This window comes from Paenarthrobacter sp. CCNWLY172 (assembly GCF_037402035.1).
GTDB lineage: Bacteria > Actinomycetota > Actinomycetes > Actinomycetales > Micrococcaceae > Arthrobacter.
The window spans coordinates 1-57,671 of record NZ_JBBEGB010000001.1 but is presented as its reverse complement, the minus strand read 5'-3'; the positions used below and the strand labels follow the sequence as shown (position 1 = coordinate 57,671).

Here is a 57,671-nt window from a genome sequence, read left to right as displayed (position 1 = left end):
GCGTTCCCGGGTCAGTTCCTCCAGCGAGGTGGTGCGCGGGACCGTGATGTTGGTGATGCCGTCTGTGATGTACGGGCCAAACCGGCCTTCCTTCACCACGATGTTCTTTTCCGAAACAGGGTCCGGGCCGAACTCGGCAAGCGGCGGTACAGCCGCACGGGCTCCCCGCTGCTTGGGCTGTGAATAGATCTCCAGTGCCTGTTCCAAAGTAATCGTGAAGATTTCCTCTTCCGAACCGATGGAGCGGGAATCCGTGCCCTTCTTCAGGTACGGACCAAAGCGGCCGTTCTGCACTGTGATGGGATTGCCGTCAGCATCCTCACCGAGTACCCGCGGAAGGCTCATGAGCTGCAGCGCCTCGTCAAGGGTAACCGTGTCCACGGTCATGGACTTGAACAGCGATCCTGTACGCGGCTTGGCCTTTACTGGCTTCTTGGGCGGCTTCGGCTTGCCGTTCTTGTAGTACTCAACCGGCTGGTTTGCCAGCTGTTCCTCGGTCATTTCCGGGATGATCTCGGTGACGTATGCCCCGTAACGGCCGTTCTTGGCCACCACAGTGTGCCCGGTGTGGGGATCAGTGCCCAGGACGCGTTCCTCCGGGGCGGCAGTCTCCATCAACTCAATGGCTTTGGCTGCCGTGAGTTCATCCGGGGCAAGTTCCTCGGGGACGTTGGCCCGGGAGGACTCAACCACCTCGCCGGTCTTCTGGTCGATGGTGGGGATCGAGCTTTCCAGGTAGGGCCCGAACTTGCCTACGCGGAGTGTGATGCCGTCAGCGATGGGCACCGAGTTGATCTCGCGGGCGTCGATTTCGCCGAGGTTGTTGACGATGCTCAGCAGGCCCGGATCGGCGTCTTCACCGTAGTAGAAGTGCTTGAGCCAGGCAGCGCCTGCGGCCTGGCCATTGGCGATCTTGTCCAGGTCGCCTTCCATGTCCGCGGTGAACTCGTAGTCCACGTAGTCCGTGAAGTGCTGTTCCAGCAAACGGATCACCGAGAAAGCGATCCAGCTCGGAACCAGGGCGGAACCCTGTTTCCGGACATAACCGCGGTCCTGGATGGTGGAAATCGTGGAGGCATAAGTGGACGGACGGCCGATGCCCCGCTTTTCCAGTTCAGCAGTCAGCGATGCTTCTGTGTACCGCGGCGGTGGCGACGTTTCGTGTCCCACAGCCTGGATTTCCGATGCTTTAAGGGAGTCGCCCTTGGCAACATTGGGCAAGCGACGGGCTTCGTCCGACTCGTCGTCGCCCCGGCTCTCGTCCTTGCCTTCTTCATAGGCCGCCAGGAAGCCGGGGAAGGTGATGACGGTACCGGAAGCCGAGAATTCGGCGTCGCGTCCGTCTGCCGCCACCGCACCGAGGCGGATGGTGGCGGTGGAGCCCTTGGCGTCGGCCATCTGCGAGGCGACGGTGCGCTTCCAGATGAGCTCATACAACCGGAACTCATCGCCGCTCAGCTGCTTGGCAACCTGTGCCGGGGTGCGGAAAGAGTCTCCTGCGGGACGGATGGCCTCGTGCGCTTCCTGCGCGTTGGCTGCCTTGTTGGCGTACACGCGGGGGCTCTGGGGCACGTACTCAGGGCCGTAGAGCTCGGCGGCCTGGCGGCGGGATGCCGTGAGGGCTTCATCGCTCAACGCCGACGAGTCGGTACGCATATACGTGATGTAGCCGTTTTCATACAGGCGCTGGGCTACCTGCATGGTGCTCTTGGAGGAGAAGCGCAGCTTGCGGCCGGCTTCCTGCTGCAGCGTCGACGTGGTGAACGGTGCGGCCGGACGGCGGGTGTACGGCTTGGTATCTACGGAGCGTACGCGGAATTCGGCGTTTTCCAGGCCCGCGGCCAAGGACGTGGCCAGTTCCTCGTTGAGGTGCACCACTGTGGAGGAGGTGAGCTGGCCGTTGTCATTGAAGTCACGGCCACTGGCAACCTTGGAACCGTCCACAGCAGCAAGCTTGGCCTTGAAGGAACCGGAGTCAGCACCGAACTGGCCGGTGAGGTCCCAGTAGGAGGCTGCCCGGAAGGCCATGCGTTCACGTTCGCGGTCCACCACCATACGGGTCACCACGGACTGCACACGGCCGGCCGAAAGCCCGCGGGCAACCTTGCGCCACAGGACAGGAGAGATCTCGTAGCCATACAGGCGGTCGAGGATGCGGCGGGTTTCCTGGGCATCCACCAAAGCGGTGTCCACATCGCGCAGGTTGTCCATGGCGCGGTGGATGGCTTCCTTGGTGATTTCGCCAAAGGTCATGCGATAGACGGGAACTTTGGGCTTCAGGACCTCCAGGAGGTGCCACGCGATGGCCTCGCCTTCGCGGTCCCCATCGGTTGCGAGGTAGAGCGCATCAGCGTCTTTCAGCTGGGCCTTTAGCTCGGCAACCTTTTTCTTCTTGTCCGGGGAGACAACGTAGTACGGCTTGAAGTCGTTTTCGATGTCGACGGCGAACTTGCCCAGCGAGGTCTTCTTCAGTTCTGCAGGGAGATCAGACGGCTGCGGGAGGTCCCGGATGTGGCCGATGGAAGCCTCGACGATGAAGCCTTCGCCAAGGTACTTGGCGATGGTCTTACTCTTGGCGGGAGACTCCACGATCACGAGTTTCTTGCCGGTTTTTGCCTTGCTGGGCACGGTGCTCCTACAGAAAAAATGTGTAATTGGGCTGGTGCCCATATTGGCCTAGTTCACCATAGTTTGCAGAATCCTGCGTTTTGGTACGGAAACCAGGGCGGTCATTCGGTGACCAGGCCGGAGGGTTATTGCCCGGGCGCCACGCGGTCATCCGGGATCATTGACCACAAGGTTGCCACACGTTCGGCACCTTCCGGAATCTGCGTGGGATCCTCGAGTTCGTACTCCCTCACGACCTCGCGGATTCTGTCCGCCAGTTCCTTCCGTTGCGGGTTGGTGAGATAAAGCAGGTTGCTGGAGAGGACCACCGATACCGGCTCGTCTCCCCCTTCACCACGCTGGCGGCGCTCCCCCCGGGCTTTCGCGAAGGCAGAAGCGCGTCGACGGAACGCATCGAGCTCCAGGTCAACCACGGCAATCTCGGGGCTGGCGACACTGCCTCCCGAGATGGTGAAGTCTGTTCCGGCAGCCTTCCAACGCCGCTCGCGTGCATCACCGGCGTTTTCGGCCGGTGCCACGATTCCCCATTTCTGGAGGGCGCGGAGATGGTAGCTCATGGCGCTGGGGGTCAGGCCGGTCCGGGCAGCGAGTTCGGTTGCTGTGTGGCTCACCTGGGTGGCGTAAAGCTCAGAGATGACCTCGATGCGGGCAGCGTGCGCCAAGGCGCGGATAGCCTTGGGATCGGTGATCTCAACCGTCTTCTCGGCCCGCTTCCGCCGCGGAACGTCGCCTGACGTTTGGGATGTCTCGTTGTTCGCAATCACTTGATCAGTGTAGTCAGGGTCACTTGCGGGACCATCGGAGTTCATCGCCGGCGGCGTCGCGTCGTTGCTCATTCGCTGGTCTGCGTCGGGTCCGGAAGCAGGAAACCTTCAAGGACGAGGTTGGTGACATCCCTGTACAGGCCCTCCGTGAAAGCATCCTCGTCAAAGTCCTCGTCACCTCCCAACAGCGAGACCAGGGCCGCCACGATCTGGCGGACCGACAACTCTCCGTCGCAGGCAGAGGCGAACCCTGCAAGCTCCGTGCTGAGCAGGTTGGTCCTGCGGAGGCCTGCACCCTGCCTCAGGAGAATGACACCAGGATGGGCAGCTCCGGGTCGCTGGTGGCGTTCTTCGGTCACGTCCTCCGCTACAACCAGATGCGCGTCGGCCACCGGGGTGGCGGCCACCCAATCGGCCCGTTCCACGGCCGCGCCCAGATGCGGTCCGATGGGTTGTTCGATGGGATAGGTGATCTCTTCGAAGCGGCTGATGGTGGACCGGTGTCCTGGCCCAGGGCGACGCAGCCAGATCATGCCGAAGCCCACCCCTTCCACGTTCCTGGAGGCGAAGTCGTCCAGGTATGCAGCGTACGACTCCTTGTACTGCTCACGGTCACGGTTCTGGGAGGCATCCTGCAGCCAGGTCTCGGCGTACTGTTCCGGATCCACTTGCTCGCGCTGGATGAACCACACGTCAAGATCCGAGTCCTTGAGCCATGCAGTGGGACGGTCCTTCCAGTCCGACCCCTCGGTAACCTCCCAGTTGCCCAGCATTTGTGCGGTGCCGCCGGGTTCCAGGACGCTGGCGAGTGATTGCACCAACGAAGCCACGATCCCGTCACCCGGAAGTCCGCCGTCGCGGTAGGTGAACTGGTCCGACGACAATTCCCCGCCCGTCCTGGGTGTGATCACGAAGGGAGGGTTGGACACCACCAAGCCGAACTGTTCACCCTCCACAGGGTCCAGGAGCGATCCCAGGCGAAGGCTTACCCGGCTCTCCAAGTTCTGGGGATCCAGGTCAAGCTCCGCCGCGTTCAGCAGCAGATTGAACCGGGTAAATGCCAGTGCCCTTGGGGAGATGTCCGTAGCTGTAACGTGCTCGCAATGGTGCAGCAGGTGGAAAGTCTGGATCCCGCAGCCAGTCCCCAGGTCCAGGGCGCGTTTGGTGTGTTGCCTGAAAGTGGTTTGGACCAGCGTTGTGGAGGCGCGGCCAATGCCCAGGACATGGTCATGACGCAGGACTCCCGCCTGTTGGTGGGCTGCGAGGTCACTGGCGACCCAGAGTTCGGCGCCACCGCTGCCGTCTGCATTCGCGTCCCAACCGTACGGTCGCAGGTCTACTGTGACCCGGACGACCTCGCCATCCACGGCGGCCAAGCCGAGCTCCACGAGTCCTTGGGTACGGATTCCGGGCAGGGCGGAGTCAACGTCGGCCACGGACTGTGGGACGGCCAGAAGCCAGAGACGGACAATCACAGCCAGCGACCGGACCGCGGGATCGTGCGAGTCTTTCAACCGCTCGGTGGCCAGGAGCGCAGGAACCACTTGGTCCCTGCCAAGCGCTGCTGACGCCGACTCCCCCAGCAGGGCAGCCACGCCATCCACGGTGTAGGAGAGGGCGCGAAGGTCCCGGGCAAGCACCTGGAGCAGTGCGGGTTGGTCGCTTCGGGGAGCATCGTCAGTGTTGCCGGCGGTAAACAGGAATGCAGTGTCAGTCACCCTGCAAGTGTAGGGGCGGCCTCCCGGGCCGGGTGGTCCCCTACCGGGCTATGTGGACAAAGGACTCCGCTGGAACCCGGTAGCGTGGAATCATGCTCAACTTCTCCTCCACAAGGCGCCGCGCGGGCCTTGGTGCCCTGGCCGCTGGTGTCCTGCTGGGGGTCGCCGCCTGCCAGGCGCCGGTCAACATCGCAGATGCAGACGTTCCCGCTTGGAAGGAAAAGGTCCTCCCGGCAGCAAGCGGCGCGGTCTTGGAGGACTCCGGCAAGATCCTCAACCGGGACCCCTTGGTCAAGGAATCGCCCAGCGTGTCCGCCGGGACCTATACGCTCACCATGGCGTGCGACGGCGGCGGCAAGGCCTACTTCGCCGTCTCCTTGAGCGGAAACAAAATCGCCGATGCGGCTGCAGCATGCAACGGCAGCCTCGATGTGGTGAAAATCAAAGTGCCTGCTGCCGGCCCCCTCAACATCTCGACCAGCAGCGTCGATGCCCCACTGATCTACGCTTATCACCTGGCTCCGACGGCAGGCTAGAAGCCCCCGGATTCTTCCTCCAACAAGCCTTCAGACAGCGGCCGCCCGGGCGTAAAGTCAGTGCATGGGCAGCAAGGCAGCTTGCTCGGTGATGTCACAGCGGCTGGCGAGGGCCGCCGTCGTGCTTCTCGTTGTCCTGAGCGGAGGCGTAGCCGGTTGCGAATACACCTATGAGGACGGCGGCAGGCCGGAGGCCACCGCCACCTCCACTGCAGGAAACGTCGCCCTTCCACCCGACCCGGCGCTGGAAGACACCGTCAGCGGCGATGCCCTGGAAGAATGGGCAAAGGCTGCGCTGCCTGAGTCGCAAGGTCAGTCGTTCTACTCCAGCAGCGGCTATCTGAACCCCGGTGAGTCCAAGTCCGAGCAAACAGTGCAGCTGCCCGGAGGAACATACGCCGTGACGCTGGCATGCCGTGGCACCCGCCGGGTCACGTTCGCCGTGACGCTGAACGATGTGGCTCTGGTGGACCTGACGTTGGGGTGCGCCAACGCGCGGGTCAGCGTTGTCCAACTGGACAAGGACGCCATCCTGTCCATCACCGTCGGGTCCAGGTCCGATGCCAATTTCGCCTACCGTGTGAGCAGGCTTTGAGACCGTGCTAAGCGGCTTCGCAGCCTCCGGGGCAGCGCAGCGTTTCCGGGCTTGAGGCGCATTCGGCACAGTACAGGGTCAGAGTGCGGCAACTGAGGTTGGAGCAATTCTCGAACTTGTTGGTGGGGGCAGCGCAGCGGACGCATTCGCCGATGGTTTTGGCGTCCTCGCTGAACTCGACGTGCATGCGCTTGTCGAAGACATAAAGGGAACCTTCCCAGAGCCCTTTGTCCTTGAACGTTTCTCCGTAGCGGACAATCCCGCCATCCAACTGGTAGACCTCTTTGAAGCCCCTGTTGACCATCAGGCTGGATAGGACTTCGCAGCGGATTCCACCGGTGCAATAGGTGACGACCGGTTTGTCCTTGAGGTCGTCGTACTTGCCCGAATCCAGTTCCTTGATGAAGTCGTGCGTGGTGTCCACGTCCGGAACGATCGCATCCTTGAACTTGCCGATCTGTGCCTCGAACGCGTTGCGGCCGTCAAAGAACACCACGTCCTCGCCACTGGACTTCCTTGCCTCCACCAGCGCGTGGAGTTCCTCCGGCTGGAGGTGCTTGCCGCCGCCCACCACGCCGTTGTCATCAACCTTGAGTTCCCCGGGAGCACCGAACGACACGATTTCATCGCGGACCTTGACGCTGAGGCGCGGGAAATCTGCGGCACTTCCCTCCGACCATTTGAAGTCGATCCCATGGAAGCCCTTATATTCACGCGTGGTCTTCACGTACTGCTTCATGTTGTTCAGCTCGCCGCCCACCGTGGCATTGATGCCGTCCTTCGATATGAGGATCCGACCGGTGAGGCCCAGTTTTTCGCAGAGGGCACGCTGCCACAGACGCACGGCGTCGGGGTCGGCGATCGGGGTAAAGCCATAGAAGAGGACGATTCGGTTCAAAGCCACTATTCAAGGGTACTTGGTGCAGTAAAATCGCCGACCGGCCACGCTTCAGGCCCGTCCGGCACCGCGCCTGCCGATAGGAGAAGTCACAATTCCATAAGCAAGCATTCCGGGGCTGATCCGGCTCTGTTGCTTCATGATGCGCTGGCATACTCTCTCTACATGAGTCCAGACGCCTTGGTTGAAGACATTGCGCACCTTTTGGAAGTCTGGGTAGCCGGCTGGTCCGGCTGCCGCGGCTATGAGTCACGCCAAGAAGGCCGCTTCCCTGCTGCGCTTCGCGCCGACAAAACCGGTGACTGGGAGTATTTTGCCCACGATCCCTCGGACGAAGAGTTCACCGCCCTTGCGGCCAAGACCGCAGAAGCCCCCACCCGGATCCTGACGGTCCTCACCAACGACGTCCAACGGTACAAGTACCTGGCTGAACAGCACGGGCTGACCGTGACGTCCGCATCGCAAACCATGATGATCGTGGACATGGAAACCCAGGATTCCGAGGATCCGTGGCTGCCCGACGACGACCTTGAACTCGCTACCTCCGAATCCAACGGAGTCCACTACGCCGTGGTCCATTCCGGCGAGCAGGTGGCCGCCAGCGGACGGGTCTTCGTAGTGGACGGTACTGCAGTCTTCGACAAAATCGTCACCGAACCGGACTTCCAGCGCCGTGGGCTGGGAAGCTTTATCATGAAGGCCCTCGCCGCCCAGGCGTTCTCGCATGATGTGGAGAACGGGCTTTTGCTGGCATCCCTGGACGGCCAGAAGCTCTACTCCCATCTTGGCTGGGACGTGGTGTGCCACGTTCTCATGATGTCCGCCAGCGGCACCGAAGGATCGGACCTTTCAGGAGCATAACTTCTGCTTACGACGGCTGATTGAGCCAAGTTCGACGGCGACGCCCTCGGGTGCCGCCGTCGGCGTGCCCGCACAGTGACAGAATGATTCGGTGGCTGCACCTCATTCATTGATCTCCCTGCTGGGCCGGACGCCGGACCCTGAGCAGTTGCGCCATGTCCATACCATTCCCGCCAGGAAGGCCGTCAACGAGCCATGGCCGGGCTGGGTCCACCCCGACGTCGTGGGGGCATACGAGGCCTTAGGGATCCGCGAACCGTACCGGCACCAGGTCCAGGCCGCCGACCTCGCCCACTCCGGACAGCACGTGGTCATCGCCACTGGAACGGCATCCGGAAAGTCGCTCGCCTACCAACTGCCGGCTTTGGACGCGATACACCGTTCCGAGTTGCGAGTCCTGGGCGACCCCGGGAAGATCCACGACGACGGTGCCGTCACCCTGTACTTGTCCCCCACCAAGGCACTGGCGGCCGACCAGCTCGCGGCGATCCGCTCGCTGAAGCTGCCCACCGTAAGGGCAGAGACCTACGACGGTGACACCGACGTTGCGTCGCGCCGTTGGATCCGCGATCACGCGAACTTCATCCTGGCCAACCCGGACATGCTGCACTTCGGAATCCTGCCCAACCACACCTGGTGGGCAAAGTTCTTCCGTCGGCTGCGCTACGTGATTGTGGACGAGGCCCACAGCTACCGCGGTGTCTTCGGCTCCCATGTAGCCAACCTGATGCGGCGCCTCCGGCGGATCTGCGCCTACTACGGTGCAGGAAACACGTTCCCCGAGCCGGTGTTCATTGCCGCGTCTGCCACTGCCTCCGACCCCGGCGTTTCTTTTGGCCGGCTCATCGGCGCCCCTGTCAGGGAGGTTTCCGAGGACTGCTCGCCCCACGGTTCCACCACAGTTGCCTTTTGGGAGCCGGCGCTCACGGACGTCAAGGGTGAGAACGGGGCCAAACAGCGGCGGACCGCCGTAGCCGAAACAGCGGACATTCTGGCAAACCTCGTGTCCTCGCGCGTGCGCACCATCGCATTCATCAAGTCGCGCCGCGGAGCCGAGTCCATTGCCTCCATCACCAAAAGACTCCTGGACGAGGTGGATCCCAGCTTGCCGGGGCGGGTTGCTGCCTATAGATCCGGGTACCTGCCCGAAGAGCGGAGGGCCTTGGAGCAGGCACTGAGGTCCGGTCAGTTGCTGGGCGTTTCCAGCACCTCGGCCTTGGAGCTGGGCATCGACATATCGGGGCTGGATGCGGTGCTGGTGGCTGGATGGCCGGGCACCCGGGCTTCGCTTTTCCAACAGATTGGCCGGGCAGGGCGGGCAGGACAGGATGCCATCGCCGCTTTCGTGGCCAGCGACGACCCCTTGGACACGTACCTGGTGAACCATCCCGAGGCCATCTTTGACGTGTCTGTGGAAGCCACCGTCTTTGATCCCGGCAATCCGTACGTGCTTGGTCCCCATTTGTGTGCCGCGGCCGCTGAGTTGCCGATCGGGCCGGCCGAGCTCGATCTCTTTGGCCCCACCTCCGAGGGGCTGCTGGACCGTCTTGTGGTCCAGGGATACCTCCGCAAACGGCCTGCAGGTTGGTTCTGGACCCATCCGGAGAGTGCTGCCGGTATGGTGAACCTCCGGGCGGACGGAGGCGGTCCAGTGAGCATCGTTGATGCCGAAACCGGATCGCTTCTGGGGACCATGGACTCGCCGCAAACCCACTACCAGGCTCACACAGGTGCGATCTACGTCCACCAAGGTGAGAGCTACCTTGTGGAGGACCTCAACGAGGCCGACCATTGCGTGATGGTGCGCCGGGTCAACCCCGACTTCTACACCACGGCGCGCGACGTGACCCAGATTGAGGTCCTCGAAACGTCGCGCTCTGTCCAGTGGGGCGACATCACCGTGCATTTTGGCGACGTCAAAGTGACTACACAAGTTGTCTCCTTCCAACGCAAGGCCCTGATTTCCAACGAGATCCTCGGTGAAGAACCCTTGGAATTGGGCGCCCGTGACCTGTTTACCAAGGCCGTCTGGTTTGTGGTGGATAACCGCTCTCTTCATGGGGCAGGTCTGGTGGAAGCCGAGTTCCCGGGGGCGCTTCATGCGGCCGAACACGCCGCCATTGGGCTTCTTCCCTTAGTTGCCTCCAGTGACCGCTGGGACATCGGCGGCGTCTCCACTGCCCTCCATGCCGACACCGGTGTGCCCACGATTTTCGTCTACGACGGTCATCCAGGTGGCGCCGGGTTCGCTGAGCGGGGCTTTGAAAAGGCCAAGATCTGGTTGACTGCAACCAAAGAAGCCATCCAGGCCTGTGAGTGTGACAGCGGCTGCCCGTCCTGCGTCCAGTCCCCCAAATGCGGTAACAAGAACAACCCGCTGGACAAGGCAGCCGCCATCACGCTGCTGGGTGTGTTGCTGAAGGACGCCATCTAGGCCCCCCATAGGTTGACCCTGCGACCACGGACGCCTACGGGGGTGGCCCTGCCCGCGCCCGTCCCGTGGCGACTCCCCAGTCGAAGGGATGAGCCAACTCGGTAGCCACGTCAGCTACGTTTCCTCCGGTTACGGTGCAGGATGTGACTGTTGCATCGTGCCGCGCCGCTACTTCGGAGGCCACCGCGCACGGTTCCCCTGAAGTGAGGCCCCTGGCAGCATCGGCGGCGGCGAGCGCAGCCAGGTCCGCAGCGGACGCAGCCCTGGACGCCATCACCCCTGCCTGGGCCAGGACCAGGACGCCCACGAGCAAGGCCATCACCACTGCACCCAGTGTCAGCGCGAGAACTGTTCCAGCCCCGCGCTCAGGAGGGACAATAGGTAGTGAAAGCGGGTTCATGGGATGCCTGCCCCTGAACCAGCTGGTTCGGCACCAGCCCCCGAACCCGTTGACTCTGCGCGGGCGGAGGCCGACGCTGTCAACGTCCAGGGGATCAGCGATCCCACGGCTCCGCCTACCCGGGCCGAGGCTGTCACCGTGAGCCACCCGGAGTCGTCGGTGACAGAGGAACTGACGCCGTCACCGGCAAGCCGCCTCACAATTCCTTCCACGGCACCACCCGTCTCGCCCCGCGCGGAGGCCCGGGCTCCTGCCGTAGCAGCTTCCTCCAGCCGCAGTTGTGTGATCCCCGCAGCACCGCCTGCCAGCAGGAAGGCCAAGAGCAAGACCACGGCCGGCAAGGCAACGGCGAACTCCGCAGTCACGGCGCCCGACTCCTCCCCTCCCTCCTTCCGGCTGGATGATGGTCCGGCCTTCTGGCCGGATGTTGGTCCGGCACAGGCGGCAGATGACCACCCGCCGGCAGGCAGTACGCGCGTCATGGCAAGGACAGGGCCGTGCGAATCAAGTTGAGCAGGAAGCCGCGGACTTCTTCGCTCCGAAGGAGGACCACCAATAGCCCTGCGAGCCCCACTGCGGCGAGGGTGGCGATGGCATACTCGGCCGTGGCCATACCGCTCTCCGAGCCAGGAAGCATTTCCCGTGTCCGGAGACGTTCATGGCTCCTCCACAGGCTCCTCCGATGATGCCGCCCTGGTCGCCTCCGCAATGTGCCCTGATCCCGGATTTCCCCTGGGTCCCGCAGGGCCAGCGCACCGTGTGACGTGGTGAGCTGAAGGTCCGCACCAGTGGCCCGGAAGCCCGCGTCTCCAAAGCCGGAATCCGTGAATTCTTCGAGTTCAAACTGCTCGATTCCAAAGGTCCTCATTCTTTGCTTCCCGCTAACGGCGGCTCGATCCATCGAGGCTCGATCCTGGCCAGCAGCACGGCGGCCCTGGCGGCGGCCGGATTCGGCCTTGAAGAGTGTTCTCACTGTGGGTTCCTTTCAAAAAAAGCCAGCGGGTCCGCCGACTGATTCGACTCTTCCGTGGCTCGGTGCTGCCTGTAAGAAGGGGAATCCTCCAAGTGGATAACCCCTCACGATCAGCAGGATGTGGAGGGAGAGTGGGCGCTATTCGCAGCCCACTCTGTGCCGATCATCATGTCTGTGCCGACCATCGTGGACAGGTCATCCGACGGGAAGCATGGCGATCAAGACAGGCACGATCCCCAGGCATATGAAGGCCGGCAGTGAGCACAGGCCCAGAGGTACTACCAGTTTCACGCCCAAGGCAGCGGCTCGCTTCTCCGCAGCCCGGAACTGTTCGCGCCGTTCCCTGGCCGCTTGTGCGTAGAGGATCGATGCCGAGGGTGCGCCGGTTAGGGCTGCGAAAGCCAGTGCATCCTTGAGACGGACCACCTCGGGCGCGTGCTGGGTGTGGGTCCGCCACGCCGTCTCCCAATCCGCGCCGATGGCCAGCGCGGCCACAACTGGCCTGAGCGACCGCTTGATGGGTGGTGATGCACACGCGGAGATGAGTTCCAGTGCCCTCCCGATTCCAGCTCCGGCGTCGAGCATTGACGCCATCAGTTCCAGCATCATCGCGGTGTCTCGGAGACCGTCGGACGGACCTTTCGGATCAGGAGGATCCGTTGGGGCTGGCCCTTCCCCGGCAGCCGTCCGCGTTCGGAGGTCCAGAGTACCGGCCGGACCACGGCGGGAGGAGCGCGTCAGTGACGTGGCGTCGGCATTCCGGATCAGCACGCGCGCCCTGGCACGCGTCGGCCCGGTGAACCACACGAAAGCCGCCAAACCCAGGACGACGATGATCACCAGCACCAGCGCCCCGGGCATCACGCACTCCCGGCTGCGGAGGCCACCAGCCGTGAGGACCACACGCGGCCGGCCACGGTAAGGAGGAGACCGGTGGCGAAGGTGGCAACTCCCAGGACGTTGTCCAGCAGGATTCCCAACGGGTCCACGCCCAACGCCATCCCCAGCACCAGCCCGAACACCGGAAGCCAGGACAACAGCTTGACTGTGGCTTTTGGTCCGGCGAGCGCGGTTTGCCGTGCGGCCTCTGCGTCTTCTTCGGCTTCCAACTGGGCGGCAAAACGGGTAAGGAGGTCAGCAAGCGGGCAACCGCTGGTTTCTGCCACCTCCAAGCACGCCGCCAGTTCCATCCAGACACGTCGTTCAGAGCTTCCACGCCGGGGATATGTCCGGGCGGCAGTATCCCGGATGGCTTCAGCCGCAGAATTTCCCAAGCTGGATGCTGACCTGGCTGCGGCCACAACCAGCAGCGACTCCTGGCTGAGTGCGGCAGTCGCCGGTTCTGTCTCTGTGTCCGGGCCGCCATCTTTGATCAACCGTGAGCCATGGACCATCCAGAGTTCCTCCCACAGCCGGGACGTTCCCCGCCCACCACGCAGCAAGGCCGCCAACTGTTGTACCAGCACCACAAGCGGCAAGGGCTCAGTTCGCTTTCGCCGCCAGCGGTGACGAAAGCTCACACCCGAACGGGCACGGAGGGCGGCACCAGTCCCTCCTCCAGGCTTTCCCAAACTTTTCCGTACACGTCGGCCATCAACACAACGGCCCCGGAAGTGCTGCCAGGCCGCGAGTCCTGCAACCAGGACGAACGCGCCGATCATAGTGCGTCCACTGACCACGTCTCAGCTGATGTACCCGGCGCCCCACCAGAGCCGGACCAGTCGAAACCGGCGGGCAACGCCGGATCGAGCCGTCGGGCAAGGGCAGGCCACGCGGGCCCACACGTCATTCCTGTCGGATGCCAGCGGAGGGCGGAGACCACCTTCTGGCCTTCGGAAGTGTCAGTCAGTACCCCTATGGAAGCCACCTTCCGTCCAGTGGAGGTCCGGTCCACGTGAATGACGACGTCCAGGGCACTGGAAACCTGCAGCCGAACGGCTTCAGCGTTCAACCCCGCCAGCGCACCGAGGGCCACCAACCGAGCGGGCACGGCCTCTGCCGCGTTGGCATGGATGGTCCCGCCACCGCCTGTATGCCCGGTATTGAGGGCCGTCAGCAGTTCACGGACTTCAGCCCCACGGCATTCCCCGACGATCAGCCTGTCCGGCCGCATGCGCAACGCCTGGCGGACCAGTTCGCCGAGATCCAGCGCACCCCCGCCCTCGAGGTTTCCGTGCCGGGATTCGAGCGTCACCACGTGGGGGTGGACGGGATTGAGTTCGGCGGCGTCCTCGATCAGGACCAAGCGCTCCGTTGGGAGGCTCAGGCCGAGCAGGGTGGACAGCAGGGTGGTCTTCCCCGAGCCGGTAGCGCCGCTGATCAGAAAACTCAGTCTTTGGCTCATGATGGCCCTCAGAACCCACTCACATTGCTCGGAGAACATACCGCTTTGCCTCAATTCCGGCAGGGTAAATACGTTCTCGCGGCGGATACGGATGGAAAGAAGGGTTCCGGTGGTGGATATCGGTGAGAGGACCGCGTGCACCCGGTAACCGCCGTTGAGGCGCACGTCTACACAGGGCGACCCATCATCCAACCGACTGCCACCGGCCGACACCAGCCGGGAGGCCAGGGACCTGATCTGTTGCTCGGTGTCGAAGTGCACCGATGACCTTTCCAGCCCCTGTCCACGGTCCAGCCAGACGGAGTTGGGGCCGTTGACAAAAATGTCTGTCACCGCCGGATCCTGGGCCAACTGTTGGAGTGGGCCCAGCCCGTTCAGCTCGGCGTTGATGGACTCGGCGGCTTCCAAGGCACCGGCAGTGCCGAGCAGCCTGCCACTTGCCTGAACCGCCGCTGCCACTGTGGACGGCGTGACTGGTCCGTTGCCGGCCAGCACAGACTCCCGCACGGTTTCAAGGAGCAGGGAATCAAGTTTCCGGCCCTGCCTGCGTCGCGTTCCCTCGAACGGGTTCACTGGATACCACCGTCGAATCCCAGGACGGACAAGGCGAAACGGTTGACCGGCCTGCGTCGACCGAATTCAAGGATCCGACCCAACTCGGTACCGGCTGCCACGCCCCTTACCTCGGGGAGGACGCCCAACAGTGGCAGTCCCAGTGACTCGGCTATGAGGCCGGCATCCACGGAGGAAGCACTGCTGCCACGGACCACCAACCCTGCGTCGATGGGCGGGAGCTCGTTCAAGATGCGCCCTGCCGCTACTGCGGATTTGAGGTGGGCCTTGGCGAGCAGGACCATTCTGTCGCAGTCCCACGCAAGGTTCCGCACTCCTTCTCCGCTCCGCCCTATGTCCACAAGGATGAGTTCAAAGCTGCGGCGTGCGGCGTCCATTACCGCGGCTACTGCACGCGTGTCCGGGCTGTGGATCGCGTCCCGTGTCCCGGGCCACGACAAGTAAGCGAAACCTCCCGCGAAGGGCAAGGAATCCCGGAACTGCGCGGGATCTATGCTGCCGCGGGTTTCGGAGAAGTCGGGCCACCGGAGTCCGGGGATGTCCTCGGCTGTAACAGCCAGTTCAAGGCCGCCGCCCCAAGGATCGCCGTCGATGAGCATAGTGCTTACTCCGTAATCGGCGGCCGCTTGGGCCAGCCAGATGGCCGTAGTGGTTGCCCCCGCGCCGCCACTGCCACCGATGATGCCCATGACCATGCCCCCGGGATCTGGAGACCCGGACATGCTGAGGTGTTCGGCCAGCCAGGCCGCAGCTTCGGGAAGAACGGCGACCCGTTCAGCGCCCAGGGCAGCGGCCAGCTCCCAGAGACCGTCGCCGTCGCAAGCCCTGCCCAACAGCACCGTGGGCGAGCGACGCCGAGGGGGTAACTCACGGACATCGCTGCCCACCAAAACAACGTCGGCACTGTCCCAACCGTGCACAGCTTCGGTCACATCGATAGCTGTCGCGAGGCTTCCACCAGCGGCTGCGACAATCCGTTTGGCCTCTTCCTGCAGGTAGGGGTCTGCAGAGACGAGCAAAATACCGGCAGTATCGTGTGGGACCCAAGTTCCGTCCATGTCCGGTTCCAATGGCTTGCTGATGGGTTGCCTGTGCCGGCGATCTCTCTTGCTCATGGATCCACGATGGTGGACACGGCGAAACACCATAAGGGGCTGAAGCCCGTATGTGCACAACGTGGACTCGGCCCCTTGGCCTGACCCCGACTGTGGAGGAAGAGTGCCACGACAGCACCACATACAGGGCAGAATGGAGATCATGTATTTGCTGCTCGCCGCCCACCCGGAAGGCGCAGCCATACAAAGGATCTCCCCCACAGGAAAAGCCACGGCGGATCCGCGCGTCGTCACCCGCGGTGACTTGGCCGGCGTCGTGCGTGAATTCGAAGCCCAGCGGCCGCGCTGGGTGTGGTATCGCGCCACGGACTGGTATCCGGAACTGCTGGCGCACGGCGTGGAGCTGGAGCGATGCCACGACCTGGCGCTGTGCGGGGCAATCCTGGCGCACTCGGAGTTCACGGCACACACGGACTACGCGCGGCACGCGGTCAAGCTCACCCAGGATGATGACACCGGGCCGTCACGCGCCCTCCAGCCCCCGCCGCCTCCAGCGGACCAAGGCGCCCTGTTCGAGGACCTGTCGCCGTCCAACCCCAAAGCAGGGCTGGCCGAACTCAGGGAGGAGTTCTCAGCCCAACAGCATGCGGTCGCCCAGGTCACCACGGACGAGCAGCGAAAGCACCGCCTTCAACTGCTCCTCGCCGCAGAATCAGCCTGCGCCATCATCGCAGTTGAAATGCAACACGCCGGCGTCCCTTGGCACGAAGAGCTGCATCAGCAGATCCTCGCCGACGTCCTGGGCCCCCGGCCGCCAATGGGACACCGGCCTCCGGCCCTTGAAGCGCTCTGCGCAGAACTCCGGCACATTCTCAACTCCCCGACCCTGAATCCGGACTCGCCGCAGGACCTCATGCGCGCCCTGCACCGGAACGGGATCGAGGTGAAGAGCACGCGCCAATGGGAACTCCAGGAATCGAAGCACCCGGCCATCCAGCCCTTGCTTGCCTACAAGAAACTCTCCCGCCTTCACACGGCCAACGGCTGGGCATGGCTGGATGCGTGGGTGCGGGATGGACGGTTCCACCCCGAATACGTCGTGGGCGGTGTGGTGTCCGGCCGCTGGGCCTCGCGGGGCGGCGGAGCCTTGCAGATCCCGCGCAATATCCGCGGCGCGGTCCATGCCAATCCCGGCCACAAGCTCATCGTCGCCGATGCTTCGCAACTGGAACCCCGCGTATTGGTTGCATTGGCCCAGGACACGAAAATGGCCGAGGCCGCCCGCGACAAGGATCTCTACGCCGGCATCGCCGCGCAGGGTTTCGGCGGTGACCGGGCGAAGGCCAAGATCGCACTGCTGGGTGCTATCTACGGTGCCACCACCGGTGAATCGGGCAGGCTCATGCCCCAGCTGACGCGCACCTATCCGCGTGCCGTCGGGTTCGTGGAGCAGGCGGCCCGCGAGGGCGAAGGCGGCCGAACGGTGACAACACGGCTCGGCCGAAGCAGTCCACCGCCGTCGGCAGGCTGGCTGCGAAGCCAGCAATCCACCACTGCGGAAGAACAGCGCCGCGCGGATAACCTGGCCCGCTCCCGTGGCCGGTTCACCCGCAACTTCGTAGTCCAGGGCTCGGCTGCTGAATGGGCGGCATGCTGGCTCGCTGAATTACGACGGCGGTTGCGGGCCATGCGTGCCGAAGGCTCACCTTCCGGGGAGCTGGTCTTCTTCCTGCACGACGAAGTGATGGTTCACGCCCCGGACGACGCGGTGGAAGCCTGTATCCAAGCCATCGAAGAGGCAGCCGCCGCGGCCAAGGAGCTCATGTTCGGACGTATCCCGGTCGAATTCCCGGTGAGTGTCGCCGTCGTCGAATCCTACGACAAGGCGAAGTAGCGGCACAGTACCCACAACCTCGTGGACTATCCAGTCATATGAGGCCCAATGACCGGTACCGCCAAGTAACTTTTGTTCTCCCTCGGTTCTGGCTACTTTCACTATGTGGATACATCGCTGGTCCACGTATGTGTGCAAGGAAGCATAAGGGGGAGCATCAATGGCTGGCAGGTTCGAAATTCTTATGGAAAACGACGAAACGTACCGGTTTCGCCTGACCGCGGCCGACGGAACCGTCGTGGCCGAATCACCCACATTCAGGCACCTTGAGGATGTCATTGCAGGCATCAACGCCGTCCGCGAAAATGCCGCGACTGGACTGGTAGTGGACCGTTCGACGGCGGGACGCAGGGCCGCCTGACACACTGCCGGCGTTACAGGAGATCGACGTCGCGGAGTTTTTCCGTGTCCCAGGGAACAGTCCAGCCGAGTTCATCAAAGAGCCCGCTCAGGACCATGCCTGTAAAGCCCCAGACCAGTACGCCGTTCACGGTGAAGCCGGGGCTGGTGTAAGTGCGTCCGAAACGGGAAATGGTGGCCGTGACCCGGTTGACGGGATCCAGGAGGTCGCGCACCGGCACCCTGAATACCTGCGCGGATTCGGCGTAGTCGACTACCCGGACCGGCGACGGCGCGTCCCACCAGCCCAGCACCGGTGTCACACGGAAATTACTGCGGATCAGTCCAAGCTCTGGGATGGTGCCGAGAACGCGGACACCGCTGGCGTCCAGCCCGGTTTCTTCCACGGCTTCCCGCAACGCCGCAGCCACCACCGACTCATCCTCCGGGTCCACCATGCCGCCGGGGAAGGCTACCTGCCCTGGATGGTCGTCGAGGGTGTGTGCCCGCTCCAGCAACAGGACGTCGAGGTCGGCCGGGGCTATGGGGCGCCCGGACTCAGCCGGCACGTCATCCAACACGCCAAAAAGCATGAGTACAGCAGCGGGCCGGTTGGTCTCCGGGATGACGGGAAGCCTCTCCCACAGGGCAGAGTGCTGCTGTTCGCCTGCTTCGAAGCGGGTCACCAGCGCCGACAATTCCTCTAGCGCGGTCACCCGGGCCTCCTTTGCGATTCCATACGGATTTCCGCGGCGCGGTGGGTCTCCGCCAAAAGCTGCTCCAGCAGTGCCTCATTGCCCGGGGCGAGCTCGTACTTCAGGAGCTTGGCTGCTTTGACCGGATCAGTCTCGCCGTCTCCGTAGCTGGGACAGAGACTGGCCACCGGGCAGGCACCGCATGCAGGTTTCCTGGCATGGCAGACCCTTCTGCCGTGGAAGACCACCCGATGCGACAACATGGTCCAATCCTTGGGTTCGAACAGTTCCGCGACGTCGAACTCAATCTTCACGGGATCATCCGAGGCCGTCCATCCGAAGCGCCGTGCCAGTCGTCCGAAGTGCGTGTCCACGGTGATCCCGGGGACTCCAAAGGCATTTCCGAGGACCACGTTGGCCGTTTTCCGTCCGACGCCAGGCAGCGTCACCAGGTCCTCCAGCCTGCCCGGGACCTCGCCGTCGTACTCATCCACCAGCCTGTTGCTCAGTGCCAGGACGTTCCGCGCTTTTGCCCGGAAGAAGCCGGTGGGCTGAAGGATGGTCTCCAGTTCCACGGGATCAGCCTCCGCCATGGCCCGCGCATCCGGGTACCGGGCAAACAGGATCTTGGTGACCTGGTTGACCAACACATCGGTGGTCTGGGCTGACAGGACCGTGGCAACCACCAGTTCAAACGGGTTGCGGAAATCCAGCTCCGCATGCGCGTACGGATACTTTTCCGCCAAGACCCGGTTGATCTTGCGGGCCCGGCGTTTGAGTGCGAGCAGCGAACCAGCTTCAGCCATGGCCACGGGATCCCTGCTTAGCCGCGTTCGATGTTGCTGAGCTCCCGAAGAACCCCAACCTTGCCGTCGGTGTCCTGCACCAGGAATTCATGGCCCCGGTCCTCCAGCGCGAGCACCCAGCCACCGGGTTCGATGGTGAAGGCAGGAGCTCCCGAGCGTTCGTCGTACGCGGTCCTGGGCTGGGCCACAGCAAACCAGAATGCCTCATAGTGCGGGGAATCGGATTCTTCCGGACGGCTGGCCGGGTCCACGGTGGCACCGATCGAGTCGCTGACTCTCCGGGTGTCGCCGGAAACGATGGGAGTGGCCATGGTGGCAGCCCACGGTTGCTGGGCGGCAGTCTGCTGCGCTGCTGGTTGCGTGCCGTGCTGGGTAGTGGCAGGCTCAGTGGCCGCCGGGGACTCACCAGCTTCCGTCCCTGCCTCAGCACCCTTCTCAACCGCCTGCGCCGGAGTGGGCGCGGAAGACGGAGCGCCGGCCCCGTCCGATGCTGGGCTCGTTGCCGAACCAGCTGCTGAGGGGCTGCCCACGTCTGGCTTACTTTCAGTTGAAGGACGGCCGGCGGAAGACTGGCCTACCGGAGTGCTGCCTGTTGAGGCCACGTCCGCTGAATGCACGACGGCGGGAGCCTCCTTCGCGGCAGACGGTGCGGCTCCGTAGCTGGATGGCGGAGCGAACGGGCTGGAACCAGCGGCACCAGGACCTCCTGCAGCCGCCGTGGAGGCTGCGGGTTCCTTGGGCGCTTTGGGTGCTGCGGGCTTGCGGCTCGGCACAGCGGCTTCGCGGGCAACAACATGGGCCGGCGTTTCGGTGCGGCCCTTAAAATCAGCCGACAGCCACGGAAGGTGCGGAGCAAGGACCGTCGCGGCCAGGAGGCCCACGGAGCCGATCAGGCCCAGCAGGACGCCGCCGTTGAAGGAGTTGGCGATGGTCAGGAAGAAGAGCGGGAAAGCGAATGACGCGGTGACGGAAGCGAACTGGTCAACAGACAGCGAACCTACGCGAACGATGGTTCCCGGCTGCAATCTGCGGGCAACGAAAAGTGCCACCACAACCAACGGCAGAATGATGCCCAGCAGCAGGAAGAACAGGTTTCCAAGGTTCCAGAGGTTGTAACGCTCTCCGAACATGGGCAGCAGGGACGCGACGAACATCAGCAGCGTGGAGCCGAAGACCGTCAGGTCACGGATGGTGAACGGCCCTGCGACGGCGTCGTACTTGGTGGCGCCGTTCTTGGCAGCGTCGTTCTTGGCGGCGTCGTTCTTGGCGGCGTCAGGGTTCCCAGCAGCGTTGCCACCTGGTGTGGTGGCCGTTCCAGCCGTGGTGTCCGGTCCCGTCCGGGGTGAGTCGTGCGGGCCTGGGCTCAGCTGGTTCATCTATTTCTCCTTCGTACGGCGGCGTCTTGGGCAGTCCGGACAGGTGACCCCCGCAGGATTCCGCGGAAAACCGGCCACGCTCGAGGTGCGTCCCAAGACTTCTTCAGCCTATGCCACCCCACTGACAGGGTTCTAGCTGAAAACGGCCATCCGGCTTCGCCCACAGCAAACTCCAAGGTCCCTTACAGATAGTGACCGGCTTCGGCAGCGCATACTGCGGCGGGAGGGGGGCCGCCGTCGTGCGTCATGTAAACGGTTCCCGGCCGCCGGTGCCGCCATTCGTCGCTAAATTTGCGCCGCTCACTGGCGCGTTTGTGACGACGCACACGTAGGACCTTTCAAAGCGATAGTGTTGATGGCGGACAGCACTCTGCGGACCTTTCGGGGAGACGTTCGACGCCGACGACGGCCCGGGCGGGAACCTCGCGGCAGGTTCCGCGCAGCAAAGATCGATGAATGATGAGGTTCACCATGTCCCAGGACACCACCGGATCCACGGCCACCGCTGCAGCTTCAACTGCTCAGAACGGGGCACACGTCGAGGCGCTTGAAAATCTCCTCCACGAGAACCGCAAGTTCGCGCCTTCCGCAGACTTCGCCGCGAACAGCGTGACAAACGCGGACGCCTATAAAGAGGCAGAAGCGGACCGTCCCGCGTTTTGGGCCAAGCAGGCCCGTGAGCTGTTGACCTGGGACAAGGACTTCACCGAGGCCTTGGATTGGTCCAACCCGCCGTTCGCCAAGTGGTTTGTCGGCGGCGAGATCAACGCTGCGTACAACGCGCTGGACCGCCATGTGGAGAACGGCTTGGGCGACCGGGTCGCCATTTACTTCGAAGGCGAACCCGGGGACACCCGGACCTACACCTATGCACAGCTGACCGAAGAGGTGAAGAAGGCCGCCAACGCGTTTGAGTCCCTCGGCGTGGCCAAGGGCGACCGCGTGGCCGTCTACCTGCCCATGATCCCCGAGGCCGTCATCACGCTCCTTGCCTGCGCCAGGATCGGGGCCGTGCACTCCGTGGTCTTCGGTGGCTTCTCCGCTGACGCGTTGCGCTCCCGGATCGAGGACGCCGAGGCCAAGCTCGTCATCACGGCCGATGGCACCTACCGCCGAGGCAAGCCCAGCGCCCTGAAGCCCGCAGTGGACGAGGCCCTCTCCAAAGAAGGTCATACGGTCCAGAACGTTGTGGTGGTCAAGCGCAACGGCGAGGACGTCAACTGGGTGGAGGGCCGCGACCTCTGGTGGTCCGACACGGTTGATAAAGCCGACACCGAGCACACCGCCGTCGGGCATGACTCCGAGCACCCGCTGTTCATCCTCTACACCTCCGGTACCACCGGAAAGCCCAAGGGCATCCTGCACACCACCGGCGGCTACCTCACCCAGGGCGCCTACACCCACAAGGCTGTATTCGACCTCCACCCGGAAACGGATGTGTACTGGTGCACCGCAGACGTCGGATGGGTTACCGGCCACTCCTACGTCACCTACGCCCCGCTGATCAACGGCGCCACCCAGGTCATGTACGAAGGCACCCCCGATTCCCCTCACCAGGGCCGCTGGTGGGAAATCGTAGAGAAGTACAAGGTCTCCATCCTCTACACCGCGCCCACCGCAATCCGGACGTTCATGAAATGGGGCCGGGACATCCCGGACAAGTACGATCTCTCCTCCATCCGCGTCCTGGGCTCCGTGGGCGAATCCATCAACCCCGAAGCGTGGATGTGGTACCGCGACGTCATCGGTGCCAACGCCGGCAAGAACGGCGAAAAGAAGGAACACCCGGCACCGATCGTGGACACCTGGTGGCAGACCGAAACCGGCGCACAGATGATCGCCCCGCTTCCCGGCGTCACAGCCACCAAACCCGGCTCGGCCCAGGTCCCACTGCCCGGCATCGCCGTAGACGTAGTGGACGAAGCCGGCCAGCCAGTAGCCAACGGTGAAGGCGGCTACTTGGTTGTCCGCGAACCGTGGCCGTCCATGCTGCGAGGCATCTGGGGCGACCCCGAGCGCTTCAAGGACACCTACTGGTCCCGCTTCGAGGCCATGTACTTCGCCGGCGACGGTGCCAAGAAGGACGAGGACGGCGACGTCTGGCTCCTGGGCCGCGTGGACGACGTCATGAACGTCTCCGGCCACCGCCTGTCCACTACGGAGATCGAGTCCGCACTGGTCAGCCACCCGTCCGTGGCTGAAGCAGCCGTGGTGGGTGCCGCTGACGAGACCACCGGACAGGCCGTGGTGGCGTTCGTCATCCTTCGCGGTGACGCCGTGAACAACGGCGACGAAACCGTCCTGGAACTGCGCAACCACGTGGGCAAGGAAATCGGCCCGATCGCCAAGCCCAAGCAGCTGCTGATCGTCCCGGAACTTCCCAAGACCCGCTCCGGCAAGATCGTCCGACGCCTTCTGAAGGACATCGCAGAAGGCCGCGACACCGGCGACGCCACCACACTGGCAGACCCCGGCATCATGCAGCAAATCGCGGAATCGCTCCGCAAGTAAGTAGTGGACGACGGCGCCGCTCACCTCCCGGGGTGAGCGGCGCCGTCGTGCGTTAATGCAGGTGCGTGACGCTTGAGTGAGGACGCCGCGACCCGATGAGCCGCCGGGCGGACGGGCCGCGTCCTAGACTGGAGCCAGACTCAGCCCCCTGTTTGACGAAGTTCCAGAAAGGCCCTGATGCTTCAGGCAGCACGCCACTCCGCCATCATCGACGCCGTCCAGCGTGAGCGCGTGGTCCGGGTCTCTGACCTCGCGCAATTGTTGGGGGTCTCCCCCATGACCGTCCGGCGGGACATCGAAGCACTGGAGGAATCCGGCCGCGTGGAACGTATCCATGGCGGAGCCAAGCTGCCCGGTGATGCAAGCACCCATGAACCGGGCTTTGAGCTGAAGTCCACGCAGCTTACCGCGGAGAAGCATGCCATTGCCGTCGAGGCTGCCTCGATGGTCCAAGAAGGCATGGCGATCGGACTCAGCGCCGGAACCACCACGTGGGCCCTTGCCCAGGAACTGGTCCACGGCCCCCGCATTACTGTGGTCACCAACTCCATCAGGATCGCCGACCTCTTTCATCACGGGTCCTCATCAGGGCCCGCCCGGTTCGGCTCCACAGTGATCCTGATCGGCGGCGAGCGCACACCGTCGGACGCGCTGGTGGGTCCCATTGCCACCTCTTCGCTCAAGCAACTTCACCTGGACGTCCTGTTCCTGGGAGTCCACGGCATGGATGCCCAGGCCGGCTTCACCACCCCGAACCTGCTGGAAGCAGAAACTGACCGGGCTTTCATGACGTCCGCACGGAGCACCGTTGTGTTGGCCGACCACAGCAAGTGGGGCGTGGTGGGCATCGCTTCGATCGCCCAGTTGGAAGAGGCCGACGAGCTGATCACCGATTCGCTGCTGGGCGAGGACGCCCGACGCGTGCTGGCCGAGAATGTGGCCAAGTTGAGGATCGCCGGAGTCTAACCCAGCCACCTGCGTCTCATACCCCGGGTGGAGGCGTGGCCGCAGAGTTCAGCCGCGGGACTGACGCCGGCGGAGGTGCCCTTCGGGGAAGCTGGATTTATGAACGCCATCCTCCACGCCCAGCAACTCACCAAGCATTACCCCGGCAGCATTGCGCTGGACCACGTCGACTTCACCGCGAACTCCGGCGAATCCATCGCGATCATCGGACCCTCCGGTTCGGGCAAGACCACCCTGCTGCACTGCCTCGCCGGAATTTTGAGGCCCGACGCCGGTTCGATCACCTTGAACACGCCAACGGCACCTTTGCGCCTGGATACCCTGGGCGACGCAGCGTTGTCCCGCCTGCGCAGGGAAGAGTTCGGCTTCGTGTTCCAGCAGGGCATGCTCCTCCCGGAACTGACCGCCGTGGAGAACGTTGCACTGGCGCTGATGCTCAACGGCACAGACCGCACAACCTCCGAGTCCCGGGCTGCCGAGTGGCTTGGAGCGTTGGGCCTTGCCGGCATGGAGCAGCGCCGCTTGGGCGAGCTGTCCGGCGGACAGGTCCAGCGGGTAGCCATCGCCCGGGCACAAGTCACGGGCGCCCGGGTTGTCTTCGCCGATGAGCCCACCGGCGCCTTGGACTCGACCACGTCCAATGAAGTCCTGGACGTCCTGCTTCGCTCGGTGGCAGCCAACGGTCGCACGTTGCTGGTAGTCACCCACGATCCCAACGTGGCAGCCCGATGCCAGCGCGTGGTCGAGTTGCGCGACGGCAGAATCGTGGCGGACAGCGGCAGAACCGCCCAGCCAGGGTCACCCGCTCAGCCGGGCACCACCCCCGCTGCACCGGTTGCCACGGCGGCACCGTCCACCCACAACTTCAAGGGTGCCTTCAATGTCTAGCCTCTCCATGGCCCTCAGGCTCACCCCGTACCTTGCGCGGAGCAACGGCAGCAGCCTCCGCGAAACAGGCCTCCGCGACGCCGGCCTGCCGGTCCTCGCTTTCGGAACCGTCACGGCCCTACTGCTCACTGTTGCCGGCGGCTCGCAGGTTTTCTGGTCCTGGTCCGACGACATCGCAGGCACTTACCAAGCGCTCGCCGTCGTCGCCATGGTCTTGCTCATCATCCCGCTCCTGACGCTGGGCGCCTCGGCCGCGCGACTGGCCGCCCGCCGTCGTGATGACCGCTTGGCTTCCTTGCGCCTGCTGGGCGCCAACAGCGCCACCGTGGTGTGGATGACCGTCATCGAGTCCACAGTGCTCGCGGCGGTGGGAGCGCTGGCGGGCGCGGGACTATACGCGTGCGTTGCACCGTTCCTCGGCCTGATCCAGTTCCGCGGCCAAGCCATAGGCGGCCATGCTTGGCTGTCCGTGCCCTCCATCCTCGGTTGCATCCTGGGCGTCTGCGTGCTGGCCGCTGCGAGCGCCGCCCTTGGACTGCGGAAAGTCGTGGTCACCCCGTTGGGCGTCAGGACCAGGCAAACGGCCGACGGCGCGCATTGGGTTCGCGGACTCATCGCCGCTGTCGTGGTGGTGGTCGGAGTCATCGCGATGGGCATGCTCAGCAGCTTTGGTGCGTTCATCGTCATCATCGCGGTGATGGGCGGCTGCTTTGGCTTGGCACTGCTCGCCTTGAACCTGATGGGTCCTTGGATCCTGCGGTTGCGCGCGTCCTCGCAGCTCAAGCGGGCCAAGCGACCCGAGCAGCTGCTGGCCGCCCGGACAGTTCTGGAGAGCCCCAAGGAATCGTGGCGGCAAGTTGGGGGCGTCGCGATGACCAGCTTTGTGGGGGTGTTCGTGGGCGTCGGCATGGCTGTGGCCGACACCATGGGCGGCAGCGCCACGGATGAGACGGCGTTGTTGGTGCGGGACATCAACACCGGCGTGATGATCACCCTGTTGGGTTCATTCCTGATGGTGGCCTGCTCAGCCGGCGTGAACCAGGCGGCAGCAGTTCTTGACCGGGCGTCCACCTTGGTGGCCCTGGACCGGGTGGGCATGCCGCGCAAACTCATGGTGGCTGCGCGGGTCAAGGCCGTCATGTCCCCGCTGTTCCTGGTGGCCGGCATCTCTGCGGCTGCTGCGGCCGCGCTGGTCCTGCCGTTGACGGGCATGGTGTTGTTGACCCAGCCCGTGGTGTTCCTGACCATCGGCGGAGTGTTCGCCGCCGGTTTCCTGCTGGTCCGGCTGGCCGTCGCTGCCGGGACAGCGCAGATCAGCCAGGTGCTGGCCCGCCCGGAGCGTTACGCGAGCATGGACTCCTGACCCGACCGTCCGCCGTCGCAACCTCCCGCGGGCTATTTGCAGCCGCAGGACTGTCGGATGATCAGCTCGGTGGGCAGGATGTGGTGCTGTGGTTCCTCGGCGCGGCCCTTGCCTACCAACGCACGAACGGCGGCTTCGGCCATCAGTTGGACCGGCTGCGCCACCGTAGTCAGTGCGGGCCAACTGTATTCGGAGTCCAACGACCCATCGAAGGACACCAGCGCCATGTCCTCGGGCACCCGGACTCCGGCCTCGTGGAAGGCCCGGAGGATGCCGATGGCCTGCATGTCGTTACTGGCAAAGATCGCAGTGGGCCGGTTGGCCATGGACAGGAATCGCTTGCCCACTTCGTAGCCGCCGGGCCGGGTGAACGGACTGTGCAGCATAGGGCCATCCGGCAGGCCCGCTTCACGCAGCGTGGCCAGCCAGCCAACTTCGCGTCCGTCCAGTTGATTGCCGGTGTTGGTGCCGATGGCCAGGCCGATGTTCGTGTGTCCATGGCCTATCAGGTGCTGGACAGCGGCACGGCCGCCAGCTTCCAAGTCCACGCCAACGCTGGCGAAACCCGGCGGGGATCCTGCGTTGTTCAAGAGGACTGACGGGATTTCCGAGGCCTCCAACTCCGTGACGTCGGGGTCGAACACACAGCTGGCCAGAAACACGCCGTCCACCTGGCGTGCGGCCAGGGTCCGGATATTCTTCCGCTCGCGGGTCAGGCTGCCATCCGAGTTGGTGAGAACCATGCCGTAGCCCAAGTCCGATGCCGCTTCTTCCACGGCATGGGCCAGATGCGTGAAGAACGGGTTGGTGTTGTCCGGCACCACAACGCCGATTGTCTCGCTGGAACCGAGCTTCAGTGCCCGCGCCGCAGCGTTGGGCCGGTACCCCAGCACACGGATGGCATCACGCACTTTGGCTTCCGTGGCGGGGGCAACGTTCTTGGGCCCACCGTTCACCACATAACTCACGACGGCGGTACTCACCCCGGCGTACCGGGCCACGTCTTTGCGTGTAACCGGGCCGCGCGGGGTTTGTACTGCTGTTGTTGTCATGAGGTAAATGCTAGCTACTCCACAGGAGCATCACCGAAGTCGCGGATGGGGAGCCGTTCCCCATCACGAAGTGCGGATTCGTGGGCGACGATCCCGGGGAGGGTGAAGCGGGCCGCCACCCAGGCGTTGACCGGTGGAAGCGTCCGGTTGTTCACCGCCGTCACAAAGTCGTCCACCAGGAATTGGTGGCTGCCTTCGTGCCCGTTGGGTGCGCCCAGGAACTCGTCGGGCAAACGGGACTGATCGTGAACCGGCGCAAGGCCTGAGATGAAGGCGTCGCGCAGTTCCGGCGCCACGTCTGCCAGGGAGGGATCATCGGCGGACATGGTCGGTTTGGTTTCCACCTGCTCGGATACGTCCTGCACGGAAGACTTGTCCTGCCACACGGTGGTGGTGGCGAGTTGTTCAAAGCTGGCCTCCGTGCCAAAGAAACGGAAGCGTGATTCCCGGATGTGCGAGGGGTAGCCGACGCGGCGCATCTCATTGGTGCGCATCGCGCCGCCGTCGTTCATTTCGAACAGCGCCGTGGCGTTGGAAAAGTCGTTGGCGAACATGCTGACTTCCTTGTCGAAGACACCGTCGCCGCGCTGGTCCTTCACTCCGATGCAGCTGACACTGACCGCGTGTCCGGGAACAGCGCCAAGGACACCGCCGATTGCGTGGGTCGGGTAAAGCATGGGCGGGTAGCTGGCAGTTTTCTTCCAATGCTCTCCGCCGCTGTACTGGTAGGCCTCGTAGAATCCCAGGTCCATGTCGTGGACGTAGTCGCCCTCGGTGTAGAAGATCCTGCCGAATTTGCCGGCGGCGTGCTGCTGGCGGGCGAACACGGTGGCGGGGTTGTAATAGCTGGTCTCCCCCATCGCATACACAAGCTTGGTCTCCCGTACGGCTTCGATGATCCGGGCGATTTCTTCTTCGGAAATGGCCATCGGCACGGCTGAATAGACGTGCTTTCCAGCGCGCAGGGCACGCTCGACCAAGGGCCCGTGGGTCCACCGCTGCGTGAAGATGGCAACAGCATCGACGTCGGACTCCAACAACTCCTCAAAGCTGCCCTTGACGCCGTCCAGGCCCCAGCGTTCCTGGGCTGCAGCTGCACGTTCGGGGAGTTCATCCACTGCGTAAACCGCACTGACGCCCGGGTGGAGCTTGAACAAGTGCGCGAACTGGCTGCCGAACTGCCCGACACCCACAACACCGATCGAAAACGTCATTGTTTGCCTTTCCTGAAGCTGCAGGCGCAGCTTGCGAAGCGTCCCTTTTTGGGTTCCACATGAGTCTTCCACCGCGATCTACACGAGTCAACAAAAGAAACAGATTCGAACAATTTTCACCAAAATTTGCAGTCACGTCTTGCGCTTGCCAAATCTACTCGTGTAGATTCGCCTCCAGTTGTTACCCACATCACAGTCAGGAAAGGGTCGACGATGACCACGCTAACCAAGCAACCCGGGAAGGCTTCGGGGCGTTCCGGAGACAGCCACGGGCGCAAGCTCCAACCGGCCAAACGCAGCATGACCAGCCGCCTCGGCGACCTGAAAATCGCTCTCTTCTTCATCTTCCCGGCCGTGATCGGCTTCGTAGCTTTCTTCCTGGTCCCCACCATCCGCGGCATTTACCTCAGCTTCACGGAATACAGCATCCTGGGTGAACCCACCTGGATCGGGATCAAGAACTACACCGCGATCTTCGCCGATGAACTGTTCTGGAACGCCATGGGGGTCACCCTCCAGTACGTCGGCCTCAACATCGGATTCCAGACCGTCATTGCCTTGGGTCTGGCCTTGCTGATGCACCGGGTTGCCAAATCCACGTTCGTCCGCGGGGCACTGTTGCTCCCCTTCTTGGTGGCCAACGTCATCGTCGCCCTCCTTTGGTTCTGGATGCTTGACTACCAGCTGGGCATCGTAAATGAAGTCATGAGCTGGGTGGGACTTCCCCGCGTCGCCTTCTTCGGCAGCGAACAATGGGCCATCCCCACCATCGCGTTCGTGAACGTGTGGCGGCACATGGGCTACACCGCGCTCCTGATTTTCGCCGGGCTGCAAGCCATCCCCAACCACCTCTATGAGGTTGCAAACCTCGACGGCGCGTCCCCCACCAGGACGTTCTGGAGCGTCACCATGCCGCTGCTCCGCCCCGTGTTGGTGTTGGTGTTGGTAGTCACTGTGATCGGTTCCTTCCAGGTGTTCGACACTGTGGCCGTCACCACCAACGGTGGCCCCGTCAACGCCTCCCGCGTGATCCAGATGTACATCTACCAAAAAGCCTTCGGCGAGTCCGACTTCGGCTACGCCTCCGCCCTGTCCGTGATCCTCTTCGTCGTTCTCGCCCTGGTGGCCTTCGTGCAAATGAAGTTCCTCAAGGGCAATGAATCGGACCTGGACTAAGCCGGATGTGGACTAAGGAAACCGCCATGACTACCTCAACCATTTCGCGTAAGAAGCCCCTCAACTGGCGCCGGATCGGCGCGTGGGTGCTGGTCGCCGTCGCCCTCGCCATCACCATCGCACCGTTCCTGTGGATGCTGCGGACGGCATTGTCGAGCAACAGCGCGCTGGCCTCCAACGCCGGAAACCTCCTGCCGGCCGATTTCAGCTGGGGCGCGTTCAAACGCGTACTTGGCCTGCAAACCACCGAAGAAGCGATAGCCGACGGCGGCTCCGGTGCGGCCATCAACTTCTGGCTTTACCTGCGCAACTCCATCATCTTCGCCACCATCACCACGGCCGGCCAGGTGTTCTTCAGCGCGATGGCCGCCTACGCCTTCGCACGGTTGCGTTGGCCAGGCCGGAACAAAGTGTTCGCCATTTTCCTGACCACCATGATGGTTCCCCCGATCTTCACTGCCCTGCCCAACTTCCTGATGATCAAGAACCTCGGGCTGCTGAACACCATGGCCGGAATGTCCCTGCCGTTCCTGTTCATGACGCCCTTCGCCATCTTCTTCCTGCGGCAGTTCTTCCTGAGCATGTCCCGCGAGGTGGAGGAAGCGGCAATGCTCGACGGCGCCAAGCACCTGCGCATTTTCTTCCAGATTGTGCTTCCCAACGCCGCCGCCCCCATCGCCACCCTGGCGCTGCTGACCTTCATCGGTCAATGGAACGAATACTTCTGGCCGCTGCTGGTGGGCCAGGACGAGAACGTCCGCGTGCTCACCGTGGGTCTGAGCGTCTTCAAATCGCAGTCCCCGCAAGGCGCCCTGGACTGGTCCGGGCTCATGGCCGGAACCCTCGTGGCTGCGCTGCCGATCTTCCTGTTGTTCATCGCCTTCGGCAAGAAGGTAGTCAACTCCATCGGATTCTCCGGAATCAAGTAACCCCTCTGTAAAACCCCTGAAAGGTTCGCTATGAAGAAAACCCTCGGCGTCGCCGCTGCTGCCGCCGCCATCGCCCTGACCCTGTCCGCCTGTGGCGGTTCCTCCCCTGCTTCCACCGATGCCAAGGGTGAGATCAACTATTGGCTCTGGGACGCCAACCAACTCCCTGCGTACCAGCAATGCGCGGACGATTTCACCAGGGCCAACCCGGACATCAAGGTCAAGATCACCCAGCGCGGGTGGGACGACTACTGGACCACCCTGACCAATGGCTTCGTGGCCGGAACAGCACCTGACGTCTTTACCAATCACCTCTCCAAATACCCCGAGTACGCAGCCAAGAAGCAGTTGCTCTCCCTGGATGAGGCTGTGGAGAAGGACGGCATCAAGCTGGACGCGTACACCAAGGGACTCCCGGAGCTTTGGGTAGGCCAGGATGGCAAGCGCTACGGCCTTCCGAAGGACTGGGACACCGTGGGCCTGTTCTACAACAAGGCCATGACTGACGCCGCCGGAATCACTGCGGAGCAAATGGCTTCGCTTGATTGGAACCCGAAGGATGGCGGCAGCTACGAGAAGACCATCGCCAGGCTGACCGTGGACAAGAACGGCAAGCGTGGCGACGAGGCAGGCTTCGATAAGAACAACGTCGCTACCTACGGGCTGGGCCTGACGGGCAGCGGCTCGGGCCAGGGCCAGACCGAGTGGAGCTTCCTCACCGCCACCACCGGCTGGACCGCAACCGACAAGAACCCGTGGGGCAGCAAGTTCAACTATGACGACCCCCGCTTCCAGGAGACCATCGCCTGGTGGGCCGGCTTGGTGGAGAAGGGCTACATGCCCAAGCTGGAGACCACCGTTGGTGCCAGCATGCCGGACAGCTTCGGCGCCGGAAAGTCTGCCATCAACACCAACGGTGACTGGTTGATCGGCCAGTACCAGACCTACAAGGGCATCGATACTGCATTCGCCCCCACTCCCAAGGGTCCCAACGGCGAGCGCGCTTCCATGTTCAACGGTTTGGCCGACTCCATTTGGGCCGGTACCAAGAACCCGGGCGCCAGCGTCAAGTGGGTCGAGTACCTTGGCTCCACCGCTTGCCAGGACGTAGTGGCCAGCAAGGCAGTGGTGTTCCCGGCTCTTACCAGCTCCTCCGAGATTGCCGCCAAGGCCTTCGCTGACAAGGGCACCGATGTTTCCGCCTTCACCACCCATGTGAAGGACGGCACCACGTTCCTCTTCCCCATCGCCGACAAGGCGGCCAAGGTTGACGGCATCATGAAGCCGGCCATGGACGCCGTACTCTCCGGCAAGAAGCCCGCGTCCTCATTGACCGAAGCGAACAACCAGGTCAACAACCTCTTCAAGTAGCCCCACCCCGTTCCAATCCCACACCCGTTGTAACCCCACCCGTTGTGTGGCCCGCTCTGCACGCTATTTCCCTCGCGAAGCGTGTAGAGCGGGCCCCGCAACACCCCTCCCGAACCCGAAACTGAAAGTGACCCACCTTTATGCAACCGCTCCACCTCCGTTCCGCAGGTATCAGCCTGGTGATCAGCACCCACCGTGGAGAGGCCGAGATATCCCACTGGGGAGCAGATTTGGGCGACACCCTTCCGGACCTGGCCATCCTCAACGAGCCCATCCCACCGTCCTCGATCGACGCCAACGTCTCCGCCGGCCTCCTCCCCCAGGCTTCCTCGGCGTGGCAGGGCAGGCCCGGACTCCGTGGCCACCGCATCACCGACGGCGTCCCCGGCTTTGATTTCTCCGTTCGCCTGCGCGTGGTGAGCGCGACGACGGACGGCAGCACCGCGGGCGGGTCCACCGCCGTCGTGGTTCAGTCAGATCCCGACGCCGGAATCACCGTCACGTCCAACCTCACCCTGCACCCGGGCGGACTGCTCGAACTGAAGCACAGTGTGAGGAACGACGGCACCTCGCCTTACCAGGTGGACGAGTTGGCGACGATGCTCCCGGTGGTGCCTGACGCCGTCGAACTTTTGGATTTGACCGGGCGTTGGTGCCGTGAGCGTCACCCGCAGCGCAGGTCCATCCAGCAGGGAACGTGGGTCCGCACGGGGCGGCACGGTCGCACCGGGCACGACTCCTCCCTCCTGCTCGCTGCCGGAACAGCCGGCTTCGGGAACAGGCACGGCAAGGTGTGGGCCACGCATCTGGCATGGAGCGGCAACCACGAGGAATTCGCGGACAACGTTGCTGATGGACGCACCGTGATAGGCGGCTCCGAGCTTCTGGGCCCGGCTGAAGTGGTCCTGCAGCCCGGTGAAAGTTACACCACTCCTGCACTGTTTGCCGCCTATTCGGACCGCGGCCTGGACGGCATCAGCGAGGCGTTCTACAGCTGGTTCCGCTCACGACCGCATCATGTGGGCGCGCTTTCGGGCAAGCCCCGCCCAGTAGTCCTCAACACCTGGGAAGCGGTGTACTTCGACCACAACCTGGACACCCTGATGGAGCTGGCCGAGTCTGCTGCCGACCTCGGCGTGGAGCGCTTCGTGCTCGACGACGGCTGGTTCCGCGGGCGCCGCGACGACCACGCCGGGCTGGGCGACTGGTATGTGGACGAGACCGTGTGGCCTGGCGGACTGACGCCGCTCATCGACGCGGTGACCAGCCGTGGCATGGAGTTTGGGCTGTGGGTTGAGCCGGAAATGGTGAACCTGGATTCCGACATCGCCAGGGCACATCCCGAATGGATCGTTGGGCCGTCAGCCGCTTCCCACAAGGACGGCGGCAGACTGCCTCTTGAGTGGCGGCAGCAGCACGTGATCGACCTCGTGAATCCGGAGGCGTGGCAGTACATCTTCGAACGCATGGACACGTTGCTGCGCGAGAACGACATCAGCTATCTCAAGTGGGACCAGAACCGGGACCTCGTAGAGCATGGGCATTCGGGCCGGGCCTCCGTTCACGAACAGACCTTGGCCGCGTACCGGCTCTTCGACGCCCTCCGTGCGGCCCATCCAGGGGTGGAGATCGAGAGCTGCTCCTCCGGCGGTGCGCGCGTTGACCTCGGCATCCTGGAGAGGACGGACCGTATCTGGGCTTCGGACTGCAACGACGCCCTGGAACGCCAGACGATCCAGCGCTGGACCGGCATGGTGGTTCCACCGGAGCTGGTGGGTGGGCACATTGGACCTACGACGTCGCACACCACCGGGCGGACGCACCACCTCTCCTTCCGTGCCATCACTGCCCTGTTCGGGCATTTCGGCATGGAGTGGGACGTACGCTCCGTCACCGGGGCGGAGCGTGAGGAACTCAAGCGCTTCATCGGCCTCTACAAGGAACACCGCGGTCTCATCCACAGTGGACGAATGGTCCGCGCCGACCTGCCGGACGAGTCGCTGATGCTCCACGGTGTAGTTGCGGACACTGAAGGGCTCGACGCCGGAACACCGGTTGGTGCCACAGCTGCACTTTTCGCTGTGGTCAGGACCCGGACAGGGTTCGCCGAGCAGCCCGGACGGGTTGCCATTCCTGGGTTGGGCCCTGCGCGTTCATACCGCGTGGAGGCGGTCTTCCCCGCACCGGGGGATGCCGACTACGGGCACACTTTCACTGAGGCGAAACATGCGCCGTGGTTGGCATCCGGAGCCGAAGCGACGGGCCTGTTCCTGGGCGAAGTGGGCCTCCCCATGCCGGTCTTGAACCCTGAGCACGCCATCCTGCTGCGGTTCACGGCCCTCTGACGCTCGCTCACATCCCTCGGGCTTCAAGCGGACGCTCTTCCACATCCCACGGGCTTGAGCCGGACGCTCTTCCACATCCCACGGGCTTGAGCCGGACGCTCTTCCACATCCCACGGGCTTCCCGGGAACCCTCGCTCACATACCAAGGGCTTCCCGGGAACCCTCGCTCACCTCACGCGTGGTTTAGACGGCGTCCGCCAAGTAGTCGATGGCCAGCTTGTACCCGAGCACACCCGCACCGACGATGATCGCGGTGCAGACGCCCGACAAGTACGAGTGGTGGCGGAACTCTTCACGCTGGTGGACGTTGGTGATGTGGACTTCGACGGCGGGTAGCTGCACTGCGGCCAGGGCGTCACGAAGTGCGACTGATGTATGCGTGTAGGCGCCGGCGTTGATCACTATCCCGACAGCGGTGCCGCGCGCCGAGTGGATGGCGTCGAGCAGGTCACCTTCGTGGTTCGACTGCACACAGTCAACAGTGAAGCCATGGGCGGCAGCCGCCGACATGGCGAGTTGCTCGACGTCCGCGAGTGTTGACGTTCCGTACTTCTCTGGCTCGCGGGTGCCAAGAAGGTTGAGGTTGGGTCCATTGATGACAAGGATGGTGCCGCGACCGGCTTCGGTGGCGGGGGTGGCTTCAGTCATGGCTCCCAATCTATAGCGGCCCGGGAACGCAGGGTAAATATGCCCGCTCCATGAGCGGTGGCAGCCCGAAAACACCCACGATGCGGGAGGGCCCCTACTTACGCGTGCATTGACCTGGCGATACGGGGCTGTTGAGTCCCGGGGCCTGCGCTGCCACAGGCGACAGGTCTGCCATGGTGAGGGCAAAGCCGAGGGCGGCATCGGTGGTGGTCTTGGCGAAGATCAGCCCGGCCACCTCGCCCTGCATGGTCAGCAGCGGACCGCCGGAGTTGCCCGGCTGGACATCACCGGCCAGCTTGTAGACCAGCTCCGGAGAGGGATTGTCGCCGTAGATGTCCGGGACAATGATGGTCGAAATTCCTTGGACGGTGGCCGGCTTTGATTGGAAAGGACCGCCGTGCGGGTACCCGGCAAAGGCGGCAGGGCTGCCTTCGGGCAGGTCGGCACTCATCGGCAGTGGGCTGGACTGCAGCCCCTCCACGGCCAGGACTGCGATGTCCCGCTGGGGGTCGAAGTACACCACCCGACCCGGCAACGCACCGCCGTCGGGAACTTCCACCACCGGTTGCGACACGCCCGCCACAACGTGCGCGTTGGTCACGACGCGCCCGGGCGAGACGACGAATCCGGAACCGGTCTGGTTCTGGCCACATTCAAAGGCTGTACCCGCGATCTTGAGGACGGACTCGGCCGCCTGGTTCAAGGCAGGGGTGTCCGTTGAGGCGTTGGGGACGGGCACCGGGGTCACGGGGCCGATGCCCTCGATGAGCTTGGGGATGCCATCGCCGATCACCGTGGACCGCAACTGCGCCATGGTGCTCTTGACGGGCGTGGGAGTGATGGTGTCGATGTAGCGGATCACGCGGGAGCCAGCCAGCTGCTGCGAAACAAAAGGCACACCCAGCGAACTGATGCTGAACGCCAGCATGGACATGACCAGCGCCGCCACCACCACGCTCACCACGCCACCGATCAACCGGTCAACGGCGTGCAGCGGCTTGATCCGCACGGCGTGGCGGATTTTGCGCCCGATCATGGTTCCCAGCCCATGACCCAAAGCAATAAGCACGACGGCGGCACCCACCGTGGCGGTCAGCCTCCAGCCGCTGTCCGTCACCCAGCCACTCACGAGCGGCACGGCAACGAACGCAGCGATGGCGCCGATCACAAATCCTGCAATTCCACCCAGCGTGACCATAAAGCCGTTGCGCAGGCCATAGATCAGGTAGGACAGCAGCATCAAGATCAATGCCAAATCCAATATCGTCAAGCCAAACACCAATGCTCCTCATAGCCGGGTAGCGCCAATTGTAGTTGTGGACCCTGACAACCAACCGTTAGTCACATCACCCGCAGCAGCCACCAAAAGCCGGTTGAGGGCCGCCATTTGCGGCGTTCCGTGGCCGAAATCCGCGTAGTTTCAGCGTTTCACGTGCCAAGTACGTCACAGAAGCCTAAAAATTCTGAAACAATGGCCTGAGCGCCACGACCGAAACTTATATTCAGGAGATTTCATGGACATCGAGGTATTGCGCCGCGCACCCCTCTTCGCCACCCTTGACGACGACGCATTCCGCTTGCTGACGGACGAACTCACCGAGGTGGACCTTTCACGTGGGGCTTCGGTGTTCCGCGAAGGCGACCAGGGTGACCAGCTCTACTTCATCGTTTCCGGCAAGGTGAAGCTCGGCCGCACCTCCCCCGATGGCCGCGAGTCCCTGCTGGCCATCCTCGGCCCGGGCGAGCTGTTCGGCGAAATGGCGTTGTTCGACCCCAGCCCGCGTACCGCCACGGCGACCGCCGTTTCGGAGACCCGCCTGGCCGGCCTCAAGAACGAGAGCCTCAACGCACTGCTCCGCACGCGTCCCGAGGTTTCCGCGCAGCTGCTGCAGGCTCTGGCCCGCCGCCTCCGCCGCACCAACGACTCCCTGTCCGACCTCGTCTTCTCGGACGTTCCGGGCCGCGTTGCCAAGGCCCTGCTGGACCTGGCCGACCGCTTCGGCCGTCCGGCGACCGACGGCGTTCTGGTGGCACACGAGCTCACGCAGGAAGAACTGGCCCAGTTGGTTGGCGCTTCCCGCGAAACCGTCAACAAGGCACTGGCCGAGTTCGTTCAGCGCGGCTGGCTCCGTCTGGAAGCCCGCGCCGTCGTGATCCTGGACATGCAGCGACTCCGTCAGCGTTCACGCTAAACGCCTCAGCTCAAAAGCCGCCCCGGTCGTAACCGGGGCGGCTTTTTTGGTTGAAAGTGAGAGAGGGTCCGGCTCAAGCCCTAGGGACGTGAGAGACGGTCCGGCTCAAACCCGCGGGACGTGAGAGACGGTCCGGCTCAAACCCGCGGGATGTGAGAGACGGTCCGGCTCAAACCCGCGGGATGTGAGAGAGGATCCGGCTCAAACCCGAGGGATGTGAGAGAGGGATCGGCAGGAAACCCGAGGGACGTGAGAGAGGATCCGGCTAACGCTCGCGCTGGGGCTCCCCGGCGACCGTGCGGGCGGCTTCGACCTCGAGCATCAGGATTCCGCCTTCATCCACGAGCTTCGCCTGGTACACATGCGCTTTGCGTTTGTAGCTCAGGTAGGCGATGCACCCATTGGAGGCCGCCATTTTCTCGAGCATGATTTCGGACCCGGGAACCAAAATCTGACCCAGGGTGAGGCCCACAGTATTCGGCTGGCCAATCTCATCTCCGAGCGCCGGGGTGTCCCTGAGGGCAATCGCTTCGGCGGCCGTAACCCAGCGCCCCCATACGCCTTTGCTTCCCAGGATGCTGGGTTGCTGGTTCACGGGGACCGTTGCGGCAAAGTAACGCGTGTTGAAGCGGGTATGGGCAAAATCCGGGCTGAGCCAATTCACCAAGGGCTTCAACAGATCCGTCCGGAGGGAGAGCCCGCGCTTGGAGAGCATCTCCGTGAAGGACTTTTCCTGGGCCGCCACGGCTTCACGGGCCCGCATCCAATCGACCGTCGAGTTGGCCTCAACAGTGGAGGAAGCATCCGGTCCGGCGAGCAGCACGCCGGTTTCTTCGAAGAGTTCGCGGATGGCGCCCACCACGTGACGGCGGGCGAGTCCGACGTCGTCTGTTCCCATGTGCTCAGCCCACTGCTGCGGCGTGGGGCCTACCCACCCGACGGGATCGTCGTCGGACGCGTCCAGGGAGCCGCCCGGGAACGCGACAACACCCAACGGCGAGGATCCCGGCCTGTAACCAAGCCAGGTCTCCAAACCGGTGGGCGAGTCGCGCAAGAGCACAACGGACGATGCGTAGCGGGCGGCCCTGGGGGTCCGCTCGCCGAGCTCAAGCCAGTTTCGTGCTGCCCCTTCGAGTTCGGGAGGCAGTACAAACAGGCGACGGGCAAGCTGCGGCAATTGGGGGAACCGGTTCCTTAGCTGAATTCAGCGATGAGCTCGACTTCAACAGGAGAGTCGAGCGGCAGGACAGAAACGCCGACGGCGGAGCGTGCGTGCTTGCCCGCGTCGCCAAGGACCTGGCCGAGGAGTTCGGACGCGCCGTTGATGACGCCAGGCTGGCCGGTGAACGTCGGTTCGGAGGAGACGAAGCCGACGACCTTCACGATGCGGGTGATGCGGTCGAGGTCGCCGATGACGCTCTTGACTGCCGCCAGGGCGTTAATGGCGCAGACGGCGGCGTAGCGCTTGGCGTCTTCGGGATCAACGGTGGGTTCGTCGGATGTGCCCAACTCGCCGAGGGAGACCTTGCCCGTAGCTTCGAGTTTGCCGTTAATAAAGGGCAGCTGTCCGGACGTGTAAACGTAGTTGCCGGAGACGATGGCCGGGACGTAGTCCGCAACGGGTGCGGCGACCTCGGGGAGGGTCAAACCGAGCTCGGCCAGGCGCTGCTCGACAGCCGACGTGGGAGCGCCGGATTCCGCGGGAGACGTGGTTTCTGCGGGGGTGGTCATGGTTACTGCTTCTCCCTCTTCAGGTATGCAACAAGGCCTTTGCCATCGGGGCCACCGACGACCTGGACAAGCTCCCAGCCGTCTTCGCCCCACTGGTCCAGGATCTGCTTCGTGGCGTGAATAATGAGCGGAATCGTGGCGTACTCCCATTTGGTCATGACAGAAAGCCTAGCCCTTGACGGTAAAGTGGAAAACATGGTGACTCGCAAGAACCCACTATTCGACACTGCCACCACCCTCGGAAAGATTCTAGGTTTCCTCGGTGTGAGCGCGATTTGTGGCGTCCTGGTGGCGGGCCTTTTGGTCCCCGCAGCCGCCGTTTCGGGCAGTGCTGCCAGTGGTTCAATACAGTTCTTTGACACTCTGCCGGCGGAACTGCAGGTGGATCCGCCCAGCCAGAACACCACGATCCTGGCGAAGGACGGTACGCCGATCGCTTCGATCTACGCGGAGAACCGGACCAAGGTTCCCTTGGATTCGATGAGCCCGTTCATCAAGGACGCTGTCATCGCGATCGAGGACAGCCGTTTCTATGAGCACGGCGGCATCGACACCACGGGCATCATGCGAGCCATCGTCAGCACCGCCCGCGGCAACAAGCAGGGCGCGTCCACCATCACGCAGCAGTACGTGAACAACGTCATCAACGAGTCCCTGGTGGCGTCCGACCGTGAAGAAGACGTCAAGCTCAACGGTGGCGGCAAGGGCGTGGGCGACAAGCTCCGCGAAATGAAGCTCGCCATCGCGTTGGAGAAGAAGTTCTCCAAAGAGCAGATCCTTGAGGGCTACCTCAACATCGTCTTCTTCAACCGTGACGCCTACGGCATTGAAGCCGCCTCCAAGTTCTTCTTCAGCACCACTGCGAAGGACCTGACGCTTCCGCAGGCCGCCCTGTTGGCCGGCCTCGTGAACAGCCCCTCGGCCTTCGATCCCATCGCGAACCCGGACAACGCGCAGAAGCGCCGCGACCTGGTGCTCGCTGCCATGGTGAACCAGGGCAAGATCACGCAGGCCGAGTACGACGAAGCCGTCGCCACCCCGGTCACCACCAAGGTCACTCCCGCCCGCCAGGGTTGCGCTTACGCCACCATGGCGCCTTACTTCTGTGACTACGTCCTGCACCTTCTGTTCAACAACCCGGCGTATGGCGACACCACCGAAGAGCGTGTCAAGCGCGTCCAGCGTGGCGGCCTCACCATCCAGACCACCCTCGATCCGACAGCCCAGACCGTGGCCCAGCAGCAGGTTGATGCCACGGCCGGCGCCAACCCGGATAAGTGGGGCGCGTCCATCACCTCCGTCCAGCCGGGTACGGGCCAGATCGTCAGCATGGCCCAGAACACCGTCTGGCTGCCTCAAGAAGGCAAGTTCGATCAGACCCAGAACTTTAACGTTGACGTCCTGGACGCCAACGGAAATGACCTCAACGGCATTGGTGGCTTCCAGCCCGGCTCGACCATGAAACCCTTTACGTTCGCCCAGTGGCTGAACGAGGGCAAGTCGATGAACCAGAACGTCAACGCGAGCGTCCGCAGGTACGGTGTGAACTTCCCTTGGCGGAACACCTGTCCCACGCCCGTGAATGGTTTCTACGACAGGAACGTGGCCGGTAGCTTCGACCTCCAGAACTCGGATGAGGGCTACTACCGGAACATGACCGTCCTGTACGGCCTCATGAACTCCATCAACACCGCGACGTTTGCTTCGGCTTCCCAGGTTGACCTCTGCGGCATCCAGGGCATCGTGGACGCTACCGGCATCCACGGCGGACTGCCGACGCGCGATGACACGGGCAAGGTCACCGACCCGAACCCCAAGGTCCCGATGACCACACTGTCCAACCTGATCGGCGCCACCCAGACTGCGCCGCTGACCATGGCGGCTGCTTTTGCGACCTTTGCCGCTGACGGCAAGTACTGCGAACCGATCGCGATCACGTCGGTGAAGGACCAGTCAGGCGCTGAACTGCCGGCGCAGTCCTCCAACTGCAAGGACGCCGTGAAGCCCGAGGTTGCCCGTGGCGTGGCCTACGCCATGCAGGAAGTCCTGAATGCCGGCTCGGGCTCACTGATCCGCCCATCGCTTTCCACGAAGGGCAACTTCCCGGTTGCGGCCAAGACGGGTACCAACGACTCCAACGGCTCCACCTGGGTGGTGGGTTACACCACCGGCTTGGCCACAGCCTCTTGGTTCGGTGATCCGCTGGATAACCAGCTGCGCCCGGGCCGCAATCTGACCGTCAACGGCAAGTTCTACCCGGCCATCGACGGTTACATGATCGCCGGTCCGCAGTTCACCAACTACATGTTGTCGGTGGCTCCTGCCTACGGCACCAACCCCTTCCCTGCGCCGCCGTCCAACCTGCTGGGCACGGCGGCCCCGCAGCGCAACACCACGCCTGCGCCGTCCAATCCGAACCCCGCCCCGCCTTCCAATAACGGAAACGGCGGCAACGGAAACAATGGAAATAACGGCAACGGCAACAACGATAAGGACTAAGCGTGTCCTTCCGTGATTCACTGGCAAACCGCGTCCGCACCGTCGGGCGCGGTTTCGCCGTCACTACAGCTCTCGGTGCAACAGCCGGCGCAGCAGCCGCCGCCTATGGCTGGTGGGAGAAGGACCAATTTGAGGTCCGCCAGGAAACTTTGCCAGTCCTCCCTGAGGGTTCAGCACCATTCCGGATCCTGCACCTCAGTGACATCCACTTCGTGCCGGGCCAGGACAAGAAAGCCCTGTGGCTTGAGTCGTTGGCTGAGTTGAAGCCCGACCTCGTGGTCAATACAGGCGACAACCTGAGCCACGCGAAAGCCATCGATCCCCTGATCCAGGCTCTGCGTCCGCTCTTGGAGTTCCCTGGCGTGTTCGTTCCAGGGTCCAACGACTATTACGCCCCGCGGATCAAGAATCCTGCCGGCTACTTCCGCGGACCGTCGAGGCACAAGAAGGACCCCATCAAGCTCGACTGGCCAAAGCTCCGCTCCGCGTTCGGGATGGGTGGTTGGATCGATCTGACCAACCGCGCCCAGTCGGTGGTCCTGAATGGACTCCGCTTCGATTTCTCCGGAGTGGACGATCCCCACCTCAAACGCGAACGGTACGCCGGTTGGCCCCGGGGAACCGTGAACCAGGATGCGCGCCGCCACCTGAAAGTCGCTGTGATCCACGCTCCCTACCAGCGCGTGCTGGACCACTTCACCGAGGCCGGAGCAGACCTCATCCTCGCCGGCCACACACACGGCGGCCAGATTTGCATCCCCGGCTACGGAGCTTTGGTCTCCAACTGCGACCTCCCCACGTGGCGCGCCAAAGGCCTCCACGACTGGGAAAGCAAGGAATTCACGACGCCGGTGAACGTCTCCGGTGGCATCGGCACCTCGCGTTTCGCGCCAGTCCGGATCGCCTGCCGCCCTGAAGCAGTGCTGCTCACCCTCACGGCACGCAGCTAAACGCCGAGAGATCATTACGATCCCCAATAACTGGGTCAAACATTTCACCGACGTTGCGTGGTCCTGTGAAACGAATCACGCCATGGCATAGGGTAGTTGCTACGGGAAACTACCTCCGCACCATCTGAAGATCCAGCTGTTGAGAAGCGGGCATGTCCAAGCAAACGTCATTTTTCACCTCCGTCGGCCGGCTGTACCCTCATGTGCGGCCCATCCTCCCCCGCCTGTTCATGGGCCTGATCTGCGCCTTGCTCGCGAGCATTGTTGCGCTGACGATTCCGCAGGTACTGCGTGTCCTCGTCAACAACTCCTTGCAGCCGGGCGGTTCCACGGACGCAGTCTGGATTGCCGCCGTCGTGATCCTTGCGTTGGGCGTGGCTGAAGCGGGTCTGGTGGCATTGCGCCGGCAGTTCGTTATCAACCCGGCCACCACGGTTGAGACCAGGATGCGCGTGACCCTGTACGGCCACCTGCAAGAGCTCACCGTGGCGTTCCACGATCGCTGGGGCTCGGGCCAACTGCTCTCCCGCGCCATGACGGACCTGAGCTTCCTGCGCCGTTGGATGGCGTTCGGCGCGATCATGCTGGTGGTCACCACGCTGACGGTGATCATCGGCGTCGGCGTGATGTTCTCCATGAGCTGGCAACTGGCGCTGATCTTCCTGGGCGCGGCAGTGCCGATCATGATCAATTCCTTCCGCTTCCGCCGCCGCTTCAGCCTGGTCACCCGCCTGAGCCAGGACCAAGCCGGCGACCTCGCCACCACCGTTGAGGAATCCGTCCATGGCATCCGCGTGCTGAAGGCTTTCGGCCGGAGCCGCGAAGCACTGGAAAATTTCAACGGCCAGGCCGAGGAACTCCGTCAGACCGAGATCGCGAAAGCCAAGCAGCAGGCCGGCTTCACGCTGGTGGTCACGCTGCTGCCGGAACTTGCCCTGGGCGTCGGGCTGGTGGTGGGCATCATGCTCGCTGCCAGTGGCCAGCTGAGCATTGGCTCGTTGGTCGCCTTCTTTGCCACAGCCGCGGTAGTAGCCACTCCCGTGGAATTCTCGGGCATGCTGCTGGCCATGGCTCTGACCGCGAAGACCGCACTGGACCGCCACTTCGAAGTCATGGACACCGAAAACACCATCACCTCCCCAGATCACGCGAAGGTACCGGAGACCGTGCAGGGCGCCTTGCGCTTTGAGCACGCCGGTTTCGGGTTCGAGGACGGCGGTTCGCTCCTCCACGATCTCACCCTGGATATCCGTCCCGGCGAGACCATGGCCCTGGTGGGTATCACCGGCAGCGGCAAGAGCGCCATGCTCCAGCTGGTCCCCCGCCTCTACGACGTGACCGAGGGCGCTGTGACGATCGACGGCGTGGATGTCCGCGACTACGACATTGACGAGCTTCGCAGGATCGTCGCCGTGGCCTTCGAGGACACCACGCTGTTCTCCAGCTCAGTGCGCGACAACGTCCTCCTGGGAGCTCCCGATCCCAGCGATGCCGCTTTGGACGAGGCCTTGGATGTGGCGCAGGCCCAGTTCGCCTACTCGTTGCCCGATGGCGTGGACACGCTGATCGGTGAAGAAGGATTGAGTTTATCCGGCGGCCAGCGCCAGCGTATTGCCTTGGCGCGGGCCATCGCGGCCAAGCCGAAGGTCCTGGTACTTGATGATCCCCTGTCCGCGTTGGACGTGAACACCGAGGAACGAGTGGAAGCCCGTCTACGGGAGGTCCTCCGCGAGACCACCACGTTGATCGTCGCGCATCGCCCATCCACTGTGGCGTTGGCGGACCGGGTGGCGTTGCTCGAAAACGGCACCATCACCGCCGTCGGGACCCACACGGAACTGTTGGCCGAAAACGACCATTACCGCTACGTCATTGCCAGCCTGGACACCGGTCCCAAAGACCTGGACACCGAACTGGACGAGCTCGAAGAAGCTGAGGAGGCCCGCCGGTGAGTGCCACAACGTTTGGAACCGCCAACGAGGACAACACGCTCCTCACCAAAGCAGACAGCAAAGCCGTACGACGCCGGTCGCTCACCTTGCTTGCCTCGCTCATCCGCCCTGTGCGGTTGCGTTTCTGGCTGACGATCGTGATGGTGGTGGTCTCGCAGCTCACCCGGGTTGCCGGTCCGGCGCTGATCGCCTTTGGCATCGACAACGCCCTCCCGGCGTTGCAGGCGGGTGACAACGGGCCGCTGGTACTTGCGGGTGCCCTGTATTTGGCCGCTGCGATCGCTACCGCCGGAATGACGGCACTGTACGTGACCTCCACGGCCCGGCTCAGCCAAGCCATGCTCCTGGATCTCCGGCTCCGCGTCTTCCGGCACACCCAGCGGCTGAGCTTGGAATTCCACGAGAAATACACGTCCGGGCGCATCATTGCCCGGCAGACCTCGGACCTTGAAGCACTCCGCGAACTCCTCGATTCCGGTGTCAGTTCCCTGGCGTCCGGCATGCTGTTCATGGTGTTCACCGCTTTTACGATCTTTGCGCTCGACTGGCGCAGTGGACTGATCGTCCTCGGCGCCGGCGTCCCCATGTTCTTCCTGGCCCGCTGGTACCAGAAGCACTCGCAGATCGCGTTCCGTGAATCCCGGGTGGTGTCCGCCCGCTTGATTGTGCACTTCGTGGAGACCATGACCGGCATCCGCGCTGTGAAGGCCTTCCGCAAGGAGCCTGAGAACGCTGAGCGTTACGGCGAGTTGGCTGAGGATTACCGCAAAAACACCGTCCGCTCCATCAACCTGAACGGCATCTTCCAGCCGGGCCTGGTGCTGATCGGCAATGTTTGCGTGGCCGTGGTCCTGCTGTTCGGTGGATTCCGGGTGGTGAGCGGTGACCTCGCGGTCGGTGTGTTGCTCGCATTGATCCTCTCCACCAAGCGCTTCTTCCAGCCCGTGGACCAGATGGCCATGTTCTACAACTCCTTCCAGAGCGCCCAGGCCGCACTGGAGAAGGTATCCGGGCTCCTCGAAGAAGTTCCCACGGTCCGCCCACCCAAGAACCCTGTGCCGCTGAAGAGTTCCCGGGGCGAGATCGATTTCAAGGGCGTGGAGTTCGGCTACGGCGACGGCAACCTGGTTGTTCCCAGGATGGATCTGCACATCCCGGCCGGACAGACCATTGCGCTGGTGGGACAGACAGGGGCCGGCAAGTCCACGTTGGCCAAGCTCGTGGCGCGTTTCTACGACGTCACGTCCGGTTCGATCACTCTGGATGGGGTGGATCTCAGGGACTTGTCCACCACCGACCTCCGCCGAGCGGTAGTAATGGTGACCCAGGAAGCATTCCTCTTCAGCGGTTCCGTGGCGGACAACATCGCGTTGGGCCGGCCTGAGGCTTCACGGGCCGAGATCGAGGCTGCTGCAGCCGCTGTGGGAGCCCACGAGTTTATCGTGAGCCTCCCTGAGGGCTACGACACGGACGTCAACAAGCGCGGTGGGCGCGTGTCCTCAGGCCAGCGCCAGCTCATTGGTTTCGCCCGGGCCTTCCTTGCCGCGCCGGCCGTGCTGATCCTTGACGAAGCAACGTCCTCGCTGGACATTCCGTCAGAGCGGATGGTTCAGCAGGGACTCGCCCAGCTCTTGGAAGGCGTGGCCGGCGGGAACTCCGCCCGCACCGCGATCATCATCGCCCACCGGCTCTCCACGGTAGAGACGGCCGACAGGGTTTTGGTGGTCCATGACGGACGCATCGTGGAGGATGGGACGCCAGCAGAATTGATCAGCGGAGGCGGACGGTTTGCCCAGCTGCACGGGGCCTGGCGGGACTCGTTGGTGTAGCTCCCCTTGGCCGGCCGCTGTGAGGAGCGACACCTACCCTCCGATTTCGCATCACGGGACGTTTCGGCTATTCTTGAACAGTTGCTTTCGCAGCGGATCGGGATGTAGCGCAGCTTGGTAGCGCGCTTCGTTCGGGACGAAGAGGTCGCAGGTTCAAATCCTGTCATCCCGACCAAACAAAGAGGGTCTTCCATCTGGAAGACCCTCTTTTGTGTTTCCCCTGCCTTTACCGATGGGCAAAAGAAAACCCCGGAGCATCGCTCGTCACGCTCCGGGGTTTCTTTTACTACAATTGATTTACATGGGGTCCGGCCAGTTGCCGATGGACATCGGCGTGTACGTGGTGTCCGTTGACTTGGTCGGCGCCGCTACGCGCATAGGATCGGGCCAGTTGCCAATAGCACTGACGGTGCTGGAATCGGCTGCGGGAGCAGCAGAGACCACACCGGGAGCCGCGACTGCGAAAGTCAGTGCGCCCGCCACGGCCACTGAAGCGATGATTTTCTTGAACATGATGTAGTACCCCAATGCGAGTCGGATTCGTTACGGAAATTGCACGGTCCCTGTTGACATACATTGTAAAATGTTTTCCACAGAGACTGTCAAGGTTTTGGTCAAAAGACACCTGTAGGAGGGACCCGTGGGAAACGGATTCGGCGAGAAGCTACGTGCCGAACGGCTCGAACGTGGGTTGACGCAGGCAGAGCTCGGCAAAAACCTGTATTCGCCCAGCTACATTTCGCTGCTGGAAACAGGCCGTCGCGAACCAACGGCTGAGGTCATCGAAGAACTGGCGCGCCGGCTCGAACTCGCGCCCAAAGCCTTGGAAGCGTGGAGCCAACCCGTTTCCGTGAGCGACGCAGAGTACGTCCTCGCCGGACTCTACGCCCGGCAAGCCTGGGACCTCCGCGACTACCAACTCGCTGCCAGCCACGCCGCCACCGCCGCGCAGATCGCCCTTGAGGCCAAGAACAACAGCGCCTGGTGGAACATGACGTACATGCAGGCCGAATGCGTCATGAAACAAGGGCAGCTGAAGGAATGCCAGCAAATCGTTGAGCACCTCCTGGAGCACCCTATGGCCACCGAATCCGCCGGCTTGGGAGTGCGCGCCTGGCAGATGCTTGCCGCGGTGTGTCACGGACAAGGTCAGCTGGCCACCGCCGTCGAGCATGCCAAGCAAGCCGTCAAACTCAGCGAACAGCTGCCCAAGGGTTCCACTCTCATCATCGGCGCGCACCGCGCGCTGATTGGTGCACTTGCCGAGAGCGGCAAGCTTGATGAGGCCTGGGAGTATTGCCTGGCCATGATCGAGCACATGGACGAGCACTCCATGTCCCAGCTCGCCGGCGAGGTGGCATGGGTGGTAGGCAACGTGGCCTTCATGCGCCACGACTATGTGGAGGGCATCAAGCACCACGAGCGCGCGGCCAAGCTCCTCTCCCCCGCCAACGACATCGAGCTGTGGGCCCGCTTCAACAAAGCCTCCGCAGCGGTCCGGCTGTCCTCGGGGATCGTGGAACCGGAAACCCTATCCGCCATCGAGCGCGCGGAACTCGCGCTGTCCATTGTGGGCGGAAACAAGACGGATCAGCTGGAGGTTGCCTTCATTCGCGCCCGCTGGCTGTACCTGACCGGTGACATTCCGGCCGCCGTCGACAAACTCCGCGAAATCCATGCAGACCGCAAGGTCCTGGCCAGGCACACTGCCGGCGAGGTCTCGCTCTTGCTCGGCAAGTCTCTGAAGGCAGCCGGCGAAGCCTCTGAGGCACTCCAGTTCCTGGAAGAGGCCCAGCACGACTTCAGCGCGGCCGGAGCTTCAGACAGGGTCCAGCAGGCCATGGACGCCGTGCTGGAGATCCGACTGGCTGAGCGTCGTGCCGCCAAGGAACACTCGGGAGCATAACCAGCCGAACGCAAAACTGCCCCGGACCAGACGGCCCGGGGCAGTTTGCGTTATCGCTTAGGCGAACGTACGGCCGGTGAGTTTCTCGTAAGCCTCCACATAGCGGGCGCGGGTGCGCTCTACAACCTCGGCAGGCAGGGCCGGCGGCGGTGTGTCGGAGGACTTGTCCCAGCCGGACTCGGCGGACGTCAGCCAGTCGCGGACGTACTGCTTGTCATAGGAGGGCTGCGACTTGCCCGGGGCGTACGTGGACGCGTCCCAGAAGCGCGAAGAATCCGGGGTGAGGACTTCGTCGCCCAGCGTGATGATGCCAGTGGCTGCATCAATGCCGAACTCCACCTTGGTGTCGGCCAGGATGATGCCTCGTTCGCGGGCGATCTCCTCGGCGCGGGTGTAGATCTTCAACGTCAGCTCGCTGAGTCGTGCGGCGATATCATCGCCCACCATGGCCACAACGTCGTCGTAGGTGATGTTGACGTCGTGTTCGCCCACCTCGGCCTTGGCCGACGGAGTGAACAGCGCCTTGTCCAGGCGGGAGCCGTCCACGAGGCCTTCGGGCAACGGAATCTCGCAGACCGTACCGGATTCCTTGTACTCCACCAGGCCGGAGCCAGTGAGGTAGCCGCGGGCAATGCACTCCACCGGGAACATGTCCAGCTTCTTGCAGATCATGGCCCGGCCCTCGACGGCGGCAGGAACGCCACCGTCAACCGTGGACGCCAGCACATGGTGCTCCACGTCCAACTGGTCGAACCACCACAGGCTCAGCTGCGTCAGGACGCGGCCTTTGTCCGGAATTTCGCTGCTCAGAACATGGTCGTAGGCGCTGATGCGGTCGCTGGCCACTACCAGGACGCACTCTTGGCCGATCTTCTCCGTGATGGCTTCATCGGCCGGGATATAGAGGTCGCGGACCTTGCCGGAGTAGACGTGCGTCCAGCCCGGAAGCTCCAGGGTCTCCGTTTCGAACCCGCCGGTGGGGAGTCCTTCAGTCATGCCTAGGCCTGCACTTTCGGGATGGTTCCGGTGGCCGTGTGCGGTACGCGGATTTCACCGCGGGCGGCCTTGCCACCGATGTCCGTGCGGAACTGTGAGCCTTCAAGCTGAACCAGCTCCACGCCGTCGTACGCTTTTTCGCGCGCTTCCACCAGATCGGAACCAAGCGCGACAACCGCAAGGACGCGGCCGCCTGCGGAGACCACCTTGCCTTCGTCATCCAGCTTGGTGCCGGCGTGGACCACGTGCACGCCGTCCAGCTCATCAACCTTCTTCAGCCCGCGGATGCGGTCACCCGTCCGGGGTGCGTCCGGGTAGTTTTCGGCGGCTACGACGACGGCGACTGCTGTGTCCTTGGACCAGCGCAGCTCCTCGGCGGTGTCCAGTTCGCCCTTGGCAGCTGCCAGCAGCAGCGCGCCGAGCGGCGTCTTGAGGCGGGCCAGGACAGCCTGCGTCTCGGGATCGCCGAAGCGGACGTTGAACTCGATGACTCGGGTTCCGCGGGAGGTCAGGGCCAGGCCGCAGTAGAGCACGCCGACGAAGGGGGTGCCGCGGCGGGCCATCTCGTCCACGGTGGGCTGGGCCACGCGGTCGATGACTTCCTGGACCAGGCCTTCGGGAGCCCACTCAAGCGGGGTGTACGCACCCATGCCGCCGGTGTTGGGGCCTTCGTCGTTGTCGAAGATGCGCTTGAAATCCTGCGCCGGGGACAGCGGGACAGTGGTGCGGCCGTCGCAGAGGACGAACAAGGAAACCTCGGGGCCGTCAAGGAATTCCTCGATCACCACGGTTCCACCGGCGTCGAAGCAAGCCTGCGCGTGGGCCAAAGCCTCCGCGCGGTCCTTGGTGACCACGACGCCCTTACCTGCGGCAAGGCCGTCGTCCTTGACGACGTGCGGCGCGCCGAACGTGTCCAAGGCGTCAGCAGCTTCCTCGGCGTTGGTGGCCACGCGGGCCATGGCCGTGGGGACGTTGGCTTCGGCCATGATCTGCTTGGCGAAAGCCTTGGAAGCCTCCAACTGGGCAGCTTCCTTGCTGGGACCGAACACCGGAATGCCGGCTTCGCGGACGGCGTCGGACACACCGGCAGCCAGCGGCGCCTCGGGTCCTACCACAACCAGGTCCACGCCGAGCTTGGTGGCGAGGGCAGACACGGCTTCCGGGTTGTTCCCATCAATCGCATGGGTGGGAACGAGTTTGCTGATGCCCGCGTTGCCCGGGGCCGCGTGGACCTCGGAAACGTTGGGATCTTCAAGCAGAGAGCGGACAATGGCGTGTTCGCGGCCGCCTGGGCCAATGACGAGTACCTTCACAGTCCTCAAGGGTACTTTGTGAAGGGCGCGCGGCCTAAGCTGTGTCATTCACCGGACCTTGCTGCGCCCTAGACTTGGCTTATGCCCATGAGTTCGCATGAAACGTTCAGCGTTGAGTCCGCGGTGGAACTGGCAGTGATCGAACGAAGTGGCTTTATAGAGTCCCGGCACATCGGCGCGGCCGTTGTTCTCGCCGGCGACGGCTCGGTGGTCACCCGTCTTGGTGACATCGATGCCCCCATCCTCGCCCGCTCCACTCTCAAGCCCTTCCAGGCCCTGGCCTCCATGCAGTCCGGCGTGCCCCTGCGTGGCGCACAGGTTGCTGTTGCCTGCGGCAGCCACACCGGGTCCCTGGATCACATGGACGTTGTAGAGGGAATGCTCAAAGCGGCTGGAGTGAAAGAAGAGAACCTCCAGTGCCCCACCGCCTGGCCGCAGGACGAGACTGCCCGAAACTGGCTGGTCCGGTCGGAGCGGGGCCAGTCCAAGCTGGCCTTCAACTGCTCCGGCAAGCACGCCGCTTTCCTGTGGGCCTGCACCGAAAACGGCTGGGACCTGCGCAGCTACCTTGAACCGAACCACCCGCTCCAACAGAGGGTCCGGTCCGTCATTGAGGAATACAGCGGCGAAACCATCTCCCACCTGGGGATCGACGGGTGCGGTGCCCCTGTTGCCGCCATCTCGTTGACCGGCCTTGCCCGCGCCTATTCCCGGTTGGCCAAGTCCCCGGGGGATAAATCCTCCAACGCCCGGGCTGCCACCATCGCCACCTCCATGCTGGACTACCCCTGGGCCGTCCAAGGAACGGGCGAGTCCAACACCATCGTCATGGAAGAACTTGAGGTCCTGGCGAAAATCGGCGCCGAGGGCATTCTGGTCCTGGCCACGTCCACCGGCGCAACGGTGGCCGTGAAGATGCTGGACGGGAACCTCCGCGCCACGTCCTTGGTGGGACTCACCCTCTTGGCCGTGAGCGGAGCCGTGGACATTCCGGCCGTCTCCAACGTCCTGGAACGAGTAGTGGAGCCCGTCCTCGGAGGCGGACGCACCGTGGGTAAAATCCGGCTGGGCCACGCCGTCTCGGCCCTGCTCGACTAGTACTTCAGAGGAGAAAACCCATGGCCGTTGCACGACGCCGCGTCAACATTGAGGAAGGCCGCGCCGCGCTGGGAGCCTGGCGGGCCGCCGTCGAATCTTCCGGCACCGTTGGTTCGCCGGGCACCGTTGCCGGGAACCCGCCGTCGCGCTCGTTAATTGCGACGGCGGTCCGCTACTCGCTGGAGGAAGTCACCGCCCGCGCGCCCGGCAATTCGGTGGAGGTCCGTGTGCCGCCGTTCGGCGTCACCCAGTGCGTGGAGGGTCCCCGCCACACGCGCGGAACTCCTCCGAACGTGATCGAGTGCGACGCCGCCACGTGGCTTTCGTTGGTGACCGGCAGCCTTTCGTGGGCGGACGCGGTTTCAACCCACCGGGTGACCGCGTCCGGCCTGCGCGCGGACCTCTCCGGGCTCCTCCCCCTCTAGGGAGTTTTTCTACAGCCAATGCCCCTAAGACCGTGTCTTAAGGGCATTGGCTGTATAAAACTCTGGAGTTAGTCCGGGGTGGACGCCTGGCCACTCCGCTTGCTCATTTCGAATTGCGGGATGTCCTCCGCCGCGGGGCCACCGCGGAACTTCGGGGACGGTTCCTGGCCACCGCTGATGCGTTCGAGTTCTTGCTCCTCAAACACCTCTTCCTTGCCGAGCATGATGGCGGAGTCATGGTTGGTGATTTCGCCGTTGAAGGCGCGCAGCATGACGCTGCGGTCAAACTGGCCTTCCCATTTGGCCACCACGAACGTTGCCACGCAGTTGCCCAGCAGGTTCACCACCACGCGCATGGAGTCCATGAGGCGGTCGGCTCCGAGGAGGAGTGCAACACCGGCTACAGGGAAGATGCCCAACGCTGCTGCCGTGGCGGAAAGCGCCAGGAAGGAGGAGCCCGGCACGCCCGCCATGCCCTTGGAGGTCAGGAGCAGCACGCCGAGGGCAGCCAACTGCTGGCCGAGGTCAAGATTGTGGCCGAACGCCTGGGCCAGGAACAGCAGCGAGATGGAGAGGTAGATCGCGGCGCCGTCGAGGTTGAAGGAGTAGCCCGTGGGAACTACCAGACCCGTGGTGGCACGCGAGCAGCCGGCATTGGTCAGCTTGGTCATGATGCGCGGCATGACCGCTTCGGTGGAAGCCGTACCGAGCGCCAGCAGGAACTCTTCACGGGTGTATTTGAGGAAGGACCAGAGCGGTACGCGGGCGAAGCCCCAGGCCACCAGGAACAGCAACGCGATGAAGACAATCGCCGCACCGTAGCAGGCAGCTATCAGGAGGGCGTAGGTACTGAGCGTGCCCAGCCCGTACTGGCCGATGATGAACGCCATGGCACCGAACGCGCCGATGGGGGCCACCTTCATGATCCAGGACATGATCTTGAAGATCAGCTCCAGGACGGTCTCCATGAGGCTGATGACCGGCATGCAGCGTTCGCGCCCGATAACCACGATCGCCGCACCGAAGAAGACCGAAAAGAACAGGACCTGGAGCAGGCTGTTGTTGGCGAAGGCGCCAATCACGCTGACGGGAATGACATCCAGGATGAATGCTGCTGCGTCCTTGGGAGGCGCGTTTCCGGTCTTGGCGTTGAGGGCGTCCTGGGACAGCGTGGAGGGGTCGATGTTCAGCCCGGCGCCGGGCTGAACGATGTTTCCCACGATGAGGCCGAAAACCAGGGCAAAGAGGGTGGCGCCGGTGAAGTACAGGAGCGCCTTGACCCCGACCCTTCCGACCGCCTTGACGTCGCCCACTGCCGAGATGCCTGTGACGATCACGAGGAAAATCAGCGGGGCAATGATCATTTTGATGAGTTGAATGAATCCATCACCCAGTGGCCGGAGGGCGGACCCGATGGTCGGCCAAAAATGGCCGATGAGTACACCTGCGACGACGGCGATCAGGATTTGAAAAAAGAGCGACTGGTACAGCCGCTTTTTCTTCTGCGGGGCCGAACTCGCCTTCAGCGCCGCGGGGTCTGGGATCTTCATTGATCTGAACCAATCAGTTTGGGAACAGCCCCACATTTTCGGGGGATATTTTCAATGTAATCCCGCTCACATCATTCCGCAAGGGGGAAATGAGTTTCCATATTATGGAAGTCACATTTGGTTTAGAAGGTCCGCGCCTGCACCTCCACCACCTTCTTTGAGCACGAAAATGCCCGCGACACACCCCCTGTGAGGCGTGTCGCGGGCATACGGCTTTCAAAGTGGGTGGTGGCGGTAAGCGGCCTGGCGGTCGGGGCAGGCTCTTGGGTTAGCCGCGGCCTACGAAGGGCATGCCGGCAGCCGTCACCACCAGGGAACCCACACTGGCTGACGCCGGCATGTTGGCCATCATCAGCACAGCCCGGGCGGCGTCGTCCACGGGGAACATGGGTTCCACTTTGCGGCTCCCGTCTGCCTGCAACGCGCCGGAGCCGACGCCGATGGTGTCCATGATTTCGGTGCGGGTATTGCCGATGTCGATCTGCCCACAGGTGATGCCAAACTCCCGGCCATCCAACTCGATGCTCTTGGTCAACCCCGTCATCGCGTGCTTGGTCACCGTATACGCCACAGATCTGGGCCTGGGCGAATGCGCCGAAATGGAGCCGTTGTTGATGATGCGGCCACCCTGGGGCTCTTGGGACTTCATGGCCCGCACAGCCTCGGCCGCACACAGCATGGAGCCGGTCACGTTGACCCGCAGCGTCGCTTCCCACTCGTCCACACTGATCTCGCCGACGTCTCCGGCCGGCCCAAAGATCCCGGCGTTGTTGAACAGCACATCAACCCGGCCCCAGCGCCGGCGGACCTCCGCGAAAAGATGCGCGACATCGTCGGGCGCTGTCACGTCGCACGGAACCGCAAGCGCCTCCGGATGGTCGCCGGCGGTCTCCAGCAGTTGCGCCTCACGGCGCCCGGCCAGCGCAACGCGGTAACCCTCGGCGAGCATCAGCCGGGCAACGGCCCGCCCGATCCCCGAACCTGCCCCGGTGACGACGGCGACCCTCGGGTTGGTGGGCGGACTGGAGTCGGTCATGTGGTTGCCTTTCGGGGAAATGAGAGGGTGGCAGCGTCAGCCCGCGGCTTGGCTTGCGGCTGGCTGGGGTGGCGTTGCTGGGCTGAGGTTATCGGCCAGCCTATGACAGTCTTCGGACGCGGCGTGGCATAAGTCCTGACCTTGGACGTGGACAAGCCAAGACGGACCAAGGACTCGGCAATGGTGACCGCCGCCGCCACGCCGTCCACTACGGGGACGCCGGTGCGCTGACGGATCTCCTCATCGAGTCCGGCCATACCGCCACAGCCAAGGACTATCACTTCGGCTTTGTCTTCATGGACTGCCTGCTCGGCCTGGCCCACGATCGCCTCCACAGCACGCTCCGGATACTCCTCGAGTTCCAAGACAGCCATGCCGCTGGCCCTCACAGAAGCACAGCGCGCCTCCAGGCCAGCGAGCTTGAGGCGGTCCTCGATGAGCGGAACCGCACGGTCCAGCGTGGTGACCACCGAATACTTGTGGCCCAGGAACATCGCGGTGCTGGCTGCGGCCTCGGTGATATCGACCACCGGGACATCCAGGAGTTCCTGGAGGCCTTCGCGGCCGTGCTCGCCATAGCCGGCCTGGATGACGGCATCGAAAGGCCCGGGGTAGTTGACCACGGCGTCCATGACAGCGATCGCCGCGAGGTAGCTCTCAAAGTTTCCCTCGCAGGAGTCGGCGCCGAAACGCGGGGTGATGCCGATGATCTCAGTGCCGGGGGCAGCTGCGGCACGGGCCTGGGCTGCGATGGAGTCCGTCATGGACTGGGTGGTGTTGACGTTTGCGACAAGGATGCGCATGGAGTTCCTCTCAACGGCAGCGCCCGTCCCCTGCCGGCTGGCTTGGATCCGCTTGCTGGAACTCGTTATGCCAGTGGGATCCGGGAGGACGGGCGACGCCGTGACGTTCGGTGGGTCAGTGGGTGCTGGCGACGGCGATCGGCTCGCCGGAGACGTCCTCGTGGACCTGCTTCTTGTCCGCGACAGCGAAGTACGTCAAAGCGGCGACGCCGGCTCCGATGAACCAGGCGAACGGTGCAGCTGCTGCCAGCCCGGGAATGAAAGCGATGGCAATGGCAATGCCGGCTGCCGGAAGCATGGCAATGATCGCTTTCGGGTTCACGCCGCGCTTGTAGAAGTAGGCACCCTTGGGATCCTCGGTGTAAAGCTCGGGGACGTTGACCTTGCCGCGGCGGACCAGCCAGTAGTCGGCCATGACGACGCCGAACAGCGGGCCAAGCAGCGCACCGAGGCCACCCAGGAAGTACACGATGACAATCGGATTGTTGTAGAGGTTCCACGGAAGGATGACCAGGCCAATGGTGCCGCTGACCCACGCAGCCTTGCGGAAGTTCAGGTGCCGCGGGAACAGGTTGGTCAGTGCGTAGACCGGAGCCACGAAGTTGGCCATCAGGTTCACCGCGATGGTGAGGATCAGGAGGGCGAGGCAAGCCAGGACCAGCAGGAGGGTATTGGGAATGCTCTCCACAATGTCCGAGGGACTCTCAATGACAGTGCCGTTGATCTTGTACTGACCACCGGCCATCACCACAACGATGGCGCCGAAGAGCAGCATGTTGATAGGGATGCCCCAGAAGTTGCCCTTGACGATCGACTTCTTGGAAGCCGAAGAGCGCGTGAAGTCGCAAAAGTTCAGGACGAAAGTTCCGTAGATGGAAACCCACAGTGCACCACCGGCAAAAATGGTGAGCCACATTTCGGTACCTTCCAGGCCCTTGATGCCGCTCCACTGGATGGCTCCGCCTGCTTCGATGAAGACCCATACCGCGATCGCAGCCATGGTCACCAGGATGATGGGCCCGGCGAATGCCTCGTACTTTCGGATCATTTCCATGCCGAAGCTGACGATCACCAACTGCACAATCCACAGTGCCACGAAGGAAAACCAGCCCAACGTGGAGAGGCCAAGGATGGAGTTGCTGTCCAGGTCCTTCAGGCCGGGGGCCATGGCCACCAGCATGACGCGGAGGACCACCGAAGCCAGGTAGGTCTGGATGCCGAACCATGCCACGGCAACGGCGCCGCGGACCAGGCTGGCAATTTGTGCTCCGCGGATGCCAAAGCTGATCCGGCTCATGACCGGGAAGGGAACCCCGGTCTTCTCGCCCATGAACCCCGAGAAGTTCAGGAGGGCGAAAAGGAGGATGGCGCCGATTCCGAGGGCCACCAAAATCTGCCAGCCGCCCAGACCAAGGGAGAACAGGCCGATGGCGAAGGCGTAGTTACCCAGGCTGTGGACGTCATTGGCCCAGAGGGTAAAGATGCTGTAGCTGGTCCACTTGCGGCCTTTGGCCTTGGTGGGAGCGAGGTCGATGTTGTAAAGACTGGGGCTGATGGTACGGCCTGATGCTTCGGAAGCAATGGCGCAGAGGTCAGTGTTGCCTACGACCGGATGGTTGGGGCCACCTGCGTCTTTGTCTCCCGGAGTCTCAGTGACGCCGACTGATGAAGTCGTCTGCATCGTGGATCTCCACTTCGTACTGATTCCACAATGCGGAATCTAGTTATTGAATAGTGAAAGCACTCTATGACTCAGGTCACGTAACGTCAAGGGTTGCGGGTGTATGCAGGGTCACATTCGGTTGCTTGGGCAAAGCTTTCCCAGTTGACTGATTCGGATACGCAATCCGTGTTGACGCTGCCCATCAGCAGACGTAATCTCGAATTGCAGAATTTTATTCTCACAATACGAAATTCCTTGAGCGCCCCCACAGAGCAAGCGCCCAGACATTCAATGAAGAGAGGTTGGACGTGGCTGCAGGAGAAGAGACCTCACACATCCTCAGCGGGTTGACTGCCCAGCTGCCTGATCGTGATCC

General features: G+C 63.5%; 50 protein-coding genes and 1 tRNA gene (1 of these 51 running past the window's edge). 23 read left to right on the top strand and 28 right to left on the bottom strand.

The features are described from left to right. From topA to WBN73_RS00245, 3 genes are all read right to left on the bottom strand, one after another. A protein-coding gene (gene topA, locus WBN73_RS00255; protein ID WP_337339156.1) for a type I DNA topoisomerase crosses the window boundary here: on the bottom strand, positions 1–2,628 show its 5' portion. Its footprint begins 96 nt before the window's first position; only the first 2,628 of its 2,724 coding nucleotides appear in the window; it begins with the start codon at positions 2,626–2,628; its stop codon lies beyond the left edge, outside the window. Positions 2,629–2,753: 125 nt separating this feature from the next. Further along, on the bottom strand, positions 2,754–3,437 hold the full coding sequence (locus WBN73_RS00250; RefSeq protein WP_369746684.1) for an ArsR/SmtB family transcription factor: 684 nt from the start codon (positions 3,435–3,437) through the stop codon (positions 2,754–2,756). A 23-nt stretch (positions 3,438–3,460) separates the two neighbouring features. Beyond that, positions 3,461–5,110 (bottom strand): DUF7059 domain-containing protein, encoded by a 1,650-nt coding sequence (locus tag WBN73_RS00245; RefSeq protein WP_337339154.1) that lies wholly within the window; start codon positions 5,108–5,110, stop codon positions 3,461–3,463. Between the two features lie 92 nt (positions 5,111–5,202). On the opposite strand from WBN73_RS00245, the gene WBN73_RS00240 reads away from it, so the two are divergent. Both WBN73_RS00240 and WBN73_RS00235 read left to right on the top strand, forming a co-directional pair. Beyond that, complete coding sequence (locus WBN73_RS00240; protein ID WP_207594543.1) at positions 5,203–5,646, top strand: hypothetical protein; 444 nt, start codon at positions 5,203–5,205, stop codon at positions 5,644–5,646. Between the two features lie 64 nt (positions 5,647–5,710). Beyond that, positions 5,711–6,241: a hypothetical protein gene (locus WBN73_RS00235; protein WP_207594545.1), complete on the top strand. Its 531-nt coding sequence runs from the start codon at positions 5,711–5,713 to the stop codon at positions 6,239–6,241. A gap of 7 nt (positions 6,242–6,248) precedes the next feature. On the opposite strand, the gene trhO is transcribed toward WBN73_RS00235, so the two are convergent. Then, the gene (gene trhO, locus WBN73_RS00230) at positions 6,249–7,145 is read right to left on the bottom strand and encodes an oxygen-dependent tRNA uridine(34) hydroxylase TrhO (protein WP_089596116.1); all 897 of its coding nucleotides are present in this window, start codon (positions 7,143–7,145) and stop codon (positions 6,249–6,251) included. A gap of 159 nt (positions 7,146–7,304) precedes the next feature. Here trhO and WBN73_RS00225 point away from each other — a divergent pair, with 159 nt between their 5' ends. Further along, positions 7,305–8,000, top strand: coding sequence for a GNAT family N-acetyltransferase (locus WBN73_RS00225; protein WP_207594547.1), 696 nt, complete (start codon positions 7,305–7,307; stop codon positions 7,998–8,000). Between the two features lie 91 nt (positions 8,001–8,091). Then, a complete protein-coding gene (locus WBN73_RS00220) occupies positions 8,092–10,434 on the top strand; it encodes a DEAD/DEAH box helicase (protein WP_337339153.1) in 2,343 nt (780 codons plus the stop codon). A 34-nt stretch (positions 10,435–10,468) separates the two neighbouring features. Here the strand turns inward: WBN73_RS00220 and WBN73_RS00215 are convergent, their stop codons facing one another. The 7 genes from WBN73_RS00215 to ssd form a co-directional block, all read right to left on the bottom strand. Further along, positions 10,469–10,834 (bottom strand): Rv3654c family TadE-like protein, encoded by a 366-nt coding sequence (locus tag WBN73_RS00215; protein ID WP_337339152.1) that lies wholly within the window; start codon positions 10,832–10,834, stop codon positions 10,469–10,471. Further along, positions 10,831–11,199 (bottom strand): TadE family type IV pilus minor pilin, encoded by a 369-nt coding sequence (locus tag WBN73_RS00210; RefSeq protein WP_280623485.1) that lies wholly within the window; start codon positions 11,197–11,199, stop codon positions 10,831–10,833. The genes WBN73_RS00215 and WBN73_RS00210 overlap by 4 nt, the downstream gene beginning before the upstream one ends. A 113-nt stretch (positions 11,200–11,312) precedes the next feature. Further along, complete coding sequence (locus WBN73_RS00205) at positions 11,313–11,702, bottom strand: DUF4244 domain-containing protein (RefSeq protein WP_337339151.1); 390 nt, start codon at positions 11,700–11,702, stop codon at positions 11,313–11,315. A gap of 300 nt (positions 11,703–12,002) precedes the next feature. Beyond that, positions 12,003–12,668, bottom strand: a complete 666-nt coding sequence (locus tag WBN73_RS00200; protein ID WP_337339150.1) for a type II secretion system F family protein — start codon at positions 12,666–12,668, stop codon at positions 12,003–12,005. Next, on the bottom strand, positions 12,668–13,276 hold the full coding sequence (locus WBN73_RS00195) for a type II secretion system F family protein (RefSeq protein WP_337339417.1): 609 nt from the start codon (positions 13,274–13,276) through the stop codon (positions 12,668–12,670). Before WBN73_RS00195 ends, WBN73_RS00200 begins: the two co-directional genes overlap by 1 nt. Before the next feature lie 188 nt (positions 13,277–13,464). Then, positions 13,465–14,724, bottom strand: coding sequence for a TadA family conjugal transfer-associated ATPase (locus WBN73_RS00190; protein ID WP_337339149.1), 1,260 nt, complete (start codon positions 14,722–14,724; stop codon positions 13,465–13,467). Further along, on the bottom strand, positions 14,721–15,782 hold the full coding sequence (ssd, locus tag WBN73_RS00185; RefSeq protein ID WP_337455425.1) for a septum site-determining protein Ssd: 1,062 nt from the start codon (positions 15,780–15,782) through the stop codon (positions 14,721–14,723). Before ssd ends, WBN73_RS00190 begins: the two co-directional genes overlap by 4 nt. Before the next feature lie 199 nt (positions 15,783–15,981). On the opposite strand from ssd, the gene WBN73_RS00180 reads away from it, so the two are divergent. Then, positions 15,982–17,673 (top strand): bifunctional 3'-5' exonuclease/DNA polymerase, encoded by a 1,692-nt coding sequence (locus WBN73_RS00180; protein ID WP_337339147.1) that lies wholly within the window; start codon positions 15,982–15,984, stop codon positions 17,671–17,673. 160 nt (positions 17,674–17,833) lie between these two features. Continuing rightward, on the top strand, positions 17,834–18,034 hold the full coding sequence (locus tag WBN73_RS00175) for a YegP family protein (protein WP_337339146.1): 201 nt from the start codon (positions 17,834–17,836) through the stop codon (positions 18,032–18,034). 13 nt (positions 18,035–18,047) lie between these two features. Here the strand turns inward: WBN73_RS00175 and WBN73_RS00170 are convergent, their stop codons facing one another. Genes WBN73_RS00170 through WBN73_RS00160 form a run of 3 tightly spaced genes read right to left on the bottom strand, consistent with a single transcriptional unit; the run spans position 18,048 to position 20,889 of the window. Continuing rightward, positions 18,048–18,728, bottom strand: a complete 681-nt coding sequence (locus WBN73_RS00170) for an NUDIX hydrolase (RefSeq protein WP_207594564.1) — start codon at positions 18,726–18,728, stop codon at positions 18,048–18,050. Beyond that, positions 18,725–19,519: an endonuclease III gene (gene nth, locus WBN73_RS00165; RefSeq protein WP_337339145.1), complete on the bottom strand. Its 795-nt coding sequence runs from the start codon at positions 19,517–19,519 to the stop codon at positions 18,725–18,727. The genes WBN73_RS00170 and nth overlap by 4 nt, the downstream gene beginning before the upstream one ends. 11 nt (positions 19,520–19,530) lie before the next feature. Beyond that, entirely contained in the window at positions 19,531–20,889 is a 1,359-nt protein-coding gene (locus WBN73_RS00160) for a hypothetical protein (protein ID WP_337339144.1), read from the bottom strand. Positions 20,890–21,360: 471 nt separating this feature from the next. On the opposite strand from WBN73_RS00160, the gene acs reads away from it, so the two are divergent. The 4 genes from acs to WBN73_RS00140 all read left to right on the top strand — a co-directional run bounded on the left by acs (position 21,361) and on the right by WBN73_RS00140 (position 26,617). Next, positions 21,361–23,400 (top strand): acetate--CoA ligase, encoded by a 2,040-nt coding sequence (gene acs / locus WBN73_RS00155; RefSeq protein WP_337339416.1) that lies wholly within the window; start codon positions 21,361–21,363, stop codon positions 23,398–23,400. A 177-nt stretch (positions 23,401–23,577) separates the two neighbouring features. After that, entirely contained in the window at positions 23,578–24,366 is a 789-nt protein-coding gene (locus WBN73_RS00150; protein ID WP_280623491.1) for a DeoR/GlpR family DNA-binding transcription regulator, read from the top strand. Between the two features lie 99 nt (positions 24,367–24,465). After that, positions 24,466–25,254: an ABC transporter ATP-binding protein gene (locus WBN73_RS00145; protein WP_280623492.1), complete on the top strand. Its 789-nt coding sequence runs from the start codon at positions 24,466–24,468 to the stop codon at positions 25,252–25,254. Further along, entirely contained in the window at positions 25,247–26,617 is a 1,371-nt protein-coding gene (locus tag WBN73_RS00140; protein ID WP_280623493.1) for an FtsX-like permease family protein, read from the top strand. Before WBN73_RS00145 ends, WBN73_RS00140 begins: the two co-directional genes overlap by 8 nt. Before the next feature lie 32 nt (positions 26,618–26,649). On the opposite strand, the gene WBN73_RS00135 is transcribed toward WBN73_RS00140, so the two are convergent. Together WBN73_RS00135 and WBN73_RS00130 are read right to left on the bottom strand one after the other, a co-directional pair. Then, positions 26,650–27,669 (bottom strand): LacI family DNA-binding transcriptional regulator, encoded by a 1,020-nt coding sequence (locus WBN73_RS00135; RefSeq protein WP_207594574.1) that lies wholly within the window; start codon positions 27,667–27,669, stop codon positions 26,650–26,652. A 14-nt stretch (positions 27,670–27,683) separates the two neighbouring features. Continuing rightward, entirely contained in the window at positions 27,684–28,883 is a 1,200-nt protein-coding gene (locus WBN73_RS00130; protein ID WP_337339143.1) for a Gfo/Idh/MocA family protein, read from the bottom strand. Positions 28,884–29,096: 213 nt separating this feature from the next. Between WBN73_RS00130 and WBN73_RS00125 the strand changes: the two genes are divergently transcribed. From WBN73_RS00125 to WBN73_RS00110, 4 genes are all read left to right on the top strand, one after another. Next, positions 29,097–30,059 carry a carbohydrate ABC transporter permease gene (locus tag WBN73_RS00125; protein WP_443193231.1) on the top strand — a complete coding sequence of 321 codons (963 nt, stop codon included), beginning with the start codon at positions 29,097–29,099 and terminating at the stop codon, positions 30,057–30,059. Between the two features lie 26 nt (positions 30,060–30,085). After that, the gene (locus WBN73_RS00120) at positions 30,086–30,988 is read left to right on the top strand and encodes a carbohydrate ABC transporter permease (protein ID WP_207594578.1); all 903 of its coding nucleotides are present in this window, start codon (positions 30,086–30,088) and stop codon (positions 30,986–30,988) included. A 30-nt stretch (positions 30,989–31,018) separates the two neighbouring features. Next, the gene (locus WBN73_RS00115; protein WP_337339142.1) at positions 31,019–32,359 is read left to right on the top strand and encodes an ABC transporter substrate-binding protein; all 1,341 of its coding nucleotides are present in this window, start codon (positions 31,019–31,021) and stop codon (positions 32,357–32,359) included. A 140-nt stretch (positions 32,360–32,499) separates the two neighbouring features. Next, on the top strand, positions 32,500–34,704 hold the full coding sequence (locus WBN73_RS00110) for an alpha-galactosidase (RefSeq protein ID WP_337339141.1): 2,205 nt from the start codon (positions 32,500–32,502) through the stop codon (positions 34,702–34,704). Between the two features lie 183 nt (positions 34,705–34,887). On the opposite strand, the gene aroQ is transcribed toward WBN73_RS00110, so the two are convergent. Together aroQ and WBN73_RS00100 are read right to left on the bottom strand one after the other, a co-directional pair. Next, a complete protein-coding gene (gene aroQ, locus WBN73_RS00105) occupies positions 34,888–35,352 on the bottom strand; it encodes a type II 3-dehydroquinate dehydratase (protein WP_337339140.1) in 465 nt (154 codons plus the stop codon). Between the two features lie 94 nt (positions 35,353–35,446). Further along, complete coding sequence (locus tag WBN73_RS00100) at positions 35,447–36,631, bottom strand: MarP family serine protease (protein WP_337339139.1); 1,185 nt, start codon at positions 36,629–36,631, stop codon at positions 35,447–35,449. Between the two features lie 235 nt (positions 36,632–36,866). Here WBN73_RS00100 and WBN73_RS00095 point away from each other — a divergent pair, with 235 nt between their 5' ends. Continuing rightward, the gene (locus WBN73_RS00095) at positions 36,867–37,544 is read left to right on the top strand and encodes a Crp/Fnr family transcriptional regulator (RefSeq protein ID WP_011775987.1); all 678 of its coding nucleotides are present in this window, start codon (positions 36,867–36,869) and stop codon (positions 37,542–37,544) included. 265 nt (positions 37,545–37,809) lie between these two features. Here WBN73_RS00095 and WBN73_RS00090 read toward each other — a convergent pair whose 3' ends face one another. From WBN73_RS00090 to WBN73_RS00080, 3 genes are read right to left on the bottom strand one after another with little or no spacing between them, the layout of a single operon-like run. Then, the gene (locus WBN73_RS00090) at positions 37,810–38,721 is read right to left on the bottom strand and encodes an NUDIX hydrolase (RefSeq protein WP_337339138.1); all 912 of its coding nucleotides are present in this window, start codon (positions 38,719–38,721) and stop codon (positions 37,810–37,812) included. 17 nt (positions 38,722–38,738) lie between these two features. After that, positions 38,739–39,275 carry a RidA family protein gene (locus WBN73_RS00085; protein ID WP_207594591.1) on the bottom strand — a complete coding sequence of 179 codons (537 nt, stop codon included), beginning with the start codon at positions 39,273–39,275 and terminating at the stop codon, positions 38,739–38,741. 2 nt (positions 39,276–39,277) lie between these two features. After that, positions 39,278–39,433, bottom strand: a complete 156-nt coding sequence (locus tag WBN73_RS00080) for a DUF4177 domain-containing protein (RefSeq protein ID WP_011775990.1) — start codon at positions 39,431–39,433, stop codon at positions 39,278–39,280. Between the two features lie 37 nt (positions 39,434–39,470). On the opposite strand from WBN73_RS00080, the gene WBN73_RS00075 reads away from it, so the two are divergent. The 5 genes from WBN73_RS00075 (at position 39,471) to WBN73_RS00055 (ending at position 46,680) form a co-directional block, all read left to right on the top strand. Then, positions 39,471–41,774: a transglycosylase domain-containing protein gene (locus WBN73_RS00075; RefSeq protein WP_242703393.1), complete on the top strand. Its 2,304-nt coding sequence runs from the start codon at positions 39,471–39,473 to the stop codon at positions 41,772–41,774. Between the two features lie 2 nt (positions 41,775–41,776). Further along, positions 41,777–42,724, top strand: a complete 948-nt coding sequence (locus WBN73_RS00070; protein ID WP_280623500.1) for a metallophosphoesterase — start codon at positions 41,777–41,779, stop codon at positions 42,722–42,724. 152 nt (positions 42,725–42,876) lie between these two features. After that, positions 42,877–44,676, top strand: coding sequence for an ABC transporter ATP-binding protein (locus tag WBN73_RS00065; protein WP_337339137.1), 1,800 nt, complete (start codon positions 42,877–42,879; stop codon positions 44,674–44,676). Further along, the gene (locus WBN73_RS00060; protein ID WP_337339136.1) at positions 44,673–46,505 is read left to right on the top strand and encodes an ABC transporter ATP-binding protein; all 1,833 of its coding nucleotides are present in this window, start codon (positions 44,673–44,675) and stop codon (positions 46,503–46,505) included. The genes WBN73_RS00065 and WBN73_RS00060 overlap by 4 nt, the downstream gene beginning before the upstream one ends. Positions 46,506–46,603: 98 nt before the next feature. Continuing rightward, positions 46,604–46,680, top strand: a tRNA-Pro gene (locus WBN73_RS00055). A 122-nt stretch (positions 46,681–46,802) separates the two neighbouring features. Here WBN73_RS00055 and WBN73_RS00050 read toward each other — a convergent pair. Beyond that, complete coding sequence (locus WBN73_RS00050) at positions 46,803–47,018, bottom strand: hypothetical protein (protein WP_026546560.1); 216 nt, start codon at positions 47,016–47,018, stop codon at positions 46,803–46,805. A 127-nt stretch (positions 47,019–47,145) separates the two neighbouring features. Between WBN73_RS00050 and WBN73_RS00045 the strand changes: the two genes are divergently transcribed. Beyond that, positions 47,146–48,411 carry a helix-turn-helix transcriptional regulator gene (locus WBN73_RS00045; protein WP_280623502.1) on the top strand — a complete coding sequence of 422 codons (1,266 nt, stop codon included), beginning with the start codon at positions 47,146–47,148 and terminating at the stop codon, positions 48,409–48,411. A 57-nt stretch (positions 48,412–48,468) separates the two neighbouring features. On the opposite strand, the gene WBN73_RS00040 is transcribed toward WBN73_RS00045, so the two are convergent. Both WBN73_RS00040 and purD read right to left on the bottom strand, forming a co-directional pair. Then, positions 48,469–49,407 (bottom strand): phosphoribosylaminoimidazolesuccinocarboxamide synthase, encoded by a 939-nt coding sequence (locus WBN73_RS00040; RefSeq protein ID WP_280623503.1) that lies wholly within the window; start codon positions 49,405–49,407, stop codon positions 48,469–48,471. A gap of 2 nt (positions 49,408–49,409) precedes the next feature. Next, a complete protein-coding gene (purD, locus tag WBN73_RS00035) occupies positions 49,410–50,768 on the bottom strand; it encodes a phosphoribosylamine--glycine ligase (RefSeq protein WP_337455426.1) in 1,359 nt (452 codons plus the stop codon). A 33-nt stretch (positions 50,769–50,801) separates the two neighbouring features. Between purD and WBN73_RS00030 the strand changes: the two genes are divergently transcribed. Together WBN73_RS00030 and WBN73_RS00025 are read left to right on the top strand one after the other, a co-directional pair. Next, complete coding sequence (locus WBN73_RS00030; RefSeq protein WP_337339135.1) at positions 50,802–51,818, top strand: asparaginase; 1,017 nt, start codon at positions 50,802–50,804, stop codon at positions 51,816–51,818. 20 nt (positions 51,819–51,838) lie between these two features. Beyond that, entirely contained in the window at positions 51,839–52,243 is a 405-nt protein-coding gene (locus WBN73_RS00025) for a sterol carrier family protein (RefSeq protein WP_207594667.1), read from the top strand. Positions 52,244–52,311: 68 nt separating this feature from the next. On the opposite strand, the gene WBN73_RS00020 is transcribed toward WBN73_RS00025, so the two are convergent. From WBN73_RS00020 to WBN73_RS00005, 4 genes are all read right to left on the bottom strand, one after another. Then, complete coding sequence (locus WBN73_RS00020; protein ID WP_207594669.1) at positions 52,312–53,793, bottom strand: cation:dicarboxylate symporter family transporter; 1,482 nt, start codon at positions 53,791–53,793, stop codon at positions 52,312–52,314. A 268-nt stretch (positions 53,794–54,061) separates the two neighbouring features. Beyond that, the gene (locus tag WBN73_RS00015) at positions 54,062–54,829 is read right to left on the bottom strand and encodes an SDR family oxidoreductase (RefSeq protein ID WP_337339134.1); all 768 of its coding nucleotides are present in this window, start codon (positions 54,827–54,829) and stop codon (positions 54,062–54,064) included. After that, positions 54,826–55,632 carry an aspartate/glutamate racemase family protein gene (locus tag WBN73_RS00010; protein WP_337339133.1) on the bottom strand — a complete coding sequence of 269 codons (807 nt, stop codon included), beginning with the start codon at positions 55,630–55,632 and terminating at the stop codon, positions 54,826–54,828. Before WBN73_RS00010 ends, WBN73_RS00015 begins: the two co-directional genes overlap by 4 nt. 115 nt (positions 55,633–55,747) lie before the next feature. Next, positions 55,748–57,313: an NCS1 family nucleobase:cation symporter-1 gene (locus WBN73_RS00005; protein WP_207594675.1), complete on the bottom strand. Its 1,566-nt coding sequence runs from the start codon at positions 57,311–57,313 to the stop codon at positions 55,748–55,750. Positions 57,314–57,671 lie beyond the last annotated feature (358 nt).

Excerpts from the sequence above, each read along its gene's own strand:
- WBN73_RS00250 (WP_369746684.1), bottom strand. The coding sequence starts at position 3,437 with ATGAACTCCGATGGTCCCGCAAGTGACCCTGACTACACTGATCAAGTG.
- WBN73_RS00240 (WP_207594543.1), top strand. The coding sequence starts at position 5,203 with ATGCTCAACTTCTCCTCCACAAGGCGCCGCGCGGGCCTTGGTGCCCTG.
- WBN73_RS00235 (WP_207594545.1), top strand. The coding sequence starts at position 5,711 with ATGGGCAGCAAGGCAGCTTGCTCGGTGATGTCACAGCGGCTGGCGAGG.
- WBN73_RS00225 (WP_207594547.1), top strand. The coding sequence starts at position 7,305 with ATGAGTCCAGACGCCTTGGTTGAAGACATTGCGCACCTTTTGGAAGTC.
- WBN73_RS00215 (WP_337339152.1), bottom strand. The coding sequence starts at position 10,834 with ATGAACCCGCTTTCACTACCTATTGTCCCTCCTGAGCGCGGGGCTGGA.
- WBN73_RS00205 (WP_337339151.1), bottom strand. The coding sequence starts at position 11,702 with ATGAGGACCTTTGGAATCGAGCAGTTTGAACTCGAAGAATTCACGGAT.
- WBN73_RS00200 (WP_337339150.1), bottom strand. The coding sequence starts at position 12,668 with ATGCCCGGGGCGCTGGTGCTGGTGATCATCGTCGTCCTGGGTTTGGCG.
- ssd (WP_337455425.1), bottom strand. The coding sequence starts at position 15,782 with ATGGACGGAACTTGGGTCCCACACGATACTGCCGGTATTTTGCTCGTC.
- WBN73_RS00180 (WP_337339147.1), top strand. The coding sequence starts at position 15,982 with ATGTATTTGCTGCTCGCCGCCCACCCGGAAGGCGCAGCCATACAAAGG.
- WBN73_RS00175 (WP_337339146.1), top strand. The coding sequence starts at position 17,834 with ATGGCTGGCAGGTTCGAAATTCTTATGGAAAACGACGAAACGTACCGG.
- WBN73_RS00160 (WP_337339144.1), bottom strand. The coding sequence starts at position 20,889 with ATGAACCAGCTGAGCCCAGGCCCGCACGACTCACCCCGGACGGGACCG.
- acs (WP_337339416.1), top strand. The coding sequence starts at position 21,361 with ATGTCCCAGGACACCACCGGATCCACGGCCACCGCTGCAGCTTCAACT.
- WBN73_RS00150 (WP_280623491.1), top strand. The coding sequence starts at position 23,578 with ATGCTTCAGGCAGCACGCCACTCCGCCATCATCGACGCCGTCCAGCGT.
- WBN73_RS00145 (WP_280623492.1), top strand. The coding sequence starts at position 24,466 with ATGAACGCCATCCTCCACGCCCAGCAACTCACCAAGCATTACCCCGGC.
- WBN73_RS00140 (WP_280623493.1), top strand. The coding sequence starts at position 25,247 with ATGTCTAGCCTCTCCATGGCCCTCAGGCTCACCCCGTACCTTGCGCGG.
- WBN73_RS00135 (WP_207594574.1), bottom strand. The coding sequence starts at position 27,669 with ATGACAACAACAGCAGTACAAACCCCGCGCGGCCCGGTTACACGCAAA.
- WBN73_RS00130 (WP_337339143.1), bottom strand. The coding sequence starts at position 28,883 with ATGACGTTTTCGATCGGTGTTGTGGGTGTCGGGCAGTTCGGCAGCCAG.
- WBN73_RS00125 (WP_443193231.1), top strand. The coding sequence starts at position 29,097 with ATGACCACGCTAACCAAGCAACCCGGGAAGGCTTCGGGGCGTTCCGGA.
- WBN73_RS00120 (WP_207594578.1), top strand. The coding sequence starts at position 30,086 with ATGACTACCTCAACCATTTCGCGTAAGAAGCCCCTCAACTGGCGCCGG.
- WBN73_RS00115 (WP_337339142.1), top strand. The coding sequence starts at position 31,019 with ATGAAGAAAACCCTCGGCGTCGCCGCTGCTGCCGCCGCCATCGCCCTG.
- WBN73_RS00110 (WP_337339141.1), top strand. The coding sequence starts at position 32,500 with ATGCAACCGCTCCACCTCCGTTCCGCAGGTATCAGCCTGGTGATCAGC.
- aroQ (WP_337339140.1), bottom strand. The coding sequence starts at position 35,352 with ATGACTGAAGCCACCCCCGCCACCGAAGCCGGTCGCGGCACCATCCTT.
- WBN73_RS00095 (WP_011775987.1), top strand. The coding sequence starts at position 36,867 with ATGGACATCGAGGTATTGCGCCGCGCACCCCTCTTCGCCACCCTTGAC.
- WBN73_RS00085 (WP_207594591.1), bottom strand. The coding sequence starts at position 39,275 with ATGACCACCCCCGCAGAAACCACGTCTCCCGCGGAATCCGGCGCTCCC.
- WBN73_RS00080 (WP_011775990.1), bottom strand. The coding sequence starts at position 39,433 with ATGACCAAATGGGAGTACGCCACGATTCCGCTCATTATTCACGCCACG.
- WBN73_RS00075 (WP_242703393.1), top strand. The coding sequence starts at position 39,471 with ATGGTGACTCGCAAGAACCCACTATTCGACACTGCCACCACCCTCGGA.
- WBN73_RS00065 (WP_337339137.1), top strand. The coding sequence starts at position 42,877 with ATGTCCAAGCAAACGTCATTTTTCACCTCCGTCGGCCGGCTGTACCCT.
- WBN73_RS00050 (WP_026546560.1), bottom strand. The coding sequence starts at position 47,018 with ATGTTCAAGAAAATCATCGCTTCAGTGGCCGTGGCGGGCGCACTGACT.
- WBN73_RS00040 (WP_280623503.1), bottom strand. The coding sequence starts at position 49,407 with ATGACTGAAGGACTCCCCACCGGCGGGTTCGAAACGGAGACCCTGGAG.
- purD (WP_337455426.1), bottom strand. The coding sequence starts at position 50,768 with ATGACACAGCTTAGGCCGCGCGCCCTTCACAAAGTACCCTTGAGGACT.
- WBN73_RS00030 (WP_337339135.1), top strand. The coding sequence starts at position 50,802 with ATGCCCATGAGTTCGCATGAAACGTTCAGCGTTGAGTCCGCGGTGGAA.
- WBN73_RS00025 (WP_207594667.1), top strand. The coding sequence starts at position 51,839 with ATGGCCGTTGCACGACGCCGCGTCAACATTGAGGAAGGCCGCGCCGCG.
- WBN73_RS00020 (WP_207594669.1), bottom strand. The coding sequence starts at position 53,793 with ATGAAGATCCCAGACCCCGCGGCGCTGAAGGCGAGTTCGGCCCCGCAG.
- WBN73_RS00015 (WP_337339134.1), bottom strand. The coding sequence starts at position 54,829 with ATGACCGACTCCAGTCCGCCCACCAACCCGAGGGTCGCCGTCGTCACC.
- WBN73_RS00010 (WP_337339133.1), bottom strand. The coding sequence starts at position 55,632 with ATGCGCATCCTTGTCGCAAACGTCAACACCACCCAGTCCATGACGGAC.
- WBN73_RS00005 (WP_207594675.1), bottom strand. The coding sequence starts at position 57,313 with ATGCAGACGACTTCATCAGTCGGCGTCACTGAGACTCCGGGAGACAAA.